We start from the raw sequence: 41428 nt of genomic DNA, 5'->3' as shown, positions 1-41428 counted from the left end.
ACGCTACGAACGCCAAGCCATACACTTCCTCGCCTTCACCAGCATCGCCTGCACCCTCATCTGCTATCGCAGACTCACCAAATGAGATGATCTCTCAGTGGCTGGTCGACCTGGACGATTGGATGTCCAGTGTGGTGTTCGCGCGCGGGATCTCCCCGCGGGACCTGGCGGTGCGGATGGGCGGGGCTGCGGAGGCGGCGACCGAACCGATCACCGACGCCGAGGTCAATGAACTCGGCATGATCGGATACCGGCCGGACGGGGACGGCGACGGCGTGGTGCGGGTCGGGGCATGCGGCGACTGGTCGTTCGCCCTGGAGTATGGCGACTCCACCGGCGGCGAGCGGCTCACGGAGATCTCCCGTAACGGCGTGAAAGTCATCCATTACGTACCGATGGGTGAACGTCCACCAGCCACCGTCTGCTACGCCCGCGATGGCCGGTACGTGTGCGGGTTCGGGCTCGGAGCGGAGCGGCACCGCTGGGGTACGGAGCCGGATTTGCTGCTGACCGAGCTCGTCGCAGCAGGGGTGCTCGCGCCCGACGGGTATACGTTCTGCGCGCCGGAGGATGAGCAATACAAGATCACCTATCGGCGCAGCCTCGCGGTGGTCGAGGCACGGTTCGGCCTCTCCCTCCCGCCTGCCTGCCTCAATGAAGCCCGCCTGCCCGCTTATGCAGTCCGGGGGACTCCGCGCATGAACACTCAGGCGGACTCCGACCTCGACACCATCCGTAGCTGGGCCCAAGCCCAGGGCTACGCACTCGACAGGTTTGGCCCCAAGCGGGTCCCGGCCGACATCCGTGAGGCGTACTGCAGAGCGACCGGCATCTGAGGCGCGCGTCAGAAGAATGGAGTTGAGGTGATTCCACCAGACCGGCACACTCGCCCGATGAGCCGCCGCACACCGCCCGGCAGCTGGGACGGACCCTGGTACCGCGTTTCCACAGAACACTTCGAAGCCGCCTTCTTGCCGGAAGCCGACGAGGACCTGGAGTCCGTGGACAACGTCGATGTCTTCGTGGACCTCAAGGACGGCTCCCGGTGGAGCGCGTCCATGATCACTCTCGCTCAGGTCGAGGCCATCATGGCGAGATGGGCCCACACCGGGGAAGGTCTGGGGGGCCGCTGCTTCTGGTGCCCGGATGGACTCATCGTCCGCGACGCCGGCATCAGCAACATGATCGGCGTCCTGGTTGGTCTGGCCGAGAACGGCGAACTCGCACAAGCCCTCCACCGTCTCGAAGACTGACTACGCAGGCGCAGCCTTTGAGCGACGAGATGCCTGTTGGGGAGCTGATTCGCGAGGTCACGGGAGGGGATTGGTGGCAGGAATAGCGCTTGAGGCACTGGGTGATGTGCCGAGGGAGCGGCTGGAGTCGGCGCTCGGGCATCACCCGGCCAAGGAGCTGCGGCGAGCGCTGCGGCGCTTGGCCCTCAAGGGCGGGGCGGCGACTGAGGAAGAGTGCTACCCCCTGTTCGACTGCTTCGCGCCGGGCGCCGGAGGCGCGGTCTCCGTCGCAACCGCCGTGCTGTCGTTCGCTGTTGCACTCGCCGGCGATCCGGACATGGGCGCCCGGGCCACGTTGGACCGCTGCGGAGAGCTGTGCCCGATGGCCAAGCACGCCGGACAAGGCTCCAGCGCACCGGAGGAGGCTACGTTTGGGCCGACCCCCAGTTCGGCGGTGTGGGCGTCACGGGCCGGTTTGCTTCCGGTTTGGCCTGGCCTACAGCGTCGTGGGCGGCCAGGGCGGCGCGCAGGGTCAGGGTGTCGGCGCCCCGGGAGGCGTCCAGACCGGTGAGTTCGGTGGCCTTGCGCAGCCGGTAGTCGACCGTGTTCGGGTGCACCTGGAGCCGGGCGGCGGCCCGGCGCCGGTCGAGTCCCCGCGCCAGGAAGGCGCGCAGCGTGTCGAGCAGCTCCGGACGATCGTCCAGCGGGTCGAGCAGTGCGGCCAGCCCCGCCCTGGCCGGGCTCGGCCGGCTCAACTGGTACTCCAGCAGCACGTCGTCCAACAGGCACAGCCCAGGTCCCCGCCCGGACGCCTCCGCCACCGCGCGCACCTCCCCGGCGAGCCGGGCGGCCTCCGCGACCCCTTCGGGCGCCGCGATCGTCGCCGCGGCCAGCAGCTCGGCACCGCACATCCGGCCGAGCTGCTCGACCAGATCGGACAGCCGCGCCCGGTCCGCCCGGCCGAAGCCGTCCGGCGAAGTCGCGCACGGGATCAGCACCAACCCACCCCCGCCGGACAGGACGGAGAGCGGAACGCCACTCGTCTGGCGCTGGATTTCGTTGCGCAACCGCCGGAGCTTGCGGCGGGCGGCGACCGCGTGGTTCACACCGGGCACCAGCTCGTCCGGGTGCGGCCCCATCGCGATGCTCAGCACCAGGTAGCAGGCCGGCAGCTGAATACCGGCCCGGTCCGCCGCGCCCTGGGGGCTGCCGCCCTCCAGCAGCCGCGACAGCAGCGACTGCAGCGCGACCTGCTCGTCACTTAGCGCGGTCTGCCGCTCCTGCACGTACCCGGCGGCCACCTCGCAGCTCACCAACCGCAGATACGCGAGCAGTTGGCGCTGCACCATCAATACGTCGGCCAAGTCGCCCGGTTCGGCCGCCGAGAAGACCTGGGCGGCACACTCCTCCGCACCGAGGTGGTAGGCACCGACAACAGCCTCCAGCGGTACGCCCTCGTCGGCGCGCCGGGCCGACGACTCGCGGATGGCCGCCGCCTCGGCCTGCCCCGGCATCTCCCCGGTGCGCAGGACCCCCGCGAAAGTCCGTATACCGCGGGTCACCTGCTTGGCGATGTCGCCGCCGAGGTGCTCCGCCGGCAGCGTCCCGTACACGGGGAGCCGCTCGACCAGCCGGATCATCACGGCACGCTCCAGCGCACCAGCTGCGTCCTGGAGCCGCTTGTGCACCGGCACACCGCCGAACCGCAGCACCTTGTTGCGCTCCACAGCGTTGGATCCGGTCACAATTCACCTCGCACATCTCTGTTCCCCGCCCCGGAGACTGAGCCGCTGACCAGCCCCATGATGTTTCCGGGACATTACCTACTGGTTGGTAACACGACTGGCTAGTGGATGGCCAGATGCGGCAGGACCTCGGCCGCATCGTTCACCGCATTCCCCGGCCGGGGACCGCCGCCCCGGCCGACCCGACGTGTCGCACACCGGCCCCCTGCCGGCGCGTCGCCCCCCCCCAGGAATCGAGGACCGCATGTCCAAGGCAGCTGTTCGCCTGATCTCCGTCGCTGTCGCCGCCGCAGCCATGGCCGCCACGCCCGCCGCCACCGCCGTCGCGGCCACACCGGCCGCCGCGACGGCCTCGGCAAGCGACCCGTTCTACGCCTACACCGGCAGCGAGCCGCTGTCCTCGTTCGCGCCGGGCACCGTACTCAAGACGCGGACCCTGCAGTACCACGTCATCGGCATCCCCACGCCCCTCAAGGCGGTCCAGCTGCTGTACCGCACCACCGACGCCCAGGGCCGCCCGGCCGCCAACGTGACCACAGTGGTGCGCAGTCTGACCGGCGACAGCAGCAAGGCCGTCTCCTACCAGTCGTTCTACGATTCGCTCAACCCGGAGGACAGCCCCTCCCGGGCGATCGCCGGTGACGTCACCCTGGGCGGTGCCATCCCCAACGCGGAGGCCCTCTTCATCACGCCGCTGCTGCTGCAGGGCTACAACCTCGTCATCCCGGACACCGAGGGGCAGCAGGCGAACTTCGCCGCCGGACCGGAGTACGGCACCAACACCCTCGACTCCATCCGCGCCGCAACGAAAGCGGCCGAGACGGGCCTCAACTCCACCACGTCGTTCGGCCTCATCGGCTACTCGGGCGGCGCCATCGCGACCAACTGGGCCGCCACGCTCGCGCCGAGCTACGCACCGGACGTCAACCGCCGACTGGTCGGCTACGCCGAGGGCGGCCTGCTCGTGGACCCGGCACACAACCTCAAGTACGTCGACGGCTCACTGGCCTGGTCCGGCGTCATCCCCATGGCCGTCATCGGCGTCTCCCGCTCGTACGGCATCGACCTCAAGAACTACCTCAACAGCTACGGTCTGAGCGTCTACAAGGACCTCCAGCGCGGCTCGATCATCAACGCCCTCGGCCACTACCCGGGGCTGACCTGGAAGAAGATGGCGAAACCGGAGTACGCCAACCCCAACTCGATCCCCGCCTTCCTGACGGCGATGAACAAGCTCAACCTCGGCTCTGCCGCCACCCCGGCCGTCCCCGGGTTCATCGGCCAGGGCAACGGAGGCGTCCTGGAGGGGACCTTCAGCAACCGCCCGGGCATCGGCACGGGCGACGGCGTGATGGTCGCCGGCGACGTGCGCTCACTCGCCCGCCAGTACTGCGCCACCGGCAGCTCCGCAGTCAAGTACAGCCAGTACGAACTGCTCAGCCACACAGGCGCGACCCTCGCCTGGGCACCCGTCGCGCTGGGCTGGCTCAACGACCGCTTCGCCGGCCGCACAGCGCAGTCCGACTGCGGCCGGATCTCCAGCGGCAACTCGCTCGCCCCGGAAGAGCCCGTTCCGCTGTCGTGATCCGTGGCCGCCCCACCCTCACAGCGCCCGGCATCGCCGCGTCTCCGGCCGCCGAGCGCGCGGAGCTCCTGTCGAACCGCGGTGCAGCCAGGCTGTCGTGGATGTTCGCGGTGGAGATGCCGATGGAGAGGGGCCAGGCCTGAGCCAACTATCACGGTCAGACAGCTGGCGGGTTCAAGGGCCACCCATCGCGCTCAGCAGCGGCAGAGATGCGGAGGCGTCCCGATGGGCCAGGGCGCGGGCGAGCAGGCCCACTACGGCGCTCAGTGTGCGGCTCTTGCGAACAGAAAGGCTCAGGACGCTCTGGGGCGGACGCAGAGGAAGCAGCCCTCCCAGTGAGGGAGCGCGCTGAGGATTCGATGGTGTGCGCACGAGGCCACCGCACGTTCCTCCGGAGACGGAAAGCCTGCACCGGTCCCAGTGCCGTCGATCGGCACGAGGGACTCGACCATGGACTGGAACTGGAACAGGTAGTCACGGGCGAAGGGCGGGTCGTACCCCAGCTCGCTCCACCGGTGGCGACTGAGGGCGAGGGTGATGGAGCGCAACACGAAGTCTTTCGACCGGGCGCGTTCCGCTGCCGAGGTGCCCCACGCGATGTCTTGCAGATCGAAGCCGACGCTCCCACGCCCCATCACGTTCTGGTCCTGCAGCGTCAGGAACGCGGCGAAACGGTAGTCCCACTCGGCGTCGGCGAGTCCGGATACCGCCAGCATCAACACCTCGATGAACACCTCGGTGCCGCCGTTGGACAGGTCCAGACTCTGTCCGCTGCCACTGAACACGTTCATCGGGCCACGATAAGACAGGCCGACGCTCCTGGACTGCGGCCACCAGTACGTGCTCGCAAGCTCCCCCGCCCCCACTCGCCTCTCACTGTGACCGGAGGCTGATAACAAGGTCGTACGGCAGGCCGTGAGTGTCGTGAAGGTAGTGGAAGTCTTCGTCCTTCAGAGGGCCTTGGAACCGGGGCCGGGCAAGGACCTGCCGACCGCGTTCCAGGAGCCGCCGGAAGCGGTTCTCCTCTTCCAGGAGCATCCGGTGCACCTCGCTGGGCTCTCCTTCCTGACGGAAATGGTCCAGGGTGTGGGAGACCAGCTCATGCGGGAGGTCTCCCAGAGTGCGCGAGGAATCGTCCTGCCAGACAACGGTGAGCAGGCGCCGCACCAGGCGGCGCAGCACGTAGCCCTGTCCCGTGGCGGCCGGACGCACACCATCGCCCAGTACCACGATGGCTGAGCGCAGGTGGTCGTAGACCACTCGCAGCGGCACCTCGTCCAAAGGCCACAGGGTCGGCACGAGGCGGCGCCAGGGCTCGAAGACGTCGGATTCGAACACCGAGGATTTGCCTTGCAGCAGCGAGGCCAGGCGTTCCAGACCGAGCCCGGTGTCGATGTTGCGCTGGGGCAGCGGAACGAGGGAGCCGTCCTCAAGGCGGTGATATCGCATCATCACGTGGTTCCAGACCTCTACCCAGCGGTCGTCGTGTGTGGGTGTCGATGTGGGTGGGGTGTCACCGCTCCAAAGGAAGATCTCCGAGTCGGGGCCGCACGGGCCCACCGGCTCGTTCGACCACCAGTTGTCCTTTACGGTGAGCTCGACAAGAACGCCGTGGTTCTGCCACACCTGCAAGGAAGCGGTGTCGGGCCCCACCTGGTCGTCTCCGCCATAGACCGTGGCATGCAGCAGGCCCGGGTCGACACCCAGTCCCTCGGTGAGCAGCCTGTAGCCCCAGTCCAGGCTCTGCGGGCCCTCGTAGTCGCCCAGCGACCAGGTGCCGAGCATCTCAAAGGCCGTCAGGTGCGTGGCATCACCGACCTCCTCCAGATCCGTGGTGCGCAGACAGCGCTGCACATTGACCAGGCGCCGACCCAGCGGATGGGGGCGCCCCTCCAGATGGGGGGTGAGCGGATGCATGCCGGAGGTGGTGAACAGCACCGAGTCGCCCGGGGGCGGCAACAGCGTCGAGCCGGAGATTCGGCGGTGATCACGCTCCTCGAAGTACTCGACGAACGTGCGGACAATCGTCTCCGTGTCCATGAAAGGGGCTCCTTGCCATCACAGTGGGAAGGCGCCGGAGAACGGGACCACGCCGGTCATTGCACCGCAGCAAGAAGCCAAGAACGCCACGCAACCACCAACAGGCCGTTTCCGGTCGCCGGTGGGAAAGGGGAGAAATCAGACGGCGGCAACCGGCGAGCTGGTCGCTCGCGCGGTTGTGATGGTGGTTCTTCCCCTGACGTTCATTCCGCCACCATAACGCCCCCGGTTCTGCCGGGCACATGGTTTTTCCCACCGCAACGCCCCACGCGGCCTTCGCCCACCCCGTCCCCACTGTCAGCCTCCGCCCGCCGCCTTGACGAGCAGCCAGACACACGCGGGAAGGAAGCGACACGGCCGGTCCGAGGCCCGCCACCACTCACCCTCACCCACGAGGTGGCAGCCCCGACTGCTCATCACCGCGCAGGGAAGGAAACACCTGTCCGGTCCGGTGCCGCGTACCAGCAGGCGCGGAACGGTGCAGCAGGCCAGCAGAGGGACCTCGATGCTGCGGAGACAGCCGCGCACTCGCAGGGGTCGCCAACCCCTGCGAGCCCGTCGTTGAGTTCCTGTTGGCCTGGCATTGGGGTGATGGGCCCGGTGCCGCCCATGTACGGGCCGGCCCGATGGCGGTCAGCCCCTGTACGGGGCAACCCGATCGCGGTCGGACCCCGTGCGCCGGCGCTGGCGGTCAGGAGTGGCCGCCCGACCGGAGCACCTCCTGCGCCCTGTTCTCCTGGCGGCGCTGGAGTGACGTCCAGTGGGTCAGCACGGACGCGTGTCCGCTGAGCCAGGTCTCCTGCATCGCACCGAGCCGGGTGTAGGCGGTGCTCAGATAGTCCGTGTCGTCCTTGAACCCCAGATCGGCCCGCGCGAGCGGGCCGACGCGAACGCGGCGCTGACCGCGCTGGAGCAGGCCGTCCTGACCCCGAAGACCCTCGCCCTCAAGCGGGTGGACTGGGAGGACCTCGTCCACGAGTCGATGACCGTGTACGCCGACCAGGGCGCACAGGAGATCCGCGAGGCCTGCGCAGCCGAGGGCGCCGGCCCCGGCCTCGTCACCCTCCTCGACGCGATCGACGCCGACCCGGCGGTGCGCTGGCGGATCGCCGACCGCTTCCCCAAGTCCGAGCAGGCGGCAGCCGCGACGGGCGACGCGGCCCGCGAGTTCGCCCGCCCCGTCGTGCGGCGCGCCCTGAACCAGCTGGTCACCGTAGAACTGACAGCGGGTGGCGCCGTCCGCTGGCAGCTCTCCTGGTCCCACCTGGCCGCCCCGCGCTACCCGACGGACGGCTTCGAGGACCTGCTTGAGGCGGCCCTAGACGCGACGGTCGCCGACCAGCCCGACACCGAACCCCTGCGAAAGCTGGTGGGGGAACGGAGGGCGCGTCCTTCTTGGCGCCGGAACCCGAGGGTTTGTCCGAACCGGAGGCGGAGTCCGAGCCACCGTCGCAGGCGGTCAGCAGCAGCGAGGAGGTGGCCGAGGCCACGAGAGCGGTCCAGCGGGGGCGAAGGTGCACGGGGGGCCTTTGGAAAACGACCGAAAGGCCAAAAGGCCGAACGCAAGTATGCATGTGCCGGTGTCACCGCACTTCGGGCACCCATGCCCAGCGCCGGCAGTCGGCCGACGGTCGCTCCACTCGCCACCGGTGCACGAAGTGCAAGACACTCGGGCCGGGACGGGCTCTCCAGCTCACCCCGGGGCGGTCACCGCCAGCGCCTCGCCTTCACCTACGAGTTCGTCGACGGGCCAGCCACCACCGACGGCTTCCTGCGCGTGGATCTCGGCGACGGCAGAACCATGTCGCACAAAGTGCGGGTGGCGCAGCCCCAACCCAGCGCCCCTTCCGCCCCGGAACTCTCCACTGAAGAGAGGGTCAAAAGGGCCACCGCGCTATTCGGTCCTCCCCTCACCGAGGAACAGCTGCGCGCGCACGGATTCAGCTATGCATACACCGTGAATCCCGACGGAACCCTCACCCGCGAGAACAAGGACGAAGAGCCATGCAGCCCCCTACCCTCAGCTGAAGAGAGCGGGTCGTCGAGGCACGGGGACGGCGGTCAGCCCCAGGCATGAGCCACGCGGGCGGACGAACATCAAGCGGGTGGGCGAGCGGAGAGAGGGCACGTCGGCGTCGGCGGCCAACACGGCTTCCGGCGCAGACGGGTGATGAATCTGCTGTTCCCGACGCCGATGTCCGCGACCGCCCCACGAGCCGGCTGGAAGGCAACCGGTGCCGCTCCGCCTGGGGGGCCTCAGGGCTCAGGTCTCGCCCTGCATCAGACCAGGTGGGCGCTGTCTGTGCTGAGGGTAATTGCGTGAAGGCGGCTGATCCTTTTGGTCCGTCGAGTCCGAGTGCTGTCAGGGGCGCTGGTAGTCGGGGAGGTGTGGGCGGCAGGCGGTGGGGATATCGGGCACGCGGCATGTGGGATATGCGCCAAGGATCGCGGGCTTCCCCGCGAGAAGGCGTCCCCGTCCGGTGGCTAGGATCATGACCGGTGCGGCACGGATCATGAGGGGGAGTTCGTTGTGAGGTCTTTGACCGTGTGTACGTCGGCGCGTGCGTTCACCGAAGGGCTGAAGAGCCGTGGTTGATACGCGAGTCCGCAGGAACGCGAGGCCTGTCATGGAGGGGGCCGTGGCGAGTCTCGGCGGCTACGACCACGTGGACGCGGTGGCCGTGGACATCCCCGCAGGCACCAGCGCCGCAGAGTTCGCCCACGGAGTCCTCGCCGCAACCCCTCAGTGGGTACACCGGCTCCTGGACCTGCGTGACAAGATCACGGCGCCCTTCGGGCTCCACTCGCAAGAGCGCGTCGCCATGGCGGACATCCGGGTCGAGCCCGGACGGAAGCTGGGGCCCATCCTGGTGCGGTCGGTCACCGAGGAGGAGGTTCTGGGCGGGGAGGACGACAAGCACCTGGACTTCCGTGCCTCTTTCGCGGTGCGCCAGTCTTCCTCCGGCGGGCTGGAAGGGGTGTTCACCACGGTCATCCGGTTCCACAACCCGGCCGGACGCCTGTACTTCAAGGCGATCCAGCCCTTCCACAATCTGATCATCCCCCGCCTCGTCGCCGGAGGCGTGCGTGGGTGACTGGGCATGGGCGCGGGTCAGGAGGCATTGCATGATCGGGTTCTGTCCGGGGTGATCATGTGAGGCCGAGGGTTTGTGGCGGCCGGTGGCAGTCGCGGCTGGTGTGGCGCAGGGCGGCGATGTTGGTTTCGCCGTTCTGGCGGAAGATGCTGATGGCGAGGTTGCGCAGGCTGGCCATGGCGCGGGGCAGGGTGCCGGTGCGGACGGTGGAGTCGTCCTCGCGGAACGTGCGGTCACAGACGTGGTGCAGGAGGTTCTCGATGCCCCATTGGCCCCTGATCCAGGCGGCGAGCTCGGTCGGGGTGGCGTCGAAGACAACCAGGCTGGTGATCAGGTAGACCGGCTCGATCGTGAGTTTCCCGGTGCTCAACTCGCGCCGCCAGCGCAGGATCTGGATGGCCTGGCGGGCGCCGGGACAGTCAAGGTGGCGGAAGGTGGCGACCTTGAGCCGACGGATCTCCTCGCGGTGGTGACCCCGGTCCCGGGTGCGGTGATCCAGCGGGATCTCGGCCCAGGGCAGCTTGTAGACCTGCAGATACAGGCCGGGGCGATTCTTCTTCACGATGGCCAGGCAGTGGGCTCCGCGTTTGCGGAGGTAGGCGCCGTGACCATGTTGGGTGTGCAGGACGTCGCCGGTCAGCGCGGTGTTCTCCAGGCCGATGGCGTCCAACAAGGGTCGGACCGAAGGGATTTCGTTGCTCTTGGAGGCGATCTGCCGCTGGGCCAGGACCACGCCGTGGTGGTCCATCGCGGCCAGCAGCTGGATTGCCGTGGTCGTGGTGGTGCGGGAGCCGCGGACCGTCTTGCCATCGACCGCGATCGCCCTCAACGGCGGCTTCGGCGTGGGCTCGGACGGCTTCGACGCCGGCACTCTGGCCTGGAGGTATTCGCCGATGGCCGCGTCCAGTGCGTCACCGTCGACGCGTTGGAGCAGGCGGCGGACGGTGGCCGCGTGCGGCGCTGGCCGGATGCCGGTGAGCGGGTCGGCCGGGAAGCCGAGGATGGCCAGGACGGATTGCGGGGCCTCGGTGATCCATTCACCGATCGCGACAAGGGAGCGGGCACCGGTCAGGACGGCTGCAGCGGCCGCGCACAACAGCGGGAGCATCGGATACCGCCGTCCCAGCAGGCCGCGCGGATCGGGCACCCAGATCAGGAAGCGTCGCAGGTCAACGGCATCTTGCGCGGCGACGCGGATGTCCGGGTGAGCCATTCGCCCCAGCCCTTCGGGCATGTTGCGATGATGTTCGGGCAGGCACGGTCTCGCTCGGTTCTCATGGGTCTCGACAACCACATGATCTACCGGTGCCGTGCCCGCTCTGCTCTCCAGAACTCCCCGCCCCACACTGGCCATGACGATGCCTCACGGACAAGAGCTACAAACCGGACCACTCTCGTTCATGCAATGACCCTGTGTCTGTACTGTGCACGGTCTGCTATCGCATCTGAATCTTCGCGAGTGCGCGATAGGTCAGCAGACGAGCGATGTTCACTGCCTCGCTGTCGGTCAAATAAACGATCACCTTCCAAGGGGTCATCAGCTGACCGAAGGTGACCCGGGAATTGTCCTTGAAGTCGGGGACGTCATCCGGTTCCAAGGCGATCTCGACACGGGGATCGGTCTTGCTGAGCATGAGATAGCTTCCGAGGGTCTTGCGCCCGGTGGACTGGCGGATCCCGATGTACGCGTCCGGTGCCAAACGCCGCCGCCCCGCCGCGGCTGGACGGGCTACCAGTGAGGTTCGGCGGGCTCCCCCCGCCCCGCTGACGGTGTCGGTGTCGGTGTCGGTGCCCGCAGGATCCAGCGGGGGCGTGGCTGCGGCCTTTCGAGCCGCTGGTATCCCCTGTTTACTGTTCGGTGGAACTGTGCCACGCGGGAACAAGCCGAGGGGGACCGCGTTGATGAAGAAGGTTGCTGCCGTGGGTGCGGCCGTTGTACTGGGTTGGGGACTGAATACCACGCCGGCAAACGCGGCGCCGGCCTACTACCACCTGCAGAACAATGCCACGCTCAATTGCCTGGACTATCGGGCCGACTACGGACCCCCGCCCTACGCGACAGGGTGCAACGGGGGCGCGTACCAGACCTGGCTGATGAACGACACCATCGGCCAGCTCTCCGAAATGCGGCAAAACGCGGGTAGCAGGCTGTGTCTGGTCGCCCGCGGAGGTCAGGCAACGATGAAGCCTTGTTCGTCCAGCGACCCGGCAGCCCTGTGGAATGTGTACTTCACTGGCGCGGGCTTCGAGCTGATCAACAACGTGACCAAGACCTGCCTTGGCGAGCAGCCGGAGGACGTCAACCACATCCGCCACGTCAATCTCACCAGGTGCACCGGTGGTCCTTCCCAGCAGTGGACGCTCTACCGCTGACCCTTCGATGCCTCGTGAGTGGTGAAGACGGTCAGAACCGCCGTAGGCGCTCACGAGGCATCTACGGCCTGCCCGATGGATCATGTGAAATCCCCGGCGGCTCATCGTTCCGCCTGGCGGGCGGGTCGGCCTGAGGGCGGGCACGGACGCGACGTGGTTACGTGAGCACGTCTCCGCCAGCGCCTCTCAGCCGAGATCGCTGGATGGGCGGCGGTTTTCGGGCAATTGCGGTCCACCGACAGGCCGTTGGGCTACACCCTCGTTTCCTGGGAAACGATGCGTGCGTTTGGGCTGCGTACGAACAGAAAGTCGAAGGAGGTGTCCATCATGCGCAAGATCGAGATCAAGCCTGTGCCCGTCAAGCGGGAAGAGCGCCGCACCAGCGCCTTGCGCCCTGGACGTCCTTGCCCGCCTCCAAGGCCGGCGCGAGCCCTCCCAGGCCGGGGTGGAGGCGATAGCGGACGCGGCCTTCGAGCTCCTGGACCGTTCGGACCACACCCGGCAGTTCATCGCCATGACCACGGTCGGGGACTGGACCCTGATGATCGAGCCCGTCGGCTACCTCGGCGTCACCGAAGAGCGAGCCCTGCCCGCCTCCACGGGCACCCGCGGTGTCTCCCACTTCGTCAACATCAACGGCCTCAACTCGTTCCTCTGAGCCCAGGACACCACCGAGCGCCTCACCTTCGAGCCTGGCATACCGACCGCCGCTGGGGAACAACCCCCGACGAACTCCTCGCGGCCATGCATCACTGCCCTCGGCTACGGTTGAGGCGCTCCTGTTTGGGCGGGGACGACAGTGGCCCCTGGCTGTGCCTGGCCAGGGACAGCCACCATCGCCTGAAGCACCGTCATGAGCACTTCGGCGCGTTGGTCGCCATTCAGCTCGGAGTCCGCGATCAGGCGTTCCGCTGCAAGGTAACGAGACAACTCCAGAGGCTGATCAAAATAGCGTTGCAGGTGGGCAGCTGACGCCTCTTGGGAGCGGATGAACGTCCGTCCCACAAAGCCAGCCAGAGCCGCCGACACAGTTCCGAGCGTCGCAGCTGCGACGCTCGCCGCAGTGCTTTCCGCTCGGATTGCCATCACCGTGAAGGTGACTAGCAGGCCGAACCCCAGAAGCATGGCAAATTGCGCGTTACGGAAAGACTTCCTGGCCTGCTTCAAGGCGATTCCATGGTACTGACTCAGGCGCGCGTGGGTCACTGACCACAGGTTAGCGAGTCCGAGTGCGGATCTGGCACGCTCCTGCTCTGCGGCACCTTCCAACCCGACTTCAGGTCTCGCCACAGAAGCTTCCAATTGCTGCTCTGCCGCTTGCAGTCGTACTCGGTCAGACGAATCTACTTTCACGCCTGCCGTCCTGGCCAGCCAGAAGGCACAGATGTGGAGGCACATTCCAAACATGATCCAAAGCCCGCCTTGGACTTCCGACCAAGTTGGAGGGAAGCCGGGCCCTCCGCCCGTAGTGTGGGGTCCGGCTTTAAGGAACCCTGCACTTCCGAATAACCACAAACCAGCGATTGCCGCGATCTGACCGCCTGTGATGCTGTTGTCGCTTTCGGCCTGCGTCTGAGGTTCATTTGATGGCGCCTCAGTCACCCCATCTGTGCGTGCCGACTGCGACGGAGTATCCGCTGTCACGTTGTGTACTCCCTGCGTACTGATTGGGTGCGAGTGCGGGGAGGATAGCGGACTTCGTGGCGCCTGGTGATCCCTTCGTCCCGACCCAGCCGGATGGAAGGACAGGGACAGGACGGTTGCCAGGCGCCGTATTCGGCTTGGCGGGCTACCCGACGAAGGTCACAGAGATGGCGGCGCTCTGGTGGCCTCGAGCAGGGCGCCGGTGTGACTGGTGGTGGCACGGTCGACAGCTCGGACTCCGCATCCATGTACGACAGTCTGGAGAAAACCGCCAGACCTATGCGCGTGTTCGAGGGTTTCATCCGCAGGGTTTTCTTGCAGGCAGTCCTGATGACCGTGTTCATGGAAGTCGCCATGGACGACCGGGTGACCCCCTGCAACTCCAGCCTCGGCGTGATGGAGTGGCCGCCGATCGTCTATCGCGGCATCCGTTATCGCGGGATGTCCGAGCTCGCAGCCCTGCAAAGCGCTGCCTTCGGCGTACCGGCCGACCGGCGCCTGCAGGTCACCCGCACGATGCCCGGACTCCTCAGACCCCACACCGCACTGTCGACGACCTCCTGCTGATCCTGGCGCTGCACACGGCAGTCCGCGGTACGGATGAAGGCGCAGAACTGGACGGCAATCGCGGCAGAATAGACGCCGTCAGTGAAGTGCGGCGCGAGCTCGTGATGGCGGGCCATCTCGGAGCCTGATCCCAGGTAAGAGTCCGGCGGCATGCTCGGGCAGGGCAGAGAAGGCCGCGATACGCAATAAGAGCGTCGCGGAGATGGTCGGCGGAGTGTCCGTCAGGCAGGGCGACCAGGCGGAGATAGCAGGTGCGACGGTCGACCAGTGTGGCCACCGCGAACTGGCTGCGAGGCCCGACGATCAGGTCTCCTTCCCCGTCCCCCAGACGGGTCCGCAGCTCAACGACCGGCGGCCGGCGGTCGATGAGTACGGCCGGATCCACGAACCTCGCAGCCCTCTGGTCAGACCGGCGGCACTTCTTTCTCAGGGGCCGGCCGGTGCGGAGCTTCCTGGTCAACGTCCTGCTCAGACCGCCTCTGGCGCCCTGATAGAGCGCCCGGTAGATCGTCTCGTGACACAGATGCCGCTCAGGACGATCGGGCCAGAGCGCGCGTAGATGGGCTGCGATCTGCTCGGGACTCCACTCCAGGGCGAGCTTGGCCAGCTTGGCCTGGACCTCCGCTTTCAGCTCCGGGTCCGCGGCGAGCTTGACGCGCCGTGGCCGTCCGTTGCGTTCGAGGGAGCGGCGGTGGGCCAGGTCGGCGTCGTAGATGCCGTTGTCATGCGGCAGGCTGTTGCGGCGCAACTCACGGCTGACCGTCGACGGTGACCGTCCGGCCGTACGGCTATCTCCCGGACAGACCGCGTTCGCGCAAGGTGGCGATCCGTTTGCGCTCCAGCAGGGACAGGCAGCGGCCCGAGCGAGAAGCCTCCGGCAGCGACCGCGGTGGCAGACCACCGCTCTCGGCCCGCCATCGGTATCGGGTCTTCCGCCCGATGCCCAGTCGCTTGCACGCTTCGACGGTGCCCACCCCGGGACGCCAGCAGTCGCCAGTACTCGACTTCGAATTCCAGCCTGCGCTTCTTGTCCTTTCGGGCGGCGGGGTTCCGGCCCGCTCCGCCCGTCAGTGCCTGGCTGACACCCTCGGCTGTACGGGTCGTTGCCCGTCGGGCGGGGGTAGGCGATGAACAGTCACGGCGACGGTGAGTATCCGTCAGCAGCGTGGTGCTCTTGTGGAGGTCCGGCACTGGGGTACAGCACCTGTCGACCTTCTGCAGTCGGCTTGTCCGTAGCGGACGATCCGTTGGTACAAGGGCCAGAAGCACTACTCGGGTATCTACTGGTCAGCGACGATGCGCCACCACGTGATCTACGAGTCGCGCTGGGAACTGTCGCGGTTGCTCTTTGCCGACTTCGATCCGTCCGTACGCGGATCGTGGCCCAGCCTTTCCTGCCGAAGGCCGTGGTGGAGGGGCAGGCCCGCAAGCACATCCCGGATTACATCTTGACTACTGAGCAGGGTCCGGTAGTGGTGGATGTGAAGCCGCACTGCCGACTGTCCACCCCAGTGGTGGCGTTCACGTTCGCGTGGACCCGGCAGGCGGTCGAGTCGCCTGACGGGCGCTCAGCGCCTCGTCTCGTACCTGGTCAGGATCACGCCGCAGGGAAGCGTCCGCGTCTCCACCAGGTTCAGGTTCACCCAACTGTCCAGCGCGGTGAAGAACGGCGTGCCGCCGCCCACCAGGACCGGCGCGGTGGCCAGCACGTACTCGTCAATCAGCCCGGCCCGCATGGCCGCCCCGGCGAGCGTCGCGCCGCCGATGTCCATCGGGCCGCCGTCCTCGGCCTTGAGCCGGGTGATCTCGGCGACCGCGTCGCCGGTGACCAGGCGGGTGTTCCAGTCGACCTTGTCGATCGTCGAGGAGAACACCACCTTCGGCATATCCCGCCAGCGGCGCGCGAACTCGATCTCCGCCGCGGTGGCGCTGGGCTGCTGGTCGCCGGTCGGCCAGTAGGAGCTCATCGTCTGCCACAGCTTGCGCCCGTACAGCGACAGGTCGGTCGCCTGCAACTGGTCGGACCAACACTGGAACAGCTCGTCGCTCGGCACGCTCCAGCCGATGTCGTCGCCGGGCGCGGCGATGTAGCCGTCCAGGGTCAGGTTCATGCCGTAGATCAGTTTCCGCATGGCGCCAGCCTTCCGTGAGTCGGTCTCACGCGTACAGACCGGCGCGGCGCGGGTAACTCATCGGTGCGCGATCTGAGCTCGCATGTAGTCCCGTGCTCGGTGGCTCAGCCGCAGACTCATCGTTCCGCCGAGGAAATGGCATAGATCTGAGACTGATCTTGGGTGACAGCAGCGGCTCCTGCTGGAGCGCGCCTGGGAGGCAATCGAGGACGGGGGGCTGAACGGTGATGCCCCGCAAACTGACCGTCGCCGCACTCCCGCGTCTGCACGCCCGTCTCCTCGCCGCTGAGTACGTCCCTCTGCTGAACACACCAGAGTCGTCGAGCGGTTGCCGCGGTCCTCGACGGCGAGGCGGTGGACGTTGGCCATCGCCACCTCGCTTGAAGGCGCGGGTGGCCTTCGGCAGCCTTGCCGTCGGTGCCGTTCATCTTCCGCCGGAAGAACTGGGGGTACTCTTCCCGCTTGTCGGAGGGCTCCTCTGCCCTCTCGTGGCCGCCATGACTGATGCGGTCAAGGCCTCGGACGGCCCCGGGGGCTGCGTGGGACGGCATGGGGATCAGGGGCCTGGCACTTCGGACTGTGGGCGAAGCGCGGGCGGCGGGCTCCGGGTGGACTGTGCAGGCGTTGGCGTGCGATTACGCCGGCAGCACCCGGAGTTCAGGGGTGATCTCGAACCGGGGGTGACGGAGGGCGCCCTCAGGGCCGCAGGGAGTCGGCGGTGAGGTGGGACAGTTGGTGGGCGATGCCTTGGATGAGGGTGGTGCGGGGTGTCCAGCCCAGGAGGGCTCCGGCCCGGGAGCGGTCGGCGAGGGTGGCATCCACGTCGCCGGCCTGCGCGGGAAGCCTGGTGACCGGCACCGCGTGGCCGGTCACCTCCTCGACGGCGGACAGCACATCCAGCACGCTGGTGCTGACGCCGGCCCCGACGTTGAGGACAGTCGTTCCGATCCGACGAGTGGCGGCGGCAGTCGCGGCGCGGACCACGTCACCGACGTAGGTGAAGTCGCGCGTGTGGCTGCCGTCCCCGAAAAGCGTCAGCTCCGGGCCGCCCAGAGCCGCCGTCAGGGCGCGGCCGATCAGCATGTCGGGGCGTTGGCGTGGCCCGTAGACGGTGAACAGGCGCAGCGCCACCACGGTGAGCGTGGACGTGGTCCGGTCGGCGTGCGCCAGGCACAGCTGTTCTCCGGCGAGTTTGCTGACCGCATAGGGGGAGGCGGGGCTCGGTGCGGTCACCTCGCGGGCGGCGTGGCTGCTGGTCCCGTAGATGCTGGAGGAGGAGGCGTAGACGAGGCGGGGCACGCGGGCGTCCTCGCAGGCGGCCACCACGCGTTCGGTGGCGAAGATGTTGCACGACGTGTATTCGGTGAACCGCTCGCCCCATGAATCGCGCACCCCTGGCAGGGCGGCGAAGTGGAAGACCACGTCGGCCTGCCGGAACAGGGCCGTGAGCGCAGTGGTCCTCACGTCGGCGGTGACGAGCGTGAAGTTCGGATCGCTGAGGGCTCGTCCCAGATTGGCCGCCGCGGCCGGGTCGAGACGGGGGGCGCGGCGGTCCACGCCGACCACGGTGGTCCCGCCCGCGAGGAGGGATTCGACGAGGTGCGAGCCGATGAAACCGGCGGCACCTGTGACGACGGCCCTGGCCAGCGCCGGTTTCCGGGTCGCCCACTGCTGCATGAACTTCTCCCATGAGGTGAGTCGTTGACGACTGCGCCGTCTGCCGGACGCGGGCGCGGGTGGCCCGTGTCCGGGCCCGGTCCGCTACGGTGCCGTTCCGTTCTCGGCCACGGTTCTCACGCCGCCACCGGCAGCAGGTGTGTCCGGGGTGTCCGGCAGGCCGAGGTCCGCGAGAACCAGGTCGGCCCGGCGACGCCAGGTGTAGTGCTCCAGGAACTGCCGCCGGGCTTCGTCGCCGAGCGTCCTGCGCAACGTCGGGTCCGCCGCGAGCTCGGTGAGGGCGTCGGCCCAGGCCTGCGGGGAGTCGGACGGACGCAGCAGGCAGTTGACGCGGTCCTCCAGGACTTCACGCAGGACCGGGAGGTCCGAGGCGATGATGGCCCGTCCGTGGGCCATGTACTCGAACAGCTTCATCGGGGAGGTCCAGCGTCCGATCTCGTCGAGTCGGCCCCAGGTGTACACCTTGGGCTGATGGGGGGCGAGGACCACGTCGAAGAGGGGGAAGTAGCCGGGGAGGGTGGAGGGTGGCCGGTGCCCGTGGAAGTACACATTGGGATGCGGGCAGGGGTTCTCCCAGCGGGCCCGGTCCTCGGTGGTGCCGCCGACCAGGTGGAAGTCGAAGCCGGGGAGCCGGCCGGCGAGGTCGAGGATGAGGTCGATGCCGCGCCCGTCGTAGAGGTGCCCGACGTAGCCGACCTTCGGCGCGTCCGGGCGGCCCGGCAGCCGGGGTGTGTCGAGCGCCGCGTCGCAATCCGGCGGATCGGCACAGTCGGGTGCGACGCGGATCGGCAGCGTGCCCAGGTGCTCGTAGGCTTCCTGGAGGTCCTGGGCGAGCGCATGGGTGATGACGACGACACGCGCGAGCCGGGGGTGGCTGAGCAGGGCCTGTTCGGTCCCGGCGGGCAGGTCCTGGCGCAACTGGTGGACCTCGTACACGAAGGGGGCGAGGTCGGCGGTGGCGGCCAGGGTGTAGGGGTCGCGGGCGTAGAGGAGGTCGGGGGCGGCGTCACCGGTCAGCAGCCCGCGGATGTCCTCGCCGCGCTGGCGGTAGCCAGCTGTGGTGTAGTCGGGGGCGGGGACCAGCCGGATCGGGAAGCGGTGACGGACGCCGTAGTACCCGTACGGGTCGTCGTCGGTGTACGAGCCGGGCAGGGAGTACAAGGTGGCGTCGTGCCCGGCGTCGGTGAACGCGTCGCACATACGCATGACATGGACACCGTTGGCGAAGAACGAGGGGATGCTGCCTCCGTGCAGGTAAGCGATGCGCATGCCGTGCTACTCCTCGTTCGCCGTGGGACCGGTGGGTCCGGTGGGCGGCAGGACCCGGAGGTTCGGTCCTGCCGATCGTCTGGACGGGCCGTCCAGCGGCCGGCCGCCTCTCACCAGCGCACCGGCAACGTGCGGGGGGACCGGGTGATCTGGCCCCGCTTCCAGTCCGGCGGCCCCGCCGCGCGCAGTGCCGGGAGATGGCCCACCAGACCGGCGAGGGCCTCCTGGAGCTGAACCCGGGCGAGTTGCGCGCCGACACAGAAGTGGGCGCCGTACCCGAAGGCCAGGTGTGCCGGAGCGGCCCGGGTGAGGTCGAGCAGGTCCGGCGCGGTGTGGACGTCCTCGTCGTGGTTGGCCGAGGAGGTAAGCGCGATCACCGCCTCGCCCTCCTCGATCGTCACCCCGCTCAGCACCACGTCCTGGGTGGCCACCCGGAGATTGGCTCCGACGGTGGCCTGGGCGTACCGCAGCAGTTCCTCGACGGCACTGGGGATCAACTGTGGTTCGCGGCACAGCAACTGGTAGCGCTCCGGTCGCTCCAGCAGCAGGTGGACCAGGCCGGCCAGCCGGTCGGCGGTGGTGCCGTAGCCGCCTGCCAGCAGGACGATGCAGAACGAGATCAGCTCGCCCTGGCTCAGCCGGTCGCCCTCGTCCCGTGCCGTGATCAGCACGCTCAGCATGTCGTTGCCGGGGTGAGCGCGTTTGGCGGTGACGAGGTCGGTCAGATAGCCGGTCATGTCGTCCACCCCAGTCATGACGTCGGCGTCCGGCATGGCGGTGAGGCTGCGCATCGCGTCGTTCCAGGCGTCGAGCTGATCACCGTCGAGCCGGGGTGCCCCCAGCAGGTCGCAGATCACGGTCAGGGGCAGCGGCCGGGTGAAGCACGCGACGAGATCGGCGGGGGCCGGCTGCCGCTCCATGCCCGCCAGCAGCTGGGCGGTCAGGAGCGCGATGTCGCTGCGCATCGCCTCCGCCCGGCGTCCGCTGAGGGCGGGCGCGACCAGCCGGCGCAGCCGGGAGTGGTCGGGCGGATCGGCGGCGAGGATCGAGTCCGGCAGCGTGGTGGTGCGGGCGAGCCTTGGACCCTCGCCCCTGGTCGCCCGAGCCCGGCTGAAGCACGGGTCGGCCAGGACGCGGCGGACGTCTGCGTGCCGGGTCACCAGCCAGGCGGTGTCACCGCTGGGCATCCGGACCCGGATGACCGGCGCGTCGCGGCGCAGTGCGGCGAACTCGGGTATCGGGTCGAGGCCGTCCCGGTGCGGGAAGGGGAACGCCTGGATCTGCTCTGAGGTCTGATCTGACTGGTTCATTCGGTCTGCCGCCTTGCGTCACGGTGTGCTGGTCAGGGGCGTTCGTAGACGGAGACGTGGTAGGCGCTGTCGCGGGTGAAGGGAGCTCCGGTCCAGCTGCCCCAGCGTTCCTTGAGTCGCAGGCCGCAATGACTGGCCATCAGGTCGAGCTCGCCGTGGCTCGCGTAGCGGAACTCGACGCGCAGGTGCCGGGTGCGTCCGTCCTCGTGGATGACGTAGTGCGAGCGGTAGCGCTGGGCCGATGGGTCGAGTCGGCGGTAGCACAGCACCAGGTGGTCCTCCCCCTCGGAGACGATCTCGGGGCCGGCCGCCGCGGCCAGGGCTTCGGGCACGTGGGCATCCAGCACGAACAGACCGCCCGACGCGAGCCGCGCTGCCACGTTGGTGAAACAGCGGGCCTGGTCGGCCTGGTCGGGCAGTTCGGCGAAGGTGCCGCCGGCCAGGAAGACCAGGCGGAAACTCCCGCCCACCGGGACCTGGGCGAAGTCGCCGAGCGTCACGGGGATCCCGGTTCCTCCCGGCTTGGCACGCAGGTGGCGGAGCATCGCCTGGGACCCGTCGACGCCGTGCACCTCGATGCCGCGTGTGCGCAGGGGCAGGGCTATCCGGCCGGTGCCGATGCCGAGTTCGAGGACCGGCCCGCGGCCTGCGAGAGCGGCCAGGCACTCGACGGTCGCTCCGGTGATGCCCGGCTTGGCGAACCAGCGGTCGTAGTCGTCGGCGAAATCGGAGGCGTAGCCGGGACGAGGCAGCGAGGGGTCGGCGTTCACGGGGCTCCTAGCCAAAGGGGTGGGGGCGTCCGGGGCAGGGGCCGGACGGCAGGGGCAGGGCTCCGGGGGCGAGTACGCGGACCACCCGCACCCCCGCGTCACGGGCGGCTGCGGCCGTGCACTCGACCAGGACGACATCCTGGCCCGTGTGCCCGGCGAGGACGTCGAGCGGGTCGAGGACACCGGGCGGGCCGGGCACGTCGACCGGGTCGGGCCCGCGGCGGTACGGCCGGGCGCCCGCGGGCCCCGTCACGTTCCACAGCCGCAGGCTGTCCTGGCGGTGGTAGGTCCACAGCGCGTGCTGGACGGCGGTCGCCGGCTCGCTCGAGCCGTGCCACTGGTCCCAGGTGGCGCGGGCGACCGGTGTCCGCATGCTCCACCGCACCATGAGCGCCTCGTAGGCCGCCTTCTGGGCCAGGGACTCGACGCTGTCCGCCGGCCCGCAGCGAGCGCCGAAGGCCTGACCGGTGCCGTCGGGCCGGTGCAGGCACACCACGACACAGGCTGTCGCGGCCGGGGCGGGTACGCCGAACGCCGTCATCACCAGCCCGCCGGCCCGCAGGAAGGCGGCCAGGGGCGGCGGGGGAACGAACGGGATCAGGCTCGGCGGCCGGTCGGTGAGCCCGTACCAGCTGCGCCGCAGCAGGTCGCGTTCGAGCACCTCCCAGGCCGCGTGGAGGACCGCCGCCCGCGCGTCGGGGTGCGCGGCGATGCCGGTGGACCCGGACGACTGCGCGGCGTCGCATCCGGCGGGGGGCCGGTGCTGGAGGAACGCCGAGCCCGCCGGGACGAGCACCTCAGCGCCGCGGGTCGTCCGGCCGCGCACCCACAGCCGTCTGGCGTCCGCGCCGGGCCGTGGCTCGATGGCGGGTATCCCCTTGCGGCACAGTTCCTCGCGGGTGCCCACCAGGTGAGCGGCGGCCTCGGCCTCCCGCCCGGCCATCACGTTGCCGAGCCGCTCCAGAAGCTCTCCGCGGGCGCTCACGCTGACCTGGTCCCGGTCGTGCCCTGCGGCGCTGCCGACGAGCACCGGCGCTCCGCCTGCGGCGCTCGTACCCTCGAACGCCGCCGAGCGGGCCGCTACCCGCGCGAACACGAGGTCCGGCTGGTGCGGATAGGGCGCGAACACCTGAGGCGCCCACGACATCACGCGGATGCTCCGATGAGGTCGGCGCACTCCCCGAGCAACCCTCTACCGTGAGCCGTCAGCGTGTCGGCGTGGGCCCCCAGGGTGTCCACGGCCTGGTGCGCCGCGCCCAGGAGTGTCTCGTACCGGGAGCCGGCCGCCGGGCCCAGACCCTCAAGCCGCCGGTACAGCAGCACACTGCGGGCCAGCACCACCGTCTGCTGGAACAGCCCCGTCAGCGGCCGGGGGTCGGCCCGCAGCGGCGTCGCGACCAGCAGGGGCTCACCCCGGTCCGCAACTGCGCCTCCCTCAGACCGGTCGGGCAACAGGAAGGGATCCGTCAGGGCCGCCGCGTTACACCGGGTATGCGCACCCTCGTGCACCAGCGCCTCGGCGAACCGCACCGGGCCCGGCAGTCCGGCGGCACTGGCCGTCAGGCGGACCCGGCGCACCAGGATGGCGCCGTGGATGGTGAAGTCCGTGAACCCTTCGATCGCGTCGCCATCCAGCAGCGCGATCTCGGCGACCGTCTCCCGCACCTCGGCGGCGGCTTCGGGCCAGACCCGGGTCAGCAGGCCGACCGCCTGTGCCAGCGCCTCGCGCTCGCACTCCTGCCACACCGCGACCTCGGCTGTGGCCGGCCGTCTGTCGGAGCGCTGATGAGCCGGGATGGACCGCAGCGCCCGGGTCACACTGCGCCTCAGATGGCCCTGCGGGTCAGCGGGCCCGAAGGCGGACAGTGACACACCCTCCAGCCGTCCTGCCAACCTCCGCCGCTGCTCCGGTCCCAGCGGGCCGGACCTCAGCGCCCGTTGGGCGCTATGGGCGACCTCGACCACCGCTGGATGGCGCAGGCCCCCATGCCCCGGCGGCGTCAGCTCCGCTCGCTCAAGTACGCGCCGCAGGCGCTGCACCAGCTGTGTCCGTTCGTGGACAGCCTCCTTGGCGTCCGGTTCGATGCGCATGCACCCTCTTTCGGGACGTCGCCGGCGAAGTGCGGCGGGCCGGAAGGGCCCGCCGCAGCGAGTACGGATGTACCGTCATCGCTAGTCGCGCGAGGGGATGTCAACCATCAGCGCGAGCTCGGGAAGGTCTTCGTCTTCGAGCTGCTCGATTTCCTCGTTCACGGAGGACTCCCTTCACCTCACCGGCCCGACCGTGCTCGGTCGGGCTTCACCGGCAGCGACATCGTCCGGGGCCACATTGCGGCAGCCAAGAGCGAGTGGCGAACATGACGGCTATCCGGACGGTGGCACGCAGGCCGGAATCCGGCTTGCCGACAGAACCGGAACCAATGTGCGGCACCTCTCCGGGACAACCGCCTCACGGCGATCTCCCGGCAGAAGGCCGCTGCGAGGCGGACCAGTATGGTCGGCGACCGCCGGGCGAGATGGTGAGTGAGTGACCGACCGGTCCCAGCCACACCGCCGACGCCCGGGGCACGTCGAAGATGACCGAATGCGACGGCCTTTCACCCGGCCGAAGAGACGGGTAATTTGAAGACGACCCCCTCCCGCGCACCGTAGGCACCACTCCCCTGTCCTGCCGCATAAATGATCGCCGAGTATTCCGCATCCGCCGGGTCAGGAAAACGCCACCAGACCGAGCGGAGCCACGGAGCAAGCGCACATGACACAGGAGGAACCGCATGACGGACGACTGGCAGCTCGACGTCGAGAGCCGTCGCTGCATCGGTTCGGGGATGTGCGCAAGCACCGCGCCCGACCATTTCACGCTCGACAGCACCCGCCGGTCACGGCCGACCGCCGCGCACGTCGCCCCCGACGATCGCGTGCTGGACGCGGCGTTCACCTGCCCTGTGGAGGCCATCTCGGTCGTCGAGCGGAGCACGGGGCTGACACTCTTTCCCGAAGCGGGAGGACGTCGGTGATCCCGCTCGCCGATCTGAACACTGCCGAAGAGCGCACCGGCGCGAGGCTGAGCCGGTCCAGTGCGCGCAGTGCCGCTGTTCCCCACGCCTCGACACTGTTGTGCGGTTGCCCGCAGGCAACATAATCGTTCCTCATGACGGGCTCATCGGCATTTCCTGGACTCTCCGCCACATCGGATGTCTATGTCCTCTCCTTCCCCAAGTGCGGACGCACCTGGCTGCGGCTGCTGATGGCCAAGGCCATTTCCCTCAGTTGGGGCCTCCCCATGGAGATCTGCCGCGATCTGCGGTTGGAGGAGTTCAGTGCCGCGGATCCGCGGATCCCCGAGATCACCTTCTGGCATGACGACCGAGTCGGCTGGCGTACACCCGGGCAACTGTCCACGGACAAAGATCACTACCGCGAGCGGCGGGTCGTGTTCTTGACGCGTGACCTGCGGGACACGACGGTCTCCCATTATTTCCAGCGCAGCCTGCGGCCGGACAACCCTTATGCCGGCCCACTCGGACAGTTCATCGGTGAAAACGCGGGCAGCCTGCGGACCTGTGTCGCGTTCTGGAACATCTGGCACGCCTCCAAGGACGTTCCACGCGCGTTCCTCCTCACCTCCTACGAGCGTCTCGCAACCGACACCTCCGGCGAACTCGCACGGATCCTGGCTTTCTGCGGACTCCCGCGCGTCGAGCCTGAAGCACTGCGGGAAGCAGTCGAGTTCGCCAGCTTTTCGAGCATGCGGGCGATGGAAATCAGCGACGCCCTCGACTCGGAACGCCTGCGGCCCGGCCGGCCGGACGATCCCGAGTCCTTCAAGACCCGCCGCGGGATCATCGGGGGCTTCCGCGACTACCTGACAGCATCGCAGATCGGGGAAATCGACGACCTGATCAGGACCACCCTGGTTCCTGACTGGCACGCGATAGCGTTCGCGGCGGATGATCCCGTCGCCGCTGCGCGGTACACCGGACAGCCGACAGACTGACGCCGGACGGGACCAGAGGCGACACCCAGGTGTACGTCGAGGGCGGCGCAGCCTCACCGAGGACGTGGCGCAGGCGAAACCGGCGATGCTCCCACCGCTGTCCCAGGCCGGTCCACGACCACGCCTGGTGCTGCCGAGGAACCCGGCGCAACCGAACGCGCGCACATCGAACCCGCGCCGGCCGCATCCGGCCATGTCGCATCGGGGACCCGCAGCGCCCTCACCTCCGGGAGGAACAGCGGCACCACGGCTGCCGGCACGATCAGCAGGGCCGTGGCACCCAGCGTCGCGCGCAGTCCCATCAGCTGTGCGGCCGGCCCGGCGAGCAGGTAGCCGACAGGTTGGGCGACCAGCTGGCCCAGCGCCGAGTACGAGAGCGCCCGCCCCAGTCGTTCCGCCGGAATGCGCGCCTGGACCAGGGAGGTCCACACCAAAGCCGACACCGCTCCCACCACGCCTGTCAGCCCGGCTGCCGCCGCCAGCACTCCGGCAGAGGCACCTGCCGCCATCAGCGACGGGGGAAGGGCCATCACCGCCGTCCCCGCGCAGCACACCGGACCCACTCGGGCCGGCTGCCACCACAGACCGAACACCGACCCCAGCAGCAGCCCCCCGGCGAAGCCCGCAACCACCAGCCCCCAGCCGTCCACCCCGCCCAGCACCCGCTGCCCGTACACCGGTCCGAGCACCTGATAGCCCATCAGCCACAGCGGCGCCACCACGGCGGACTGCAGCACCAGCACCCACAGCCAACGGCGAGAACGAAAGTCCTGCCACCCACACCTCAGCTGCCGGAGGAACCCGCCGAGCGCCCCGGCGCCGACGCTCGCAGACAGCTCCAGCCGCGAGATCAGCAGGGCCGCTCCGGCGAAACTCAGTGCGTCCCAGGCGACCACCCAGGCCGGGGAGGCAGCCCCCACCAGCACGACACCGACTGCCGGGCTCCCCACCTTGACCGTGGTCTGCGTCATCTTCAACAGCGCGTTGGCCTGCATGCGCAGGGCGTCCGGCACGAGCTCGGGAAGTACTCCGGCGCCGGCAGGCACCGAGAACGCGGCCGCAGTGCCGCAGACCCCGGACAGTCCCGCCAGCCACCAGATCCCCTCCGCCCGCGACCAGAGCAGGACGCAAGCGAGCGTCTGCACCGACCCGCACACGACATTGGTGGTCATCAGCACCCGCGTGCGCGGCCAGCGGTCGGCGATGACCCCGCCCACCGGAAGCAGCAGCAACTGCGGCGCGGTACCGGCGGCCAGCACCAGCCCGAGCCCCGTCGGCCCCCCGCCCCGCTCCAGCACCGCCCAGGCGAGCGCCACCGGGGCCATACCCGTCCCCGTCCAGCTCAGCAGCCTGGCCCAGAAGTACAGCCGAAACGCCCGCTCCGACAGCGGAGCGAACACCTTCCCCACCGGCCGGCGTGGGCCGGGGCGCGGGACGGTAGGGTCCTGCACCACAGGCACGGTAGCCCCCCTCCTGTCCTGCTCAGCAACTGGCCCATGTACGAGTGCCTGACATGCTCGACCTCTGGCGCGACATCCAGACAAACAGTCCCGATCAAGGAACGCGCGCCTTGGTATTTCGACACGGGGACGTTCGGGGATATCCGGGTGAACGACTCAGCGCACCGGCCGGGGCGCCCTGACCGGGTGCCACCGGGGGAACCACCCTCCGGTCGGGAAGCGGGGGCCCCGCCGGGAGCCGCCCGGCAACTGGCAACGATGCCCGGTGCTCATCCGGCGCCCTTCGACCACGGCAACGAGCGAGGGGGCGAGCAGCTCCCGGGCGATGACCTGCCAGTGTCGGCCGCCCGGCCACGGGTCCACACTCGGTGCAGACAGATCCGTTGAGCCGTTCCCGCAGAGCACGCCTCGCCACGTCTGGCTTGACGTCCAGGTGGGTGTCCCCTTCCGCCTAGTGCGCGCGAGGGGACACCCACCTGGACACCGGCCACCGCAGTCGGCCCTTCCCCGATTTCACCGATGGCGACACGCTCGAAGGGCACGTCGCCGCACCTATGGAACGGACGGACCGCTCATGCAACGCCACATCCTCAACAACGGCGCCTCCATCCCGCGGATCGGCTTCGGCGTCTGGCCACTGACGCACGATCAGGCCTATACGGCCGTCACCCATGCCCTGGCCGCCGGCTACCGCCGCATCGACACCGCCCAGGTCTATGCCAACGAGGCGGGCGTCGGCCGCGCGGTCCGCGACTTCGGCGTCCCCCGCCAGGACGTCTTTCTCACCACCAAGCTATGGAACGCCGACCAGGGCTACGATGCTGCGCTCCACGCGTTCGACGCGAGCCTGCGGCGCCTGGGCACCGACTACGTCGATCTCTACCTGATCCACTGGCCCACCCCCGAGCAGGACCTGTACGTCGAGTCGTACAAGGCCCTGGAGCGGCTCCACGCCGAAGGGCGCGCCAAGGCGATCGGCGTCTCCAACTTCACCGCCACGACCCTGGCCCGGCTGCTGACGGAGACCGACACCCTCCCGGCCCTCAACCAGATCGAGCTTCACCCCTACTTCCCCCAGCGCCGGATGCGCGCGTTCGCCGCCGAGCAGTCCATCGCCACCGAGGCCTGGAGCCCGCTCGCCCAGGGCGGTCAGTTGCTCGCCGAGCCCGCCCTCGCCCGAGTCGCCGAGAAATACAGGAAAACGCCGGCCCAGGTCGTCATCCGCTGGCACCTGCAGCTCGGCAACCTCGTGATCCCCAGGTCGGTGACCCCCTCCCGGATCCAGGAGAACATTGATGTCTACGACTTCGTCCTCTCCCCGGAGGATCTGCGCGATATCGCCGCCCTCGACAACGGCGGCCGGATCGGCCCAGATCCGGACACCTTCAACTACCGTGGCTGACAGGGGAATCAGCCATGCCCAGTCGAGCAGCGTGTTCGGCTGCACGCCAAGGACCCGCGTGGACTCCCCCGAAAGCACCGTCACCGGCGACGACGATCATGGCGGCACCCTCCAAGGCATCGTCTGCGTCTTCACCCCGTCGGCATCGAGCCCCCTCTGCCCGCACCGCCGGTAGCATCGCGCAGCTGGTGGCCAGCCACCCGGCGGAGCAGGAGGTCTGCCCCCGTGCCAGGTCGCAGGACCGCACCGGTGCGCCCCGCCCGTGTCGCTCGCCGCAAGGGCACCGTGCACTCGCTGGCGACGCCGCGGTCGATCCGCGCCACCCACCCGTACGGAGCCCCCTCTACGTGATCATGGGCAACCCCTCCGCTGAGCGACTGCGCGACGCGGGCGTGGAACGCACAGGAACAGGCACCGGAAGTGCTCGGCTGATCTGTGTGCTGAGCGCTGCCCCACATGGTGCTCTCCAGACTCGCGCCTGCGCAGCGTGCGGCTGCGGGCGGAAACCGGGCGTGCTGCGGGGACGCGCCGGTCAGGCGGGCCGTGGGCGGCGACAACCAGCCTGCGCATTCAGCGTCAGTGAGCCTCTTTCATCCTGTGGTCCTGGGAATGAAAAAGGCTGGTCGGGAGGGGTGACATGACGAAGCCCCTCGTCGTTGGTGTGGTGATCTCACTCAACACGCCGACGACCGGGGGGGGCTTCGTTGGTTCCGTATCCTTCCATGCTCGACGTCCCGCGTAAGCTCGTGGAGCATGTCTCGTGGCTGATCCACGCTCGAAGGCGTGAACTCCGTTCCCCCTGGCGGAAGTTGGGCTGTTTCAGGCAGGCCCTGCTCGCGTTGGCGTATCTGCGCAAGAATGAGACGTTCGCGCAGGTAGGGGCCGGGTTCGGGGTGTCGGGGGCGACGGCCTGGCGGTACGTCGACGAGACCGTCGAGATCCTGGCCGCGTGGGCGCCGGGTCTGCGTGAGGCTCTGGTGGACCTGGGCGAGGGCGACTTCGTCATCGTCGACGGCACGTTGATTCCCGCCGACCGGATCAAAGCGGACGAGCCGTACTACTCGCAGAAACACAAGCAGCACGGCATGAACGTCCAGGTCATCGCCCGCCCGGACGGCACCCCGCTGTGGTTCTCCCGGGCGATGCCCGGCCGGACCCATGGCTTGACCGCAGCCAGAGACCACGGCATCGTCCAGGCCTGCCGCACCCGGCAGATCCTCGTCCTGGCCGATCATGCGTACCAAGGTGCTAGCGCCAGCGTCCGCACCCCCTACTGCCACCACCGCATCCAGCCGCCGGCCTACCAGCGGTTCAACCGTGTGCATGCCGGCTTCGTGCTCCGGGCGAACGTGCCTTCGCCCGGCTGAAGTCGTGGCGCATCCTTTTTCGCCGGTCCAGATGTTCTACCAACCGCATCGGACGGATCGTCGCCGCCGTCCACACACTCCTCACCTGCAGCTATTCAGGATGAAAGAGGTTCACTCGAGATGCTCGGGGATGTCGATGAGAATTAGCGGCATCAGGGAGCGTGGGGGCGGTCGGCCAGGTGGGGCAGAGCCCGGCTCCCTCCCCCGGACGGGGGAGGGAGCCGGTACGAGCGGAGGAGGTGGCCCGGCCGCTGCTCACCGCAGTATGAACCCATGCCCCGATCCCACAAGAAGCACCTGGCCGCAGCCCTCACCGCCTGCCTCGGCGCCCTCGCCTACACCGTCAGCAAGGTGGACCTGGCGAGGGAGGGCGAGCTGGGCATGCCGGGCTTCCCCGCGCCGACTGAGGCCTACGCCGCCGTTGCCAACGTCGAGACCGCCCAACTGGCCAACGCGGCCCTCGGCCTGCTGATGGCCGCCGTTGCGCTGCTCCTCGTCCGCCTGCCGGGGACCCCGCTAGTCCGCTGGCCGGCGCTCGTCGTCTCCTGGGCGGGCATCGCGATGGTGGGAGCGGGCGTTCTCGGCTTCGGCGCCCGCGCGGCGGGCCTGGCACCGAGCCTGGGTGCCACCCCTCCCCACATGCCCACCGCGCTCGCGGCATTGCTTGTCGGAGCCGTGTGGGTGACGGCCTGGACCATCGCCACGGTCTCCGCCACGCGCAGCAGCCGCAGGCGGTGCGCCGCCAGCGCCAATCTGTGAGGTTCAGAGTCACCAGCCGGCGCAACAGGTTGGTAGCGGACCACCAACTGCGGAACTATAACGGCACCATTGACCCGAAACACACTACGGTGCAGCTCTACTGTCTGTGGTTCCCACTGATGTGCCCAGCGGTGGCAGAAGGATCGTGCGGTTCGAGAGCCCCCTGCCGCGAATCACGGCGGGTCGCCGCGTACAGATCGACCTTGGACTTCGGGCAGCACCCGGGCCTCTCATCGTGCAGAGCACAACCATGGTCCCGAAGCAAGTATTCAGGTGCTCTTAGTGGAGGTTTCATCTCGGACGGGGTCTCTCATCCTGGGGGGTCGGGTTTCTCCAGGTTGGGACTGTTTTTCCGGTGATCCGGCGGGCCATGGTGTCGATCATCGCGAGGTAGATCATGGCTTCGGAGCTGGTGGGCAGGGTCTCGTAGTCGCGGGCGAGGCGGCGGTGAATCGTGATCCAACCGAAGGTTCGCTCTACCGGTCAGCAGATGGACTTCGGCCACCAGGCACGCCCCGCCCAGCACGTCCATCCACACCGCGCAGACGGCCGACAGCACAGCCCGGGGCCCAGGGCCGCCAGGCACCGCGCGGGCAAGCCGAGGCGCGCTCTCGCTGGCCTGGGCGAGCATCGGCTCCACCGGCGGACCAAGCACCACCAGGACCTCACTCTTGAGTAGGGAGCCGTACCGCTCGGGGGGCGGGCACGGCTCCCCCGACCACGGGACCACAACCGGCCCGGCCTGTCAGCGAACCCGGCTGCCCCGCTCCGCCGACGACGACACCGCCCGCCAGATCATGGACGGCCCCCCACAGCGGTGGGCGAACTCCGGCATCACCCACATCCGGCACGTTCCCGCCGAGCCCGGGGTGCGGGCACGGGCGTACGCGGACGTACGACGCCGCCCCGTCACCGCTGGCCAGTTCTCTGGCCGGGGGCGTTGGCGGGGATGCGTACGCTGAGCGCACACCGTGGCGAGTGAGGGGGCGCACATGCCGGGGAGGCCTGCGACGGGCGAAGCCGTGAGGCTGCTGGAGCACGAATTGCGCACTGCCGGGCGGGAGACGGGCCCCGATCTCGACGCGGAGAATGTCTGGCGTGCTTTCCTGCGCTTCGGCCGGCTCCGCTTCGACACAGCTGACACGCCCGACGCGGACGGCCTGCTCGTGCAGTACGGGACCCACGCCTTCGACGGCCCCGCAACGTTCACCCTGGACTTTGCCCGGCAGTTCGAGGCCGTCGACAGCGACAGCGGTCATGATCATTACGTGCAGGTGCACTGCGAGGTGCGCTACCGGCCCGTCCCTGCCCTGCACGCCCTGGGGAACTGGAGTTCCTGGTACTTCCACGACGCCGAGGACTCCCTGGACACATGGGCGCAGGCACTGCGGAACCAGCCCGCGTGGGCAGCGATCGGCACGCTGAAGCCCACGGAAATCAAGGTCTATCAGGAGCCTCTGTAGACATCTGCACGGTGCCCTCGTCAGCCTGGGCGCGCCTCGTGCGGGCAGCTGCGGCCGCCGGATGGGCGGTCACGCGTCAGCCGGCGGTGCTGGTCGGTGAGCCGTGCCAGGTCTTCGGCGCTCCCGTTGGCCCGCTCGGCCCTGAACCAGCAACACCCGTCCAACGCCCGCGTTCCCTAGGGAAGGCTGGCGGGCACACAGCTTGGGGGACCACGTGGACACGCGCCGCACGGCATCGGTGACCACCGGCCGAGGCGACCGCCCGACCCCGCCCGCTGGGGTGATGCGGGCTGACCCCGACTCCCGATCCGGCTTCCAGCGGGATCACGTCTGACGGGCACGTGGCGGGCTGGAAGCGCCCGGCGGCCCCGCCTGGGCTCTGAGGTGGGCGATATCCCCTGGTCAGTGGTGTGAAGGGATGCCAGTGTCACAGCTACGGCATGAACGGCTCGTGCGGTTGCCCGCACGCGTCGTTCAGCCGGTGCAGTCGCCGCAAGTCCTGGAGGGCACCGGCCGGGAACGGGAACCAGACCCACCGGGCCTGGTAGCCCGCCTCACCGTGCTCCTGCAATACCGCCTGAGCAGCTTCGATCACGGCGTGCACCAACGTGCCGCGGGGCTGGACCGAACGCCACGACCATCGGATGCCGTCGGTATCGGGAGCAGCGAAGCTGGCGGACATGTCGGGGAACCTGCAGATCGAGACGTCGACACCTGTTCCGACGCCGCGCAGGACCCACTTGATTTCGGCAGGTTCGAGGTCGAAGGAGAACCGTTCGACCGCCTCCGGACGGTACACGCCTACCGGGGCGAGTGGCGTCGTCCGCGCCGATCACGCAGGTCGGGAAGCAGGCCAACCGATCGGCCAGCCAGGGCGGTTCGCGATGCCGTGGCGCAGGCGACTTGATCAGGCAGACGGTGGCAGAGTGGCGACACATCGAGGCTCCGGTGGTATTGGGAGACTTGCGAGGTCACCTCGTCAACCGGAACCTCGATGTGTACGCGACGGCCGAAGGAGGCCCGCCAGAGCCCGACCAGCGCCTCTTCATGATCGTCAAGACTTTGAACCGGCCCTGCCGCTTGAGCCTGGGCAAACGGGGCCTGCACTACGTGGTGGGTATCTCCACCACTCCCACCGCCCATCCGGCCTCAGCCCTATGTGGAGAACGCCGCCCATCTCCTGTGCGGAGCGTTCTCCACAGCGGCACGGAATCATCGATTCCGATGACTTTCTGTCAACTGCTGCGCGTCACTACAACATTGATCAGCACCGAAAGGGCATCCTGCAATTCCATTCGCAGAGTGTCGTCGACAACACGCTTGTCAGCAATTCGCCTCCCTGCTCCTGGAATCTTCAGACAGGCCTCTGGTACCACATGGGCACCCATGATGGCAAGCGTCTCGGACAGCCACGCCTGAGCATGTTCACCTCCGGTCACCGGCGAGGCGGTCAAGATAGCGACAGGCTTTTCGACGATTTCTCCACTGTCCGCTCCGACAAGCCATTCCAAAGCGTTCTTCAATACTCCGGAGGTGCCGTGAGCATACTCCGGACTGGCGATGAGGACTGCATCGGCTACGCCTACCCGAGCCCGCAGACTCTGGACGACCGGAGGAGGCCCTGCCAACTCGACGTCAGCGTTGAAGAAGGGAAGATCTCCGATGCTGTCGCATATTTCAACGCTAGCCTCAGCGGGGCAGAGTTCTGCGGCCGTACGCAGCACTGTCGTGTTAAACGAACCTTCCCGCAGGCTACCTGAAATAGCAAGTATCTTCACACGTACACCCTTCTCGGATCACACGAAAATAGCCGACCCTACTATGATAGCGACTCCGCGAAGTCGGCCATCTCCCCCACATTGGGGTAGTCAATCGCTATGGTCGCCGGCAGCTCTACGTCAAGAGCGTGCGCAAGACGGTTCCTTAGATCGATCGACATGATCGAATCCAGTCCCATGTCTTCGAAGTCGAGCCCGGTATCAATGTCGTCCTCCCCGAGCACGCCGAGAACCATGTCCCGGATTGCCACCGAGACCACATCCATGCGCACGTTCGGCTCCGTTGCCTGTAGTTGCTGTCGGAGCCACCCCTTCTCGGACGCATCCTCGCCTGCGGTCCTCGCGCGCTTGCCTGCAGCGTGCAACCTGGACACCAACGGCTCCCGCGGTCCCGCTGAAACGTCCGCCGCGTATGTCTCGAAGTCGGCCGACACAGCCACAAGAGTGGAGACGGGTCCGGCAACGGTCAGGTCCAACAGCCGCGCAGCCTCGTCATCAGTGAGTGCACGGATACCCGATTCGAATGAACCGGCATCCGAAACGGCGGCCGCCATACCACCCGTCACGTCAGGTATCCAGGGTCCCCACTGTATGCTCTTCGCCGGTGCGCCAGCGGAACGCAGCAGCTCGGCCAGCCCATTCAGATAGCCATTGGCGGCAGCATAATTCGCCTGCCCCCTGGAACCCAGCACAGTCGAGGCAGAAGAGAAGAAGACAAGGCTTTGCAGCTCAGCTTTTTCCGTCTCGGCGACGAGTACATCCGCTCCCTGCGCCTTCGCTGCAAAGACGCGCTCAAAATCAGCGGGAGTGAGATATTCAAATGCCCGGTCCCTGGTCTCCCCGGCCAGATGAAATACAGCGGTGAGCGGTTCGCATTCGATGGCCGAGGCCACCGCACGGGCACATGCCGCAGAGTCACGGACATCACCGGAAATGACGTTAACGCGCACCCCCATTGCCGCCAGTTCCCCGATGGCCTGTCGAGCCGTGGAGTCGGGGTCCGAACGACCCATGAGAGTGATGGTCCGTACGCCGCGCTCCGCCAAGAGCCTCGCGGTGCTCAATCCCAGAGCCCCGAGTCCACCGGTGATGAGCGCACTGCCGTTCCACTCGGTCTTGCCGGTATGTTCATCGACGGGCTTCAGCCGCGCGACCAGCACTCCGTCGCCGCCGACAGCCAGTCTCGTCTCCTGAATACCGGAGTCCAGCGAGTGCGATAGCACCCTGGCGAGCACAGACGGGGTCCATCCGTCTGCCAGAGTCGCCCGGATGAGTCGTCTGTCCGGCGCCTCGGCTTCCAACGCGGTGAGCAGACCTGACAGGGCTTCCCTCAGGGGACTCGCAGACAACGCGCCATCAGTGAGTACCGCGTAGGGCGTCCGGCGGGCAACGCTCTGTAGCGTGGCCGTCAGTCGAATCGATGCTTCCAGGACGCCGTCCGCCGCCATCGTGAGATTCCCCGTGCAGAAGCGAGCATCCACGATCAGGTCGATGGCGTCTTCCGTGGCCAAAGACGCGACACCGGGCTCCACGATGACGCGATGCCCTTGGGCGCGCAGAGCGGCTTCGAGCCGGGGGACGAGCTCCCCGCCCTCGCCCAAAAGCGCCACCGTGCGTCCCCCCAGAGGCGGCTCCATGGGCTGCGGTTGGTCCACCCAGACGACTTCGTACGCCATCGATGACGCCGCCCGAAGACTCCCTTCAAGGACAGCGCGGGGGGCCTGTCGCACACGGAACTGCTCGGCGACGAAGATGCTGCTGCCGTCCTCAGTGAAGATGTGCAGGTCGGCCATATCTACTCTCCGGCGCCCATGAGCGAGCTCGGAGAACTCAAGGCCACGGACATGCCCGTACAGCTCGGCTGCGGCACGAGGACGACCGGGGACAGAGATCTTGGCGGCGGCGAAGGGAATGGACAGCGAGGAGCTCTCGGAGACGTCCGTGTCGATCATGAAACCAACGGTGCTCTGGAAGAACGAGTCGATCAGACCCGGATAGATTTCGTAATCGGCTGGATCGTCGGGGAGCACAGGCTGGGCGTAGCGAACCAACGACTCATCTCCCCGGACCCACACATCCGCTATCCAGCAGAACGACGGGCCGAGTGTGTATCCAAGAGCGCGCATGAAGGCATAGCACTCGTCGCCGCTGAAGTGCTGCTCCGCCGAAGCAATGAACTCCTCTGGATCCGGGGCGGGGTGAGGAGCAGGTGTCGGCTTGCCGACGCGGCCGGATACATGCTCGGTCCAGCGTGTGTTCTCGGGATCCACGAGGCTGATGACGCTGAGCTTCTCCACACCGCCCTCGTCCGAGACAACGATCTGCGATTCGTACTGCTCGTCGTCCTTGATGACCAGCGCACGCGGACACACAAAGTCCTCAACAGCAAAGGGACGACCGCCACCGGCCAAGGCAGAGAAGATGGTTGCCAGGTGTGATGCCGCGGGGGTGACCACAGTGCTGTCGTAGAGACGGTGGTCGCCAAGGTGCCGAGGGAATTCCGCACTGCGGTGGAAGGCGAAGACACGGCCGGTCAGCGCTGGTGAACGCAGCTCGACACCCCAGTGCCGAACGTCTGCGGTAGCGGTTGGCTGGGGAGCCGCTTCCGTCCTCGGACGTACCTTGGTCCAGTGATGGGTCACAGCGAACGGATACAGCGGCGCCGGACCACGGGACTGGTTCGAGGCAGCCTGCACGGCTGCCCAACGTACGTCCTGCCCGCATTCGTACAGTTCCTTGACCGCGGTCAGCATCGAAGAACGATCATTGCCGCCGCGCCGGAGTGATGAGACAAACGCAGCATCAGACGTGAGCTCCGCAGCGGAGGTCAGATTCTTGAGCTTCGTGTCAGGTCCGATTTCCAGGAAGACATCGACGCCTAGTTCGCCAAGCTGACGAATGCCATCGTGGAAGCGCACGGGCTGACGCACATGCTGCGCCCAGTAATCGGCCCGGTAATGATGGTCTGTGGCGACGCAACCGGTCACGTTGGAAACGATGGGAATCTCAGGGGCCTGGTACTCGAACCGCGCTGCGGCGCTCGCCAACTCGGCAAGCACGGGGTCCATCGTCCGGGAGTGGAAGGCGTGGGAAGTGACCAACACGCGTGCTGTCACGCCGCGTTCCCGCATGCGTGCGGCCGTAGTCTCGATCTGCTCATGGCTTCCGGATACGACTACCGAGGCAGGGCCGTTGACCGCAGCTATATCCAGGTCACACCCCCGTATCCATTCGGCGACCTCGGTCGCGGAAGCCGTTATGGAGAGCATTCCACCGGGCTCGACCCCTTGCATCAGCCTCGCCCGATGGGTGACCAGAGCCAAACCGGATTCCAAACTCATTACTCCGGCATGGATCGCTGCGGTGATTTCTCCGACGCTATGACCCATGACTGCGGACGCGGAAACCCCCCAAGACTCCCAGAGGGCGGCCAGGGACAGTTCCATGGCCACCAGGCAAGGCTGCGCATACTGGGTCTCGTTGATCAGTTGCCGGTCGCTGCCGTCAAATATCAGTTCACGTAGCGTGATCCCGAGCACCGGCGCGATGATGTCATCACAGGTGTCGAACTTCTCACGATAGACCGATTCGGTCTCATACAGCCTTCGGCCCATCCCGAAGTACTGGCTGCCCTGGCCAGAGAAGAGGAACGCGACTCGCGGTGGCCGGGTGATGCCCCAACCCGCACCATTGCGCAACTGTCCGAGCAGCTCATCCTTCGCACGACCGAGCACTGCTCGTCGTACCGGAAAGTGAGCACGCCCCTGACCTGCGGCGGCGGCCAGAGCAGGAATGTCCGCGGGTGAAGCGCCGATAAGGCATTTTTCCCAACTCTCGGTGAGACGAGTCAGGCCTGCGGTGTCAGGCGCCGACAGCGGTACCAGACAAGGGGCCTCACCGGGATCTGTCGTTGACCGGACAGGAGCCTCCCCCACGACGATGTGCGCGTTGGTACCAGAGGCACCGAAACTAGACACACCGGCGAACCGAGGCCGCTCGCTCCTGCGCCGCCATGGTGTTCCGGCATCGACGACACGAACGTTCATGTCCGACCATGCCACCTGTGGATTGAGCTCCTCGCAATGCAGATTGCCCGGCAGCCACTCCTTCTGCAGTGCCAATGCAGTCTTGATGACACCCACGACGCCCGCAGCCGACTCGCAGTGGCCGATATTGCTCTTAATGGACCCGAGATGCAGCGTGTTGCCCGGGGCACGGTGTCGGCCGAGCGCGGACCATGCTGCGTTGACCTCGACAGGGTCTCCCAAAGCCGTACCGGTACCGTGCGCTTCGAGATATGAGACCGAAGCCGCATCGACGCCCGCGTCTGCGAGCGCTGCTTCGATCACCGCTTGCTGCGCCTTGCCATTCGGCGCGGTAAACCCCGATGAGGCGCCGTCCTGGTTCACAGCACTGCCATGCAGCAGAGCGACGATCCGGTCTCCGTCACGCTCCGCATCGCTCAGGCGCTTCAGCATCACCACGCCGCATCCCTCAGCCCGTACGAAGCCATCGGCGTCGGCGGAAAATGTGTTGCACCTCCCACTCGGCGAAAGCATATGGGCGCGATGGGTAGCAATGGACGCCACAGATGAGGCGATAACGTTCACGCCTCCTGCAAGCGCGCAATCGACCTCGCCATTACGCAATGAGCGAATGGCAAGGTGGAGTGCTACGAGCGAGGACGAGCAAGCGCTGTCGACGGCGACAGCCGGCCCGTGCAGACCGAGTAGGAAGGCGATCCGGCCGGCGGCGGCGTTCAAGGAAATACCCGTCACCGAATAGGCGTCCAGCTGCTCCAGACCGCCCTGTTCGAGCAGCCTGGCATAGTCCGAGTTGGATATCCCGACGTAGACCCCGGTGCGCGTTCCCTTCAGAGTCTTCGGGTCGATGGACGCGTCCTCGATCGCGTGCCACGCCGATTCCAACAGCAGCCGGTGCTGCGGGTCCATGTTCTCGGCTTCCCGCGCGGAGACGTCGAAGAACGCCGCGTCGAAGCGAGCGATGTCCTCGATGAACCCGCCTCGGCGTACCTCCGCGTTCTCACGCCAGAACGCATCATTGCCGCTGGCAGCACCCTCCCAACGCCCGGGAGGCAGCGCCCCGACCCCGTCGGTCCCGGAGCGCAGCAGCTCCCAGAGCTCATCAACGGTGTCGGCTCGGGGAAACCGGCCGGCCATACCGACAATGGCAATGGGTTCGGACGCGGAAACCCCAGGGGGATCCTGAGATTCAGAATCCTTCAACACGGCGGGCCCGTTCGATGCGGTGGCGATGCCGACCGGTATACCGGCCGCAGACCCACCGGGCTCCAACTGAGCCTCTGGCAGCAGGCTGAGGATGTGATCTGCCAACTCCACAATCGTTGGGTTGTCAAAGACTGCAGAGATGCGCAGCTCTATACCGAACTCCGCACAAAGCCTTCGCTTGAGGTCGACTGCCATGATGGAGGTGAGACCAATCCGGAAGAATCCCACATCTCCAGGCAGGCTCTGCTCAGATGAATAGCCAAGAGTAGTAGCCAGGATCTTGGAAACATACCGTCGAGCAGTGTCAACGCGCGCGCGTTGGGGAAGCCCGAGCAACCGCGCAGCGCGTGAGCGTGCCACCGGCTCGTGGCGACCCTCGACCCGCTGAGCGGGCGCCACCTCGGCGAAGAGCGGACGGCTTCGGCGGGTGGCCATCACCTCTCCGAAGACATCCCAGTCCACCGGGCATGCCAGGAGTGTCGCGCTGTCCGAAGCCGAGGCGTGAAGATGGGCACAGCCGGATGCCGGAGAAAGCGCGTGGACACCTATCTGCCTCAGGGCGTCACGTTCAGCGGTGTTTGCCATGCCGTCCAGATCCCACGGCCCGAAGGCAATGCTCCTGGCAGTCTGCCCGGCGGTGGCACGGCAGGCAGCCAGGGTGTCCAGCCCGCCGTTAGCCGCCGCATAGGCCCCGGAGCCTTCATTTCCCCACGTTGCCGATGCAGACGACGTGACAAGAAAGAAGTCCAGTGGCCAATCCCGGCTCAGCACATTCAGCCACCAGCCGCCGGTGAACTTCCCCCGCAGAGCGGCGGCGAAGTCGCCGTGACCAACCTCGCGCAGAGGACGACTGGAACCAACACCCGCAGCGTGCACAACGCCGCGCACCGGAGGCATGGTGCCCGCACCATCGAGAATCTCCCTCAACGCTGCGGGATCATGGCAATCGGCGGCTTCGTACCTCACGTTGACCCCGGACTCACCCAGCGCCCTCAGGGCCTTCCGAGCAACGGTACTCAGATCCTCCTCGGGCGTACGACCAATCAGCACCAGGTGACGAGCCCCTCGACGCGCGAAGTCGGAGGCGATCCGCCGGCCGATCCCGCCCAGTCCGCCGGTGATGACGTACGTGCCGTCCTCGCGGACGGGCAACTCCTCTTCTGTCCTTGGCACTTCCCGCAGACGGGCTCCCAGCACCTCACCATCGCGCACCGCGGCCAGGTCCTCGGCCGTGCGGCCAAGGGCCACCCGCAGGAGAGCACCGACATCCGAAGCCGCCGGGTGCGACGGCAAGTCGATGATTCCGCCCCAGGTCGCCGGATATTCCAAACCCAGTACGGGTGCCAGTCCATGAAGCAGGCCATGGCCGATCCCGGTCACCGTATCCGAGCCGGTGACCTGCCGGGCGCCACGGGTGACGACGAAGAACCTCCCCGAAACCGGGCTTTCATCAAGCCCCACCACTCCCGAAACGGCACTCATGCAGAGAGCCGCACCCGGTTCTGCAACATCATGCCCGCTGTCAAGCTGCTCCGGAAGGTCCAGCGATTTCATCGCCAGTACCACGGTGATCTCGTCCGTCGCTGGCCGAGACGACCAGAACGCCGCCCAATCGGCGCTGCTGGAAGGCAGCGTCATGCCGTTGGCACCGGCTTCCGCGCCGTCACGCGGGGGTCCGATGACCATGCCGCGGCACTCGAGATTCTGGGCTTCGTGGGCCAGCATCCCTAGAAGTACGTCATCGTCACCGGCGATGACGACAACCGGCTCGTCTCCGATGGGGGTATCAGCAATATCGGTTCGTACCCACGAGATCTCGTAGAGCGAGTTCGGCAGAGGGATATCCGCTGTGTCGCTGACCGAAGCCTCATGCCCGAGTCCGTCTGACCGCATTTTCGTTACCCATCTCTTTCTTTTGTACGGTGGCCTTCTCGACGGTTTCTTCAGTCAGAACTCGATGCCCTGAATCCCTCAGTGGGCGCCATGATGCGGCCCCAAGCAGCAGGCGCTTCGTCAGCAGGTGCTGGCTGTGCCAGCCTTCCAGCCTTAACCGGCTTCGATACATGAAGCCAATACCGCTGCCGCTGGAACGGATACGTGGGAAGCTCCACCGGTTGCCCGGATCCGTCCGGCAGGATGGGGCTCCAGCGCACCAGGGCACCGACAGCGAACAATTGCCCCAACGAAGCAACGAACGGCTCAAGGCCTTCGCCTCGCCGAAGCGTGCCCAGCACCAGCGCAGTGCCGGCCTCGTCACCAGTGGCACCGGCGGGCAGGCTGTCTTCGATGCCGATGGTGAGGACGGGGTGGGGGCTGGTTTCGATGAAGGTGTTGATTCCGTCGTGGTGCAGTGCCCGTACGGCCTGGTCGAACTGGACGGTCTGGCGCAGGTTGGTGTACCAGTACTCGCCGTTGAGCTGGGTGGTGTCGGTGAGCAGGCCGCCCGTGACAGTGGAATAGAAGGGGATACTGGCGGTGTGTGGGGTGATGCCGCTCAGTGTGTGGAGGATCTGG

34 protein-coding genes and 2 pseudogenes are annotated in these 41428 nt (G+C 67.8%); 15 read left to right on the top strand and 21 right to left on the bottom strand.

Annotation, left to right across the window (positions count from 1 at the left end; translation table 11 throughout):
• Together ACZ499_RS38800 and ACZ499_RS38795 are read left to right on the top strand one after the other, a co-directional pair.
• Positions 1-836: DUF6461 domain-containing protein (locus tag ACZ499_RS38800; protein ID WP_468681756.1), on the top strand; the 836-nt coding region annotated here is incomplete at its 5' end.
• A 57-nt stretch (positions 837-893) separates the two neighbouring features.
• Entirely contained in the window at positions 894-1253 is a 360-nt protein-coding gene (locus tag ACZ499_RS38795) for a hypothetical protein (RefSeq protein ID WP_468681755.1), read from the top strand.
• Positions 1254-1657: 404 nt separating this feature from the next.
• On the opposite strand, the gene ACZ499_RS38790 is transcribed toward ACZ499_RS38795, so the two are convergent.
• Entirely contained in the window at positions 1658-2977 is a 1320-nt protein-coding gene (locus ACZ499_RS38790) for a PucR family transcriptional regulator (protein WP_468681753.1), read from the bottom strand.
• 244 nt (positions 2978-3221) lie between these two features.
• Between ACZ499_RS38790 and ACZ499_RS38785 the strand changes: the two genes are divergently transcribed.
• Positions 3222-4562 (top strand): lipase family protein, encoded by a 1341-nt coding sequence (locus ACZ499_RS38785; RefSeq protein ID WP_468681751.1) that lies wholly within the window; start codon positions 3222-3224, stop codon positions 4560-4562.
• Entirely contained in the window at positions 4559-4705 is a 147-nt protein-coding gene (locus tag ACZ499_RS38780) for a hypothetical protein (RefSeq protein WP_468681749.1), read from the top strand. The genes ACZ499_RS38785 and ACZ499_RS38780 overlap by 4 nt, the downstream gene beginning before the upstream one ends.
• A gap of 150 nt (positions 4706-4855) precedes the next feature.
• On the opposite strand, the gene ACZ499_RS38775 is transcribed toward ACZ499_RS38780, so the two are convergent.
• The 3 genes from ACZ499_RS38775 to ACZ499_RS38765 form a co-directional block, all read right to left on the bottom strand.
• A complete protein-coding gene (locus tag ACZ499_RS38775) occupies positions 4856-5353 on the bottom strand; it encodes a hypothetical protein (RefSeq protein WP_468681747.1) in 498 nt (165 codons plus the stop codon).
• An 82-nt stretch (positions 5354-5435) separates the two neighbouring features.
• Positions 5436-6602, bottom strand: coding sequence for an alanine--tRNA ligase-related protein (locus ACZ499_RS38770; RefSeq protein ID WP_468681745.1), 1167 nt, complete (start codon positions 6600-6602; stop codon positions 5436-5438).
• A 691-nt stretch (positions 6603-7293) separates the two neighbouring features.
• Positions 7294-7866, bottom strand: coding sequence for a hypothetical protein (locus tag ACZ499_RS38765; RefSeq protein ID WP_468681743.1), 573 nt, complete (start codon positions 7864-7866; stop codon positions 7294-7296).
• Between the two features lie 1375 nt (positions 7867-9241).
• On the opposite strand from ACZ499_RS38765, the gene ACZ499_RS38760 reads away from it, so the two are divergent.
• Positions 9242-9697: a DUF2867 domain-containing protein gene (locus tag ACZ499_RS38760; RefSeq protein ID WP_468681741.1), complete on the top strand. Its 456-nt coding sequence runs from the start codon at positions 9242-9244 to the stop codon at positions 9695-9697.
• 55 nt (positions 9698-9752) lie between these two features.
• Here the strand turns inward: ACZ499_RS38760 and ACZ499_RS38755 are convergent, their stop codons facing one another.
• Positions 9753-10991 (bottom strand): ISAs1 family transposase, encoded by a 1239-nt coding sequence (locus ACZ499_RS38755; protein ID WP_468681738.1) that lies wholly within the window; start codon positions 10989-10991, stop codon positions 9753-9755.
• A gap of 142 nt (positions 10992-11133) precedes the next feature.
• A complete protein-coding gene (locus ACZ499_RS38750; protein ID WP_468681736.1) occupies positions 11134-11331 on the bottom strand; it encodes a hypothetical protein in 198 nt (65 codons plus the stop codon).
• A 268-nt stretch (positions 11332-11599) separates the two neighbouring features.
• Between ACZ499_RS38750 and ACZ499_RS38745 the strand changes: the two genes are divergently transcribed.
• On the top strand, positions 11600-12070 hold the full coding sequence (locus ACZ499_RS38745) for an RICIN domain-containing protein (protein ID WP_468681734.1): 471 nt from the start codon (positions 11600-11602) through the stop codon (positions 12068-12070).
• A gap of 445 nt (positions 12071-12515) precedes the next feature.
• Positions 12516-12728, top strand: a complete 213-nt coding sequence (locus tag ACZ499_RS38740; RefSeq protein ID WP_468681731.1) for a DUF6461 domain-containing protein — start codon at positions 12516-12518, stop codon at positions 12726-12728.
• Positions 12729-12832: 104 nt separating this feature from the next.
• Here ACZ499_RS38740 and ACZ499_RS38735 read toward each other — a convergent pair whose 3' ends face one another.
• The gene (locus ACZ499_RS38735; protein ID WP_468681729.1) at positions 12833-13276 is read right to left on the bottom strand and encodes a TRADD-N-associated membrane domain-containing protein; all 444 of its coding nucleotides are present in this window, start codon (positions 13274-13276) and stop codon (positions 12833-12835) included.
• A 684-nt stretch (positions 13277-13960) separates the two neighbouring features.
• On the opposite strand from ACZ499_RS38735, the gene ACZ499_RS38730 reads away from it, so the two are divergent.
• Positions 13961-14281 (top strand): hypothetical protein, encoded by a 321-nt coding sequence (locus ACZ499_RS38730; protein WP_468681727.1) that lies wholly within the window; start codon positions 13961-13963, stop codon positions 14279-14281.
• Here ACZ499_RS38730 and ACZ499_RS38725 read toward each other — a convergent pair.
• The 8 genes from ACZ499_RS38725 to ACZ499_RS38690 form a co-directional block, all read right to left on the bottom strand.
• Positions 14244-15182, bottom strand: coding sequence for an IS30 family transposase (locus ACZ499_RS38725; protein ID WP_468681725.1), 939 nt, complete (start codon positions 15180-15182; stop codon positions 14244-14246). The two genes, ACZ499_RS38730 and ACZ499_RS38725, sit on opposite strands and share 38 nt — an antisense overlap.
• A 667-nt stretch (positions 15183-15849) precedes the next feature.
• A complete protein-coding gene (locus tag ACZ499_RS38720) occupies positions 15850-16413 on the bottom strand; it encodes a dihydrofolate reductase family protein (RefSeq protein ID WP_468681724.1) in 564 nt (187 codons plus the stop codon).
• 696 nt (positions 16414-17109) lie between these two features.
• Positions 17110-18090 (bottom strand): SDR family NAD(P)-dependent oxidoreductase, encoded by a 981-nt coding sequence (locus ACZ499_RS38715; protein WP_468681722.1) that lies wholly within the window; start codon positions 18088-18090, stop codon positions 17110-17112.
• An 84-nt stretch (positions 18091-18174) separates the two neighbouring features.
• Positions 18175-19359 (bottom strand): glycosyltransferase family 4 protein, encoded by a 1185-nt coding sequence (locus ACZ499_RS38710; protein WP_468681721.1) that lies wholly within the window; start codon positions 19357-19359, stop codon positions 18175-18177.
• A gap of 110 nt (positions 19360-19469) precedes the next feature.
• Positions 19470-20669 (bottom strand): cytochrome P450, encoded by a 1200-nt coding sequence (locus ACZ499_RS38705; protein ID WP_468681719.1) that lies wholly within the window; start codon positions 20667-20669, stop codon positions 19470-19472.
• 32 nt (positions 20670-20701) lie between these two features.
• On the bottom strand, positions 20702-21439 hold the full coding sequence (locus tag ACZ499_RS38700; RefSeq protein ID WP_468681718.1) for a class I SAM-dependent DNA methyltransferase: 738 nt from the start codon (positions 21437-21439) through the stop codon (positions 20702-20704).
• A gap of 7 nt (positions 21440-21446) precedes the next feature.
• Positions 21447-22586, bottom strand: a complete 1140-nt coding sequence (locus tag ACZ499_RS38695; protein ID WP_468681716.1) for a YcaO-like family protein — start codon at positions 22584-22586, stop codon at positions 21447-21449.
• A complete protein-coding gene (locus ACZ499_RS38690; protein ID WP_468681714.1) occupies positions 22586-23530 on the bottom strand; it encodes an aKG-HExxH-type peptide beta-hydroxylase in 945 nt (314 codons plus the stop codon). Before ACZ499_RS38690 ends, ACZ499_RS38695 begins: the two co-directional genes overlap by 1 nt.
• A gap of 683 nt (positions 23531-24213) precedes the next feature.
• Here ACZ499_RS38690 and ACZ499_RS38685 point away from each other — a divergent pair.
• Complete coding sequence (locus ACZ499_RS38685; protein ID WP_468681712.1) at positions 24214-24456, top strand: ferredoxin; 243 nt, start codon at positions 24214-24216, stop codon at positions 24454-24456.
• Between the two features lie 134 nt (positions 24457-24590).
• On the top strand, positions 24591-25436 hold the full coding sequence (locus ACZ499_RS38680; RefSeq protein ID WP_468681711.1) for a sulfotransferase domain-containing protein: 846 nt from the start codon (positions 24591-24593) through the stop codon (positions 25434-25436).
• A gap of 53 nt (positions 25437-25489) precedes the next feature.
• Here ACZ499_RS38680 and ACZ499_RS38675 read toward each other — a convergent pair whose 3' ends face one another.
• On the bottom strand, positions 25490-26836 hold the full coding sequence (locus ACZ499_RS38675; protein WP_468681709.1) for an MFS transporter: 1347 nt from the start codon (positions 26834-26836) through the stop codon (positions 25490-25492).
• A 634-nt stretch (positions 26837-27470) separates the two neighbouring features.
• Between ACZ499_RS38675 and ACZ499_RS38670 the strand changes: the two genes are divergently transcribed.
• The 3 genes and pseudogenes from ACZ499_RS38670 to ACZ499_RS38660 all read left to right on the top strand — a co-directional run bounded on the left by ACZ499_RS38670 (position 27471) and on the right by ACZ499_RS38660 (position 30424).
• On the top strand, positions 27471-28298 hold the full coding sequence (locus ACZ499_RS38670; protein ID WP_468681707.1) for an aldo/keto reductase: 828 nt from the start codon (positions 27471-27473) through the stop codon (positions 28296-28298).
• 661 nt (positions 28299-28959) lie between these two features.
• Positions 28960-29769 (top strand): annotated as a pseudogene (locus ACZ499_RS38665) (transposase family protein).
• A gap of 169 nt (positions 29770-29938) precedes the next feature.
• Entirely contained in the window at positions 29939-30424 is a 486-nt protein-coding gene (locus tag ACZ499_RS38660) for a hypothetical protein (RefSeq protein WP_468681705.1), read from the top strand.
• Positions 30425-30715: 291 nt separating this feature from the next.
• On the opposite strand, the pseudogene ACZ499_RS38655 reads toward ACZ499_RS38660, so the two are convergent.
• Positions 30716-30904: pseudogene (locus tag ACZ499_RS38655) on the bottom strand (IS5 family transposase); the annotation flags it as partial.
• 191 nt (positions 30905-31095) lie between these two features.
• Between ACZ499_RS38655 and ACZ499_RS38650 the strand changes: the two are divergent.
• Together ACZ499_RS38650 and ACZ499_RS38645 are read left to right on the top strand one after the other, a co-directional pair.
• A complete protein-coding gene (locus tag ACZ499_RS38650) occupies positions 31096-31386 on the top strand; it encodes a DUF6207 family protein (protein WP_468681704.1) in 291 nt (96 codons plus the stop codon).
• Between the two features lie 60 nt (positions 31387-31446).
• Entirely contained in the window at positions 31447-31887 is a 441-nt protein-coding gene (locus ACZ499_RS38645; RefSeq protein WP_468681703.1) for a hypothetical protein, read from the top strand.
• A 433-nt stretch (positions 31888-32320) separates the two neighbouring features.
• On the opposite strand, the gene ACZ499_RS38640 is transcribed toward ACZ499_RS38645, so the two are convergent.
• The 4 genes from ACZ499_RS38640 to ACZ499_RS38625 all read right to left on the bottom strand — a co-directional run.
• A complete protein-coding gene (locus ACZ499_RS38640; RefSeq protein WP_468681702.1) occupies positions 32321-32686 on the bottom strand; it encodes a hypothetical protein in 366 nt (121 codons plus the stop codon).
• 436 nt (positions 32687-33122) lie between these two features.
• Positions 33123-33665, bottom strand: a complete 543-nt coding sequence (locus ACZ499_RS38635; RefSeq protein WP_468681701.1) for an NADPH-dependent FMN reductase — start codon at positions 33663-33665, stop codon at positions 33123-33125.
• A gap of 41 nt (positions 33666-33706) precedes the next feature.
• Positions 33707-40807 carry an SDR family NAD(P)-dependent oxidoreductase gene (locus tag ACZ499_RS38630; RefSeq protein WP_468681700.1) on the bottom strand — a complete coding sequence of 2367 codons (7101 nt, stop codon included), beginning with the start codon at positions 40805-40807 and terminating at the stop codon, positions 33707-33709.
• Between the two features lie 50 nt (positions 40808-40857).
• Positions 40858-41428: acyltransferase domain-containing protein (locus tag ACZ499_RS38625; protein ID WP_468681698.1), on the bottom strand; the 571-nt coding region annotated here is incomplete at its 5' end.

The organism is Streptomyces sp. NPDC031265 (assembly GCF_055570295.1).
The sequence above is the reverse complement of the archived record's forward strand: the minus strand, read 5'-3'. Positions and strand labels throughout refer to the sequence as shown.

Excerpts from the sequence above, each read along its gene's own strand:
- ACZ499_RS38710 (WP_468681721.1), bottom strand. The coding sequence starts at position 19,359 with ATGCGCATCGCTTACCTGCACGGAGGCAGCATCCCCTCGTTCTTCGCC.
- ACZ499_RS38715 (WP_468681722.1), bottom strand. The coding sequence starts at position 18,090 with ATGCAGCAGTGGGCGACCCGGAAACCGGCGCTGGCCAGGGCCGTCGTC.
- ACZ499_RS38660 (WP_468681705.1), top strand. The coding sequence starts at position 29,939 with ATGCCCCGATCCCACAAGAAGCACCTGGCCGCAGCCCTCACCGCCTGC.
- ACZ499_RS38720 (WP_468681724.1), bottom strand. The coding sequence starts at position 16,413 with ATGCGGAAACTGATCTACGGCATGAACCTGACCCTGGACGGCTACATC.
- ACZ499_RS38795 (WP_468681755.1), top strand. The coding sequence starts at position 894 with ATGAGCCGCCGCACACCGCCCGGCAGCTGGGACGGACCCTGGTACCGC.
- ACZ499_RS38705 (WP_468681719.1), bottom strand. The coding sequence starts at position 20,669 with ATGAACCAGTCAGATCAGACCTCAGAGCAGATCCAGGCGTTCCCCTTC.
- ACZ499_RS38630 (WP_468681700.1), bottom strand. The coding sequence starts at position 40,807 with ATGCGGTCAGACGGACTCGGGCATGAGGCTTCGGTCAGCGACACAGCG.
- ACZ499_RS38750 (WP_468681736.1), bottom strand. The coding sequence starts at position 11,331 with ATGCTCAGCAAGACCGATCCCCGTGTCGAGATCGCCTTGGAACCGGAT.
- ACZ499_RS38690 (WP_468681714.1), bottom strand. The coding sequence starts at position 23,530 with ATGCGCATCGAACCGGACGCCAAGGAGGCTGTCCACGAACGGACACAG.
- ACZ499_RS38730 (WP_468681727.1), top strand. The coding sequence starts at position 13,961 with ATGTACGACAGTCTGGAGAAAACCGCCAGACCTATGCGCGTGTTCGAG.
- ACZ499_RS38785 (WP_468681751.1), top strand. The coding sequence starts at position 3,222 with ATGTCCAAGGCAGCTGTTCGCCTGATCTCCGTCGCTGTCGCCGCCGCA.
- ACZ499_RS38680 (WP_468681711.1), top strand. The coding sequence starts at position 24,591 with ATGACGGGCTCATCGGCATTTCCTGGACTCTCCGCCACATCGGATGTC.
- ACZ499_RS38745 (WP_468681734.1), top strand. The coding sequence starts at position 11,600 with ATGAAGAAGGTTGCTGCCGTGGGTGCGGCCGTTGTACTGGGTTGGGGA.
- ACZ499_RS38770 (WP_468681745.1), bottom strand. The coding sequence starts at position 6,602 with ATGGACACGGAGACGATTGTCCGCACGTTCGTCGAGTACTTCGAGGAG.
- ACZ499_RS38685 (WP_468681712.1), top strand. The coding sequence starts at position 24,214 with ATGACGGACGACTGGCAGCTCGACGTCGAGAGCCGTCGCTGCATCGGT.
- ACZ499_RS38670 (WP_468681707.1), top strand. The coding sequence starts at position 27,471 with ATGCAACGCCACATCCTCAACAACGGCGCCTCCATCCCGCGGATCGGC.
- ACZ499_RS38695 (WP_468681716.1), bottom strand. The coding sequence starts at position 22,586 with ATGTCGTGGGCGCCTCAGGTGTTCGCGCCCTATCCGCACCAGCCGGAC.
- ACZ499_RS38775 (WP_468681747.1), bottom strand. The coding sequence starts at position 5,353 with ATGAACGTGTTCAGTGGCAGCGGACAGAGTCTGGACCTGTCCAACGGC.